Below are 56,849 nucleotides of genomic sequence, written 5' to 3'. Positions count from 1 at the left end.
GCTCGGACCGTCGACCAAGCGCGCCATCGACGCCATCAACAGCGGCGTGCCCGCGGAGGATGCCGGCCGTGGCGGCGACACCAATGGCGCCGCAATGCGCATCGCGCCGGTCGGCATCATGATGCCGCCGGAGCCGCTCGATGCCCTCGTCGCCAAGGTGGCGCAAACCTGCCGGGCCACTCACAACACCTCGATAGCCATTGCATCGGCTGCAGCCGTGGCTGCCGCGGTCAGTCTCGGTATCTCGGGTGGCGACTGGCGCGCGGCTTGCGGCCATGCGGTCGCAGCGGCAAGACTTGGCGCCGCGCTCGGCCATTGGGTCACCGGCGGCGACGTCGCCGCGCGCATTCTCTGGGCGCAGGCGCTTGTTCGCGGCAAGGCCGAAAAAGAAGCGATCAAGCTGATCGTCGACCTTGTCGGCACCGGTGTCGCCAGTCAGGAATCGGTGCCGGCGGCATTCGCGGTGCTGGAGGTCGCGCAAGGCGATGCGTGGCGGGCTGCCGTCATCGCAGCCAATCTCGGCGGCGACACCGACACGATCGGCGCCATCGCCGCCTGTATGGCCGGCGCCTGTGCCGGCCTGTCGAACCTGCCGCAGGATCGTATCGCCCGGCTGCACGGCATCGACATCGCGGACGTCCGCGCGCAGGCCGGCGATCTGGTCGCCGCGCGCGACTCCAAGACCGGTCCAGGCAAGGAGGACGCGGCATGAGGGGACGGCTTGTCCATGTCGGCAGCGCCGTGGTCGACTATGTCTACCGCATCGACGCCTTGCCGGCGGCGGGCACGGAAAAGACCGCGACGAGCTACGCACGGGTTGCCGGCGGCGGCTTCAACATGATGGTCGCGGCAAGCCGCACCGGCATGAAGGTGGTGTTCGGCGGCCAACTCGGCACCGGGCCGGACGGTGACTTCCTGCGCGCCGCTTTCGCGGCCGAAGGCATCGAGACGCTGACGCCGCCGTCGCCCTCGATGGACAGCGGCAATTGCGTCGCCATGATCAGCGGCGACGCAGAACGCACCTTCGTCTCGTGGCCAGGGGCCGAGAGCCAACTCACGCCGGCCATGATGAAGCCTGTCACGATCATGGCGGGGGACTGGGTTTTCACCTCGGGCTACACGCTGAGCTATCCCGGCAGCCGTGACGTACTTACCGACTGGATCGAGGCGCTGCCGGCCGACATCGCTTTTGTCTTCGACCCGACACCGGTGATCGCCTACATTCCGCGGTCAATCCTGGACCGGGTGCTGGCGCGTACGACCTGGCTGAGCTGCAACACCAATGAGGCCGCCGAGATTGCCGGCGCCGGCGATGCCCAGACCGTCGCGATCCGATTGCTTGCCGAGCACTGCCCCAGGGCCGAAGGCGTCGTCATCCGAGCCGGCGCGCATGGCTGCCTCGTACGGATAGCCGATGGCGGCACTCGCGCGGTGCCCGGTTTCAAAGTGGAAGCCGTCGACACGAATGGGGCCGGCGACACGCATATCGGCGCCTTCATCAGCGCATTGTCGCGGAGCACGCCGCCCTGCGAGGCGGCCCGCTACGCCAATGCCGCGGCGGCCCTTTCCGTCACCCGCCATGGCGGCTCTTCGGCGCCCACCCATGAAGAGATCCAGGAATTCCTGAACCAGCACGGCCTAGCAACGACCGCGCATGGCCGAGAGGAAGCGACTGCAACTTAACAAGCCCATCAACCGGGCAAACAATGAGAGGAAGAAAACATGCGCATGCCCAGACTGACCGCTTTTTTGACGGCGACCGCCGTCTTCGTCTCAGCATTCACGGTTTGTGCATTCCCTTTGGCAGCACAAGCAGCCGAGGAAGTGCATGTGCTCAACTGGAAAGGCTATGGCGCCGACGAGCCCTGGGCGGTCGCCAATTTCGAGAAGGCGACCGGCTTCAAGGTGGTCAACGACTTCTTCAACTCCGAACAGGAGATGCTGACCAAGATCCGGACCAATCCGGGCCTCTACGACGTCGTCATGATCAACGCCGCCTTCAACGACCAGGCGATGGCCGGCAAGCTGATCCAGCCGATCGATGTCTCGAAGCTTTCCAACTATGCCGACATCGCCAAGGACAAGGCCGGCTCGCCGATGCTCAACCACGACGGCAAGGTTTTTGGCGTGCCGTGGGTGTGGGGCCTGACAGCGCTGGCCATCAATGACAAGTCGTTCGACAAGCCGCCGACGAGCATCGCCGAGATGTGGGACCCGGCGCATAAGGGCCGCGTCATCATCCGCGACGACGCCGTCGAGGCGGTGCAGTTCGGCGCGCTGGCTTCCGGACAGAACATCAACGACATCAAGGATATGGAAGCGGTCAAGGCGAAGCTCACCTCGCTGATGCCGCAGATCAAGACCTTCTGGAGCTCGGAGAACGACTGGAACCAGATGGTCGCTTCCAACCAGATCGATATCGGCACCTATTGGAGCGGCTCGGCCGACCGCGCCAAGACACATTTCAAGCTGCCGGTCTCGCTGGTCATCCCGCAGGAAGGTTCCGTTGCCTGGCTCGACGCCTTCTCGATCCCCGTCGGTTCCAAGAACGTCGCCGGCGCCGAGGCCTTCATCAACTACATGATCGATCCGAAGTTCTATGTCGAATGGGTCACCAAGGTCGGCGCTCCTGTCTCCGCCAACACCAAGGCGGTCGAGGCACTGCCCGAGGATGCCTTCAACCGCAAGGTAATGGGTGATCCGGAGGTTGCCAAGCGCATCCAGTTCCAGGCGCCAATCACCGACGAGCAGCGCGAGAAGTATTTGGCGCTGTGGCAGGAGTTGAAGGTCAACGTGAAGTAACGGGCGTCTTGGGGAGGAGAGGCAAAATGGCTGACCAGCTTGCGGCCGGCTCGCGCCGTGGATTGAGGCCCGCCCTGCCGCTTCTCCTGCCCGCCTATCTGTGGCTGACGGTTGCGATCTTCCTGCCGCTGTCGGCCATGGTCTTCTTCTCCTTCATGACCGACCTGCCGCTGGCAGGCAAAGAGTGGTCGTTCACGCTCGGCAACTACGCGGCCTTCTTTTCGCAAAGCCTCTATTCGAAACTGCTGCTCGCATCGCTGCGTCTCGGGCTCGAGGTGACGCTGTGGTGCGTCGTCATCGGCTACCCGGCAGCCTATGTGCTGGCCAAGGTGCTCAAAGGGCGTAGCCGCGAGGCGATCTTCCTGCTCGTCATCCTGCCCTTCTGGTCGAACGGGCTGGTGCGCATCTTCTCATGGGCCATGGTGCTGCGCGAAGGCGGCATCCTCGATACGGCGCTCAACGCCGTGCTGCCGTTCAAGATCAACATCGATCTGATGTATTCCTACCCGGCCGTCATCATCGGCCTGGTGCACTCCTACGTGCCTTACATGGTTCTCACCTGTTACCTGACGCTGCAGGCCATCGACGACTCGCTGATCGAAGCCGGGCGCTCGCTCGGCGCCTCGCGGCGGCAGGTGCTGTGGCGGGTGATCATCCCGCTGTCGATGCCGGGCCTGATCGCGGGCGCGGCGCTGATCTTCGTGCCAGTGGTAGGCTCCTTCATGGAGCCACGCATCCTCGGCGGCCGCACGGGCACCTTCTACGGCACCGTGATCGAGGACCAGTTCGTCGCCGTCTTTAACTGGCCGCTTGGTGCGGCGCTGTCCTTCATCCTGCTCGCCGTCGTCCTGATCATCCTGGCGCTGGCCGCTCCAGTTTTGCGGAGGGCAGGCTGATGGCGACGACGCGCATCCTCGAATGGCTCGGGCGCTTCTACATCGTGCTGCTGCTCGCCTTCCTCTATCTGCCGATCATCATCATGGCGCTGATGTCGTTCAATACATCGCCCTTCTACCAATTGCCGTTCGAGTGGACGACGGACTGGTATGCTTCGCTCTGGCAGAACGACCAGCTGATCGCGGCGACCTGGAACAGCATCGAGATCGCCGTCATCACCACGATCATCTCGACGGTGCTGGGCGCGATGGCCTCGCTCGCGCTCTATCGCTACGAGTTCCGCGGCAAGAAATTCCTGCAGGCGCTGCTCTTCCCGCCGATCGCCATTCCGTGGCTGATCACCGGCACGGCGATGCTGATCTTCTTCTTCGGTGTCGGCATCGGCCGCGGGCTGGTCGCCATCCTGCTCGGCCATGTGGCGCTGGCGCTGCCTTATGTGATCGTCGTCGTCTCGGCCCGGCTGCAGACCTTCGCGCCGGAGCTGGAGGAGGCGGCACGTTCGCTCGGCGCCAATCAGTGGCAGGTGACCATGCGCGTCACGCTGCCATGGATCATGCCTGGCTTGATCGCCGGCGGGCTGTTTGCGTTTGCCGTGTCGTTCGACCAGTTCGTGGTCTCGTATTTCCTGTCGACGCCCGGCCAGACGACGCTGCCGGTCGAAATCTATGCCGCGATCCGCAAAGGCTTCACGCCCGAGATCAATGCGGTCTCGACGATCATCATTGTCGTATCCATGGCGCTCATGCTGCTCACGGCACGCTTCTTCAAATTCGGCGGAGAGAAATAATGGCCGGCGTCCAGGTAGCGAACGTCTCCCGCAGTTTCGGCGCCCATAAGGCGTTGGACGATGTCTCGATCGATTTCGCCGACGGCGGCTTCTACGCGCTGCTCGGTCCGTCGGGCAGCGGTAAGACCACGCTGCTCAGGCAGATCGCCGGCTTCGACTTTCCGGACACCGGCCGCATCGCCATCGGCGGCGAAAGCGTGGAGCGCGTGCCGGTCGAGAAGCGGCGCATCGGCATGGTGTTCCAGAACTATGCGCTGTTTCCCAATATGAGCGTCGCCGACAATGTCGCCTTCGGCCTTTCGGTGCGCGGCGAGGCGAAGGCGACGATCGCAACGGAAGTGCAGCGCGCGCTCGACCTCGTGCAACTCGGCAAGCTCGGCGGCCGCCGGCCGCATCAGCTCTCCGGCGGCCAGCGCCAGCGCGTGGCTCTTGCCCGCGCCATCGTCACCAAGCCGCGCGTACTCCTTCTCGATGAGCCGCTCGGCGCGCTCGACAAGGCGTTGCGCGTCGACATGCAGATCGAATTGAAGCGTATCCAGCGTGAGATCGGCATCACCACCATCTTCGTCACGCACGATCAGGAAGAAGCGCTGACGATGAGCGACCGCATCGGCATCCTGCGCGACGGAAGACTGGTGCAGGAAGGCCCGCCGGAGGACATCTACGACAGGCCGCAAAGCGAGTTCGCCGCGACCTTCCTCGGCGACGCCAACATCTTTCGCGGCGATGCGACCGGCAATGGGATAAAGCTGCCGGACGGCACGACAATCGAGGCTTCGACAGGCGCATCGGTGCCGGCCGGCGCCAAGGCGAGCTGCGCGGTTCGGCCCGAGCGCATCCGGATTTCGACCGGTGCGGCAAAGCCCGATCCATCCAATGCCAACACGCTCAAAGGGCAGGTCTCAAAGCGCATCTTCGCCGGCAACAACAGCACCTATTTTGTCGACCGTGACGGCCAGACGCTGAAGGTAATCGTCCAGAACACCGGCGCCGAAAGGCTTAATGAAGGCGAACCAGTGATGCTCAGCTGGTCGCCGGACAGCACGGTGCTTATCGCGGCCTGAGATAGCTCTCCAGCATGGAAGTCTCGACCGGTGAACGTGGCATGCCTTGGAGATTGGCACGGAACGCCCCACCATCGTCATCCACGGGCGGAGCGGGAGCGAAGCGGACGCGTAGACCCGAGGATCCATTCCGTGACTTCCGAGCGCTGCCGTGCTGCAGAATTCTGCTCCGTTGCGTTCCACAGCTTAGGTCACGGAATGGATTCCAGGGTCTCCGCGACGCCGCTTTGCGGCTGCTCCGCCCTGGAATGACGAGGTTGGGAGGCTTCAACCAATCCCCGGCGTTTGCGCTGATTTCACGGAAAATGAGCAGTAAAAATTGTGCCCGCCGGCAAACGCAACCTTTCAAAATCCTGTGTCGAGGAACTAGCAGATCGGGGGAGTTTGAGAGAGGCCTAAATCTCCGGGATACTCTCGCGGAAGATCACCTGCAGCCTCGGCTGGTGCAACTCGTAGGGTAATCCCCTGACGGAGTGGGACAGGATGTTGAGCGCCTCCCTGGCCTCCACACGCGGGTTCTGGTCGATCACGGCATCGAGCGTGCCGTCGAGCAGGAGCTCCTTGGTGCCGTCCGTCACCTCATGGCCGAGGAACAGAATGTCTTTCGCGCGTCCGCGTTCCTTGAGCGCGCGGGCGATGCCGGTGTTGCCGGCGCCGACATTGTAGATCGCGGCGAGGTCCGGGTGGCGCTCAAGCAGAGCGGAGGCCTCCGAATAGGCCTTTTCGCGGTCGTCGAGCATTTCGCGCATCTCGACGATCTCAAGGTTGGGGGATTCTTCCGCGAGGATATGTCGGAACCCCATCTCGCGCTCCTCATGGCCGCGATAGGCGAGCGACCCGGCGAATAGCGCGACCTTGCCCGGATGGCCGGCGCCCATGAAGCGGTTGAGAAGGTAGCCGGCCAGACGGCCCGCGGCGCGATTGTCGATGCCGATATAGGCGACCCGCGGCACATGCAGGATGTCGGAGGCGATGGTGACGACCTTGATGTCGCTGGCCGACAGCGAGCGGATCGCCTCGCGCACCGTCGGGTGGTCGAGCGCGATAACGCCGACCCCTTGCGTCTGGCCATGCAGGTCCTGCAGCAGGCGGGCGAGCCGGTCGGGGTTGAAGCCCTCGATCGTTGTTACGCGCACGTCGAGATCGGGCCGCGTCAATGCCTGCGCCTCGATGTGCCGGTGCAGCAGCTTGATGAAGGAGTTGGTGCCGGCCGGCAGCGCGAAGTCGAGCCTGATCGTCTGTCCAGGCACGACTCGCTGCGGCGCGCCGTTCGGGGTTTCGGCGATATAGCCCAGGCGCTGCGCCATCTCGATGACGATCTCGCGCGTGCGGGCCCGTACCCCCGGCCGGTTGTTGAGCACACGGTCGACCGTGGCCGGAGAAACGCCGGCTTCCCGGGCTATGTCTGTCAGGGTTGACCGCACGTCGAGCACCTCATCGCAAGCATCAAAATCACGGAAGCTTCCAATCCGTTCGGGAAAACCGCTCAGCCGCAGCAGCGATTCTGATGTGAAATGATGTAACCGCCCTTAGCCCGTAAGCAAGCCGGCGCGTTACATAAGGCAGCGAAGATCCAGAAAAGTCGGCCGGATCGATGCAAAAGCCCCTCAAATCCAAGCAATGGGTGTGGCGTGGCAAGCTCGGTGAACTGCATTCTCTCCCTCATTTGCGTTCTTATGACGTGTTTTGAGTATTTATGATGTTGACAGGCTTCACGCACTGTCGTCAATATCCCTCACGTGGGCCATGGAGGAACAGGCCCCGAGGGAGGAATTCGATGTCTCAATTGATCCGCATGTCGCGGCGCCGTCTGCTGGCGTCCGGAGGAAAGGCCGCGGTGTTCGTCGCCGCGACCGGTATTGCACCGCAGTTCATTCGTCCCGGCCGCGCCTTCGCGGCGGATGCGCTGGCGCCCGGCATGATCGGCGGGCCGACCGGCTTCGATGGCGCGGAGCGGTATCAATACGGCCCCGACACGCCGGAAGGCCGCGCCATCGAAGCGGCCAAGGCCCTGAAGGCGGCCGGCAAGGCGCCGGCAAAGATCGTTCTCGGCCTGTCCGACGGTTCGATCGGCCAGTTGACCAAGCCTTTCCCGGCCGGCGCGCCGTCGATCAAGGATCTGTGGGAGAAGGAAACCGGCATCGCGATCGAGATCGTCGGCCTGCCGAACGGCCAGGAATTCACCAAGACGATGCAGGACATCTCCACCAAGGGTGGGGCCTACGACATCTACTCGACCGAATGGAACCGCCTCGGCGATCTCGCCGAAACCGGCGGCATCGCCAAGCTCGACGACTTCGTCGCCAAGCACAGACCGGAATGGGACGATCCGAAGCAGGGTTACGTCAACGGCGCCAAGGGCGTGTCGCTGCTCAACCAATATCGCGGCTCGACCTATGGCGTGTCGCTGGATGGCGACTTCCAGACCTGGGTCTACCGCACGGACCTGTTCGGCGATGCCGCCGAGCAGAAGGCCTTCAAGGCCAAGTACGGCTACGACCTGGCGCCGCCCAAGACCTGGAAACAGCACGGCGAGATCGCGGCTTTCTTCCAACGGCCGGACAAGGGCCTGTTCGGGTCCACCGACCTGCGCAACCAGGGCTGGGGCTACACCAACTGGTACCAGCGTTATGTCTCGATGGCCTCGCCCAACCAGTTCCTGTTCGGCGACGACGGCAAGCCGCTGGTCAATTCCGAGCACGGCATTGCAGCGACCAAGGAATACGTCGATTCCCTGGCGCATCATTCGCCCGACGCGATCTCGTGGGGCTGGCCGGAGCAGTATGGCAATTTCGCCAAGGGCGGGGCGGCGATGACCTGCGCCTTCTCCAACCTGCCGAAATTCCTCGACAATGCCGGCAACAAGGACTCCGCCGTCACCGGCAAGATCGGTTCGATGCTGCCGCCGGGACGCGAGATCGACGGCAAGCTGATCAGCCGCTCCGTACTCTGGTTCTCGCTGACCGGAATGGTCTCGTCGCAGTCGAAGAATCCGGAGGTCGCTTACCTTCTGCTGCAGTGGCTCGGCTCGGCTCGCATCTATGCCTGGATGAGCGCCAATCCCGGCGGTTATCTCGATCCGTTCAGGCTTTCGGACTTCTCCGATCCGCTGGTCCGCCAGACCTACCACGCCTACCACATGGATGTGGTGCGCGAGACGGTGGCGCGCACGGTGCCGACCATCAACTATCCCGGCGCCACGGCCTTCCATAACGCGCTCGACGAGAACCTCATGGCCTCGCTGACCAAGGCCAAGACGCCGGAGCAGGCGATGGCCGACACCGAGCGTGAGTGGAAGAAGATTGCGCGGCGCATCGGCGAGGACAAGCTCAACGAAGCCATCAAGACCAACAAGGAGGCATGGCCCACCGTTCTCGATCCGATCAGCTGATCCACCTCCCTGGATCAGAAAAGGAGGGGAGGGGCTGACTGCTCCTCCCCTTCGCCAGCAACGCCACCAGCAAAGCAGCCAGATGAAGCGTTCCGTCCCCTTCGAGATATTCCGCTACGCCGCGATCTTCGCGGCAATGGCGGTGACGCTGGTGCCGGTCCTGTGGATGGTGTCGATGGCCTTCAAGCCGATCGGCGAGTGGTCGGCGACCGGTGCCGACCTGACCTGGTGGCCGAAACATCCCACGCTTGCCAATTTCCAGTTTATCTTCGGTCAATCCAACAACGACCTGATCGTCGCGCTCGATCACACGGCGCTGAAGCCGATCCTGTCGTCGCTGCTCTCCGCAGTGTTCGGGACCGCGATCGCCATGTCGGCTGGGACTGCCGCGGCCTACGGCCTGTCGCGCTTCGGCTCCGGCCAGAACCTGCCGCTGGCGCTGATCCAGCTGAGGCTGTTTCCGCCGATGGCCGTCATGATCCCGGTGATGATCATGTGGGCATTCCTCAACCTCAACGACACATGGTGGGGGTTGGCGCTGATCTACGGCATCGTCACGCTGCCCTTCGCCTTCTGGCTGATGAAGACCTTCTTCGACGACATGCCGCGCGAGATCGAGGAGGCCGCACTCGTCGAGGGCTGCTCGCGGCTGCGGGTCTTCATTCGCATCACGCTGCCGATGATGCGCGCTCCACTGGCGAGCGCGGCACTCTTCGTCTTCATCCTCAACTGGTCGGATTATCTGATCGCGCTGCTGCTCACCACGCGCGAATGGGTGACGATCCCGGTCTACATGGCGTCGCTGTCGTCCTCGATGACCGGGCAGCTCTATGGCGCCAAGGCCGCGCTCGGCCTGATCGCCGCGGTGCCGCCGGTGATCATGGGCATCGCCATCCAGCGTCACCTGGTGCGCGGACTGACCTTCGGAGCGCTCAAGCAATGAGCGCGGCGACCGCGACGATTTCGGAGGACGAGATGGGCACCGCGCGCGCCAAGCCGGCCATGCGGGATGAGGGCGCGCGGCTGGGCTTCCGCCTGACCTCGCCGGCGCAGATCCTGGTGCTGTTCATCTCGGCCTTCCCGCTCTTGATGCAGCTCTACATCAGCGTCACCGACTGGTCGCCGCTTTCGGGCGTCGGCTGGTGGAACGCCTGGGAGATGTGGAACAGTTTTGCCAATTACACCGACCTTGCGGCCGACACCCGCTTCTGGAGCGCCCTGCAGCGCACGGCGATCGTCATGGTCGTCTGCGTGCCGGCGGAGTTCCTGCTGGGCCTGGCGCTGGCGACGCTGTTCGCGGACGACTTTCCCGGCAAGCGCATCTTCTATTCGATCCTCTTGATGCCGATGATGGTCGTGCCAGCAGTCGCGGGCTACATGTTCTTCATGCTGTTCCAGTCGGGTGGCCCGGTGAACGACATCCTGTCGCGGATCATCGGCACGCCTGTGACCATCGCCTGGCTTTCCGATCCGAACCTGGCGCTGATCGCGGTCATGATCGCCGACATCTGGCAGTGGACGCCGCTGATGTTCCTCATCCTGCTTGCCGGCCTGGTCGGCGTGCCGGAAGACCAGATGAAGGCGGCGACGCTGCTCGGCGCCAATGCCTGGCAGCGCTTCACCACCATCGTGCTGCCGAAGATGAGGACGATCATCATCATCGCGCTGGCGATCCGTGTGATCGAGAATTTCAAGATCTTCGACACGCTCTACATCATGACCGGCGGCGGCCCCGGCGTCGCCACCGAGACGATCTCCGTCTACATCTACAAGGTTACCACCCAGGACCTGATCTGGGGCTATGTGGCGGCCATCGCTCTCGCCATCCTGATCGTGCTTTCCATCGTCGCGGTCTACGCCATGAAGCGCATGGCGAAGACGCGGGAGGTGACGACATGAGCGCGATCCATCTGCAGAACCTGGTCAAGACATTCGGCGACTTCATCGCGCTGAAGACGATGGATCTCGAAATCGCCGATGGCGAGTTCATGGCGCTGCTCGGACCTTCCGGCTGCGGCAAGTCGACGACGATGAACATGATCGCCGGCATGGAGGAGCCGACCAGCGGCAAGATCCTGTTCGGCGAGCGCGACATGGCCGGCGTGCCGATGGGACGGCGCGGCGTCGGTTTCGTCTTCCAGAACTATGCCATCTTCACTCATATGACGGTGCGGCAGAACCTTGCCTACGGGCCGAGGATGCGCGGCGCCGCCAAGGCCGAGATCGAGCGACGCGTCGGCGCCATTGCCGAGATGCTGCAGCTTTCGCCATTGCTCGACCGCAAGGCCGACAGGCTCTCGGTCAACATCCTGCAGCGCGTGGCGATCGGCCGCTCGGCGATCATGGAGCCGGCGATCTTCCTGCTCGACGAGCCACTGTCCAACGTCGACGCGGCCTTCCGTGCTGTGATGCGCACCGAGCTCAAGCAGCTGCAGCGCCAGTTCAGGCAGACGATGGTCTATGTCACGCATGACCAGCTCGAGGCGATGACCATGGCCGACCGCATCGCGGTTATGGACCATGGCGTGCTGCAGCAGGTCGGCACGCCGCTTGAGGTCTACAACAATCCGGCCAATGTTTTCGTCGCCCGCTTCATCGGCGCGCCGGGCATGAACCTGCTCAAGGGCTGGCCAATCGAAGGAGACCGTGGCCTGGTCATCGATCTCGGGTCATCGGGCGTCACACCGCCCTTGCCAGACGATCTCGCTGCATCGGTGCGACGCGCGCGGGGCGAGGTGTTCTACGGCTTCCGGCCGGAGCAGGTGGCGCTTGCCGAGCGCGGGCTGTCGATGCCGGTGAGCTTCGTCGAACGGATCGGCGCGCGCACTATTGTCCATCTCGGTGAGGGCGAGAGCGCGGTGAAGGCGGTGTTCGAAAACGATGTCGGGCTGTCGGTCGGGCACACTGCGGTCGTAGCCCCACCGGCCTCGTCGGTGCGGATCTTCGATGCTGACACGGGCCTTGCGATGAGGGCGGGCTGAGACATGGCCGATATCGTTTTCCGCAACGTCACGAAGCGCTACGGCACCACGCTTGCCGTCGACGACGCCTCGTTCACCGTCAACGACAACGAGTTCTTCTGCTTCTTCGGCCCGCCGCTGTCGGGCAAGTCGACGATCCTGCGGCTGGTGCTCGGATTGGAAGTGCCGGATCAAGGCGAGATCCTGATCGGCGGCAAGCCGGTCAACAGCGTCTCGCCGGCCGAGCGCAACGTTGCCATGGTGTTCCAGAACCTGGCGCTGTTCCCGCATATGAGCGCACGTGACAATGTCCGCTTCCCGCTGGTCGAGCGGAAGGTCGCCGAAGCCGATATCAAGAGACGCGTCGCCGATGTCGCCGCCAAGCTGCATATCGGCCACATCCTGCACAAGCCGCCGGCGCAGCTTTCCGGCGGCGAGCGGCAGCGCGTGGCGATCGCGCGCGCCCTGGTGCGCGAGCCGGCCGCCTATCTGATGGACGATCCGATCTCGGCGCTCGATGCCAGGCTGCGAGAGGAGACGCGCGTCGAGCTGAAGCGCATCCAGCGCGAGCTCGGCAAGACGCTGATCTACGTCACGCATGATCAGGAAGAGGCGATGTCGGTCGCCGACCGGATGGCCATCCTGGAGAACGGCCGGATCAGGCAGATCGGCGCGCCGGCCGAGATCTATGACCGGCCGGCCAGCGCCTATGTGGCGCGCATGCTCGGCTCGCCGATGATGAACATCCTGCCGTCGGTGCGCGGCGCGGGCGGGATCGAGGCTGCGGAAGGGACAATCCGCATTGTCGATGCCAAGGCGCCGGCCGAGGCGATCGAGATCGGGCTGCGGCCGGAAGACATCAAGGTACGGCCCTGGGCAGAAAATGAGATGGCGGAAGCGGGCAAGGGCCGCCCGGCGCGGGTGCTCGAGGTCGAGCCGCTCGGCGGTTACACCGTGGTGACTATAGAAGCCGGGCAGGTGCGGCTCAGAGCAATGCTGCGCGGCCAGCCCGACATCAGGCCCGACGCGATGGTGGCGATATCCTGCGACCCGGCCCGCGTGCATTATTTCAGACAGAGCGGAGGCGCGTTGGCGAGATGACGGCGGCCGCGAGGATAGAGTTTCGGGAGGAAGAGATGGCAAGCAAAGGCTTCGAGCCGGACGTCAAGGTTCGCACCAGGGACTATAAAATCGGCTGCGTCGGCGCCGGCATGATCATGGCCGAGTGCCATCTGGCGGCCTACAAGGAAGCCGGCTTTCCGGTGGTGGCGATCGCCTCGCGTACCAAGGCGAATGCTCAGAAGGTTGCCAACCGCTGGGGCATTCCGACCGTTCACGACACGCCGGAACAGCTGATCGAGGATGAAAATGTCGACATCATCGACCTCGCCTTTCCGCCGGACCAGCAGCCGGCGCTTATCCGCCATGCGCTGAAGCAGAAGCATATCAAGGCGGTCCTGGCGCAGAAGCCGTTGGCGCTGACGGTCGAAGAAGCCGTCAAGCTGCGCGATGAGGCAGCCAAGTCCGGCAAGATCCTCTCGGTCAACCAGAACATGCGCTACGACCAGTCGATGCGCGTGTTGAAGCAGATCATCGACAGCGGCGCGCTCGGCGACATCGTCTTTGCGCAGATCGACATGCATGCCATCCCGCACTGGCAGACGTTCCTTCAGGGGTACGACCGGCTGACGCTCGCCAATATGAGCGTGCACCATCTCGATGTGCTGCGCTTCCTGTTCGGCGATCCCGACGAGATCACGACCCTGACGCGCAAGGACCCGCGTACGCAATTCCAGCACTCCGATGGCATAACTGTCTCGACGCTTCGTTTCCCTTCAGGGGTGCTTGCGGTCTCGCTCGAGGACGTTTGGTCCGGCCCGCGCCAGGACGGCTACAAGGACGACCAGCACATCAACTGGCGCGTCGACGGCACCAAGGGCGTCGCCAAGGGCACGATCGGCTGGCCGACCGGTGCCGCCTCGACGCTGACCTACGCTTCGGCCGAGACGACCGGCGGCGAGTGGGTGAGCCCGAGCTGGGAGACGATGTGGTTCCCGCATGCCTTCATCGGCGTGATGGAACAGCTGCAGCACGCCGTGAAGACGGGCACGCCGCCGGCGCTCTCCGTCGCCGACAACGTCAAGACCATGGCGTTGGTCGAGGCAGGCTACCGCTCCATCGCATCGGGCCGCACGGTCAAGCTCTCCGAAATCCCGATCACTGAATCAACTCAATCAACTGAAATTACTGGGCAACTGAATCGCTACAGGGAGGAATTCACATCATGATGCAGGCAGGAATTTTCACGGGTTATTTCCCGTACGGCCTCGAAGAAACGGCGAAGAAGATCCGCGGCCTCGGTTTCAACACTGTGCAGCTCGACCTGCACTTCAAGGACGTCGACCTCTCGGCCGGTCAGATCACCAGGGACAAGGCGAAGAAGGTGCGCGACACCTTCCGCGACCACAATCTGCCGGTCTGCTGCGTGTCGGGTTATACGAACATCATCCATCCGGACAAGGCGGAACGCGAGAAGCGCGTCGGCTATCTCATGGAGATCATCCGCAACGCCCGCCATTTCGGCTCGCCTTACGTGATCTCGGAGACCGGCACCTACAACACCGAGTCCGACTGGGTGCATCACCCCAAGAACAAGACCGAGGAAGGTTTTGAGGAGTGCCGCAAGGTGATCGCGGACCTGGCTCAGACCGCCTACGATCACGGCGCGGTCTTCCTGCTCGAAACCTATGTCAACAACGTCGTCGGCTCGATCGAGGAGACGGTGAAGATGTTCGCGCAAGTCGACCATCCGGGGCTCGGCCTGCTGATGGATCCGACCAACTATTTCGAGACCCACAACATCGACCGCATGGACCAGATCCTGAACCAGGTGTTCGACACGCTGACCGACAAGATCAGAATAGCGCATGCCAAGGACGTCAAGCGCTCGGGCAGCGACAAGTCGGAGAAACACGCCGACATCGGCGACGACGATGCCATGGAAAGCCACACCTTCCGCGGCGTCGGCGAGATCGAACTGCCGGCGCCCGGCCTCGGCTCGCTGAACTACGACCTCTATCTCCAGCGGCTGGCTGAAAAGCACCCGAATATTCCGGTCATCATCGAGCATTTGTCTGAAGACGACGTGCCGCGCGCCAAGAAGTTCCTCGACGGCAAGTTGCGCGCCGGCGGCCTCTGAGACGAGCGTGGCGCCGCCGCGAACCGGCGGCGCTTCCAAAGAGACAAGAATGGAGGAAACGAGATGTTGAAGTTTGGTTTGAAGCTGGCCGCCGCCGCGACGGTACTTGCCGGTGTCGCATTCGGGTCGGCCGCGCAGGCGCAGGACGGCGAGAAGACTTTCTACCTGCTCTCGCATGGCGGCCCTTCAGACGCATTCTGGATCGACTGGAACGCCGGCGCCACCAAGGCCTGCGACCAGCTCAAGGTGACCTGCAAGATCTCCTTCAGCGGCGGCGACATGGCGGCGCAGAAGGAAGCCTTCAATTCAGCACTCGCCGCCAAGCCCGACGGCATCGCCACCACATCGGCGCAGCCCGGCCTGTGGACCGAGGAAGTGAAGGCCGCCAAAGCCGCCGGCATCCCGATCGTGTTCTTCAACACGGACGATCCGGCGACCGGGCGCCAGGCCTATGTCGGCGCCGATCTCAAGGAAGCCGGCGCCATCTGGGCGAAGTATCTCGTCGACCACAAGATGGTGAAGCAGGGCGACAAGGTGTTCCTGCCGGTCGAGGTTCCCGGCGCCAGCTACCAGCAACTCGAGACGGAAGGCATCGCCGGCGTCTTCGATCCGCTCGGCATCAAATATGACGTGGTCGACTGCGGCACCGATCCGGCCGGTATCATCGCCAAGATGACCGACTACATGGTCGCGAACAATCCGCCGGCGATCATCGCGCTCGGCGATTCCGTGGCGGCGAGCGTCAAGCGCGTCTTCGATGGCGCCGGCGTGCCGGCCGGCAAGATCCCGGTCGTCGGCTGGGGCAATTCCAAGGAGACGGCCCAGGCGGTCAAGGACGGGTTCGTCAACGCTGCGGCCTGGCAATATCCCTCGGCCCAAGGCTTCATGCCTGTGGCGCTGCTCAGCCTCGCCGCCTCGGGCGAGCCGATCGGCTACGACATCCACACCTTCGGTCTCTACGACGCCTCCAGCGTCGAGCCGATCCTGAAGCTCTACGACAAGAAGTGAAAATGGCGCCCGCCGCGTCAGCGGCGGGCGTCCCGCAATCAGCATGGTTCAGACAGTCATGGCAGTTACCGCGGAAGACGGCGTGCGAAGTGCGAAGAGCAGGTCGAGGCTGATGCGCTCGCCGCAATTTTCCTCGTTCATCATCCTCGTCGTTCTGCTCGTGGTGTTCGGTGTCGCCGACCGTAATTTCCTGTCGCCGCTCAACATCTCCAACATGATGGCGTTCCTGCCCGAGCTCGGCATCATCGCGCTCGGCATGACGCTGCTTTTGACCGCCGGTGAATTCGACCTGTCGGTCGGCGCGGTGGTCGGCCTGGCGCCGGTGGTGGTTATGCTGCTGGTGCAGAATGGCGGCATCGATATCGGCGTGGCGCTGCTCGCCGGGCTTTTGCTTTGCATCGCGATCGGCGCGATCAACGGAGTGATCGTCACCAAGATCGGCATCTCGTCCTTTCTCGTGACGCTGTCGATGCTGTTGATCGTGCGCGGTGCCGCGCTCTACATCACGCAGGGCTTTCCGCTGAAATCCTGGGACCAGCCGGGCTTCTTCGTTACGCTGCTCGCCGGCAGCTTCAACGTCGGCTCGTTCCGCTTCTACACCTCGCTCTGGTGGTTCGTCAGCCTGTCGCTGCTCGCGGTCTACATCCTGCGTTACGCCAAGCTCGGCAACTGGATCAGCGCCATCGGCTCCAACCGCAGCGCTGCGGTGGCGCGCGGCGTGCCGGCCGATGCGGTCAAGATATGGCTGTTCATCGCGACCTCGGTGCTGGCCGGGCTCGCCGGCATGATCAGCGCCTTCCGCATCTCGGCCGCCTCGCCGGTGGCCGGAACCGGCTATGAGCTCGAGGTGATTGCCATGGTGGTTGTCGGCGGCACGGCGCTGACCGGCGGGCGCGGCACCATCCTCGGCACCATCGTCGGCGCGCTGATGCTGCGCGCCATCCGCAACGGCATCGTGCTCGTCGGCGTGCCGGGACTGGCCTACAACATCTTCGTCGGCGTCATCATCCTCGCCATGCTCATCCTGCACGCTTTACTGCGGAAGAACGCCGCAAGGAGCTGATGATGATGCAGGAAGTGCTCCGGCTGCAGAATCTGCAAAAATCCTTCGGCAGCGTGCGCGCACTGAAGAATGCCTCGCTGACGCTCAAGGAGGGCGAGGTGGTGGCGCTGCTCGGTGACAATGGCGCCGGCAAGTCGACGCTGATCAAGGCGATCTCAGGCGTCTTTCCGATCGATCGCGGTGACATCTATGTGCGCGGCGAGAAGGTCTCGATCCGCTCGACGCGCGAGGCGATGGACCTCGGCATCGAGACCATCCATCAGGACACCTCGCTGGCGCCCGACCTCAGCATCGCGCGCAACCTGTTCCTCGGCCGCGAGCCGGTCAATTTCAAATGGCTCGGCGTGTTCGCGCCGCTCGATCTCGCCAAGCTGCGCGATGCGGCCTCGGCGCTGCTGAAACGCGTCGGCATCTCGAAGAAACTCGACGCCGATGCGCTGGTCAGCACGCTTTCCGGCGGCGAGCGCCAGTCGATCGCCATCTCGCGCGCCATGCAGTTCGCCGCCAAGGTGATCATCCTCGATGAGCCGACCAACAATCTCGGCGTCGAGGAAACCCACGGCGTGCTGCGCTTCGTCAAGGAGATGCGCGAGGCCGGCCATTCGGTGCTCTTGATCACCCACAATATCCACCATGTGTTCGAGGTGGCCGACCGCATCATCGTCATGCGCCGCGGCGAGATCGTCGCCGAGCAGACGGTCGCTGATACCGATCTTCTCACGGTGGAAAGCATCATCACCGGCGCCGATATGTCGGCGCTCTTGAAAAGGGCGCGGTGAAGGCATGGCGAAGCTTTACGGCAAGACGCTTTCGCGCCGCCAAATTTCCGAGCGCTCCGGCATGCTGTCGCAATTCGCCGGCGTGCGGCTGATGACGCTTGGCGACGGCGTCGAGCGCGGCATCCGCATGGTCGAATTCCGCACCGGCTCGGGCCTGCGCTTCACCGCGCTGGTCGACCGGGCGCTCGACATCGCCGACTGCGACTACAAGGGCCAGGCGATCGGCTGGCACTCGCCGAGCGGTTTTCGCCATCCCGCGCTGCACGAGTACGAAGGCGAGGGCGGGTTTGCCTGGGGGCGGTCTTTCTCGGGCCTGCTCGTCACCTGCGGCCTCGACCATATCCTCGGCCGCAACGAGGTGCCGGCGGAAAACTACAATTACCCGGGCCGCAAGACCGTGACGCATTCGCTGCATGGCCGCGTCGGCACCATCCCCGCGCGGCTGACCGGCTATGGCGAAAGCTGGGACGGCGACCACTGCGTGCTGTGGGCGGAAGGGGTCGTCCAGCAGGCAAGCGTGTTCGGCGAGGATCTGCATCTCATCCGCCGCATCGAGGCCGATGTCGGCGGCAGCGACATCCGGCTTTCGGACCGCGTCGTCAATCACGGCTTCCGCCGCACGCCGCATATGTATTTCTACCACGTCAATGTCGGGCATCCGCTGCTCGACGAAGGCTCGCGCTACCTGGCGCCGATCCGCGACGTGGTCTGGGCCGCGCATGCCGGCGAACGCTACAAAGCGCAGAGGGTCGGCTATCGCACCGTGCCTGCGCCACAGCTCGGTTTCAGCGAGCAGGTCTGGCAGCACGAGCTCGGCGCCGACGCAAAGGGCGAGGTGCCGGTGGCGGTGGTCAACGACCGCCTCGGCCTCGGCTTCGAGGTTGTCACCCGCAAGGAGCAGTTGCCCTGCTGTTACCAATGGCAGAATTTCCAGACCGGCCAGTATGCGCTCGGCATCGAGCCCTCGACCCACCATGTGCTCGGCAATCTTGCCGCGCGCGAGCGTGGCGAGATGATCTGGCTGGAGCACGGCGAAACCCGTGCCTATGACACGGTGTTCCGCGTCCTCGACGGCAAGGATGCGATCGCCGGCGCCGAAAGCAGGATCGCGGCCATCGCCCGTCAGCCCGAGCAGGATTATCCTCAGCCCTCCGGCAAGTTTCCAAGATTGGCGGGCAAGGCATGAGCATGACAAGCATCCATAGCGAGCCCTCCGGCCGGCGGACCGGGGTACTAGCGCTGTGGGAAGATTGGAGGCCGATGTGACGGTGGCAAAGAAGCGCGACTACAGCCTTGTCGGTGAAAGCACGCGCAAGGCGATCGAGACCGGGCTTGCCTCGGCCGAGTGGTATCACACGGAGGTTGCGCGCAAGACCATGAAAGAGTTGATGCAGCGCTCCGACGGGCCGGCGATCCGCGACACAATCATCTGGATCGTCGCGATCCTGGGCTCGGCGGCCGGCATTGTCTGGTTCTGGGGCAGTTGGTGGGTCGTGCCGTTCCTGTTCGTCTACGGCGTGCTCTACGGCTCGTCGAGCGACTCGCGCTGGCACGAATGCGGCCATGGCACCGCTTTCCGCACGCGCTGGATGAACGATGTCGTCTATCACATCGCCTCGTTCATGCTGATGCGCAATCCGGTGCAGTGGCGCTGGAGCCATGCGCGCCACCACACCGACACCATCATCGTCGGCCGCGACGCCGAGATCGCGGTGATGCGACCGCCGGACCTCATCAAGGCGGCGCTTGCCTTCACCGGCATCCTCGACTTCCGTTATTCGCTGCCGACTCTGGTGCGCCAGGCCTTCGGCAAATTGTCGGACGACGAGAAGAGCTACATCCCGGAGATGGAGCAGCACAATGCGGTGATCGCGGCGCGCTGGCACATCGCGGTCTATGTTGCGACGATCGCTGTCGCGATCGCGCTTAGATCATGGATACCGCTGGTGTTGATCGGCCTGCCGCGCCTCTACGGCACCTGGCACATGGTAATGACCGGCCTGCTCCAGCATATCGGACTGGCCGACAATGTCATTGACCATCGGCTCAACACGCGCACCGTCTATATGAACCCGATCAGCCGGTTCATCTACTGGAACATGAACTACCATGTGGAGCACCACATGTTCCCGATGGTGCCCTATCACGCGCTGCCGAGGCTGCACGAGCTGATCAAGCACGATTTGCCGGCGCCGAACCCGTCGATATGGCACGCCTATCGCGAGGTGTGGCCGGTGCTGTTGAGGCAGCTCAAATACGAGGACTACTATCTCAAGCGCGAATTGCCGCCAACGGCCAAGCCCTATCGCGGCGAGTTCCACGATCTCGACATAACGGCCGCAGCCGCCGAATAGGCGTCGCGCAGCAATCCAGAGAAAGATGATGGCCGGAGACGGACGATGACGGAGTGGGTTGAAGCGTGCGCGGTCGACGACGTGGATGAGGAGGATGTGATCCGCTTCGACCATGGCGGCCGCACCTTCGCGATTTATCGCTCGCCGGACGGCGAATTCTTCGCGACCGACGGTTTCTGCACGCATGAGAAGGCGCATCTCGCCGACGGGCTGGTGATGGACGACATAATCGAATGCCCCAAGCATAATGGCCGCTTCAACTACAAGACCGGCCAGGCCAAGGGCGCGCCGGTCTGCGTCAACCTCAAGACCTATCCAGTGCGGATCGAAGCTGGCAACGTAATGATTGAGATCGGCTGAGCAGCCGCTATCCACAACGAGGGAAAAGAGTTCGATGAGCCGAAAGAGACCGACCATCGCCGATTTGCGCGCCATGAAGGGCAAGCGGCAATTGACCATGCTGCGCGTGCTGACCCTGGACGAGGCGGAGGCCGCCGAGCGGGCAGGGGTCGACATCGTCTCGGTGCCGCCCGAACTGGTGCTCAATCCGCAATATCGCGATGCTGCGCCCAGCCTCTTCACCATGCCGGGCGACAATTTCTTCGAGATCGGCACGGCTGACGATTTTGTCCGTTGGTCGTTCCGGCTCTACAAGGCCGGGGCCGACGCCGTCTATTGCAGCGCCGGCTATGCCACCATCAAACGCATGGCCGACGATGCCATCCCGGTCATCGGCCATGTCGGCCTGATCCCCTCGCGTGCGACCTGGACAGGCGGCTTCAAGGCGGTCGGCAAGACCGCCGATACCGCCATGCAGGTGTTCGAGGCGGTGAAACAGCTGGAGGCCGCCGGTGCGATCGGCGCCGAGATCGAGGTGGTTCCGGTGGAAGTGGCGAAAGCAATCTCCGAGCGCACACCGCTGATCATGCTGTCGATGGGCGCTGGCACGGGCTGCGACGCGCAATATCTGTTCGCCGAGGACATTCTCGGCACCAATCGCGGTCGCATGCCGCGCCATTCAAAAGTCTACCGCAATTTCGCCGCCGAATATGACCGGCTGCAACAAGAGCGCATCGCGGCATTTTCCGAATATGTCGCCGACGTCAACAGCGGCGCCTATCCGGAAGACAGGCATATCGTGCGCATGGATCCGGACGAGCTCACCCTCTTCATGAAGAAGGTCGACGCAAAGGTTTGAGCGGGAAGCTTTCGGCCGCCGCTCCAACGATAGCCGTTACACGCCCTTTCCTGGAAGTTACGTTAATGCATGTCGCCCAAAAGTGCGCAGCGGTTTTGGGATAACGACATGCATCAAAACAAAGACTTAAAGCGCGTCGCCTGAATCCGTTTCATCGCGACGCGCTTTAGGCCTGCCAGGTCCCATCGGCGAGTGCGGCGTGAAGCGCGGCAGCATTGGAGCCGAGCGGCCTGTCTTCTTTGAGCGTCGCTACATGTGTGCGGACGGCAGCGTGGATCACGCCGGTGGCAGGCGCAAGCCTCAGGCCTTCGCGCAGGTCGACCGCCTGCGCTGCCGCCATCAGCTCCAAGGCAATCAGGCGCCGCCACAGCGCGATCATCTCGGCGCATTTGGCGACCGCAAGGGGTGTCTGCGTAGCATGGTCCTCGACGCCCTCGGAAACAGGCAGGAAGTCGAGCATCACCGGATTGGCCTTGTGGCGGATACTAGCCAGGATCGCCGTCACCGTCTTCTGCAGCGGCACGAAGCCGGCAGAGGCTCCGCCGATTGGCGAGAGGTATTTGGGCAGGCCGTTGCGGCCCGAGCCGGTGAGCTGGATGAAACGTGCGGCACATGCCGCCGCGCATTGCGCGATCGCCAGCCCAAGCGTTTCGAAGGCCAGCGCCAGCGAGGCGGTGTGGAAATTGCCGGTCGACAGCACGAGTGCGTCGTCGACGAGCACCAGCGGGTTGTCGGCGGCGGCGTTGAGTTCGATCTCGACCGCGAGCCGCGCATGGTCGATCGCCTGGATCAGCGCGCCGTGGATCGACGGCATGCAGCGGATCGAGAGCGGATCCTGAATGGTGGCCGGTTCGGGCTCATTCTCGCGGGCGAGCAAGTCGCGTAGCGCCTTCGCTGCCACCTGCTGGCAGGCCGCCGGCCGCGCCAGATGCAGGCGCGGATCGAGGATAGTGCGATTAGCGCCAAATGCTTCCATGGTCAGCGCGCCGGCTTGCTGTTGCTGATCCAGCGCCGACAGTGCGTCGACAAGGGCGAGCGCGCCGGCACCGGTGGATACCGCTGAGGCATTGATCAGCGAGAGTCCATCTTTTGGCGCCAGGCTGACCGGTGGAAGCCGCGCCATCATCAGCGCCTTGGCAGAAGGCATGCGCCGGCTCTGATAGTCGGCATCGCCTTCGCCGATAAGCGTGTGGGCGATCGCCGTCATCAGCACCAGGTCACCAGCGCCGATGGAGCCGAGCGAAGGCATGACCGGATGGACGCCGGCATTGAGCGCATCGACGAGCGCGGTGAACACGTGCGGCGACAGGCCGGAGCCGCCCGCCGAAAGCATGGCGATGCGGGCAAACATGGCGGCGCGTACCTTTTCGATGGGCAAGGCCTCGCCGACCGCAGCGGCACGCCCGTCGAGAAGCTGACGCTGGAAGGCGCTGGCGTCGCTCTCAACCGCGGTGACGAGATTGGCGCCGAGACCGGTGTTCAGCCCGTAGATCTGCTGGCCGCTAGCGGCGGCCTCATCGAGCACTTCGCGCGCCTTGGCCAGCCGTTCGATGACAGTCGGCGTGACTTCGACCTTGCAGGCGTTGCGAGCCGCGGCAACAACATCCTCGATGCTGACGCCGGCGCCGGTGAGAACGAGCGGGCTCATGCGAAGCGCAGCCTCTGGCCGACGCCGTTTTCGCCGGCCTTGGTGAGCATGGCCTTGCCAAGCGCGATATCGGAAAGCGAGAGACCGCGATGCCAGAACAGGATCGTCTCGTCATCGCTTTCGCGTCCGGCTTTCAGTCCGGCAGCGATCTGGCCAAGCTCTGCATGGAGCGTCGTCTCGCTCAGCCGCCCGGTTTCGACATGGGCGCGCAACGAGCCGAACTTGCCCGTCTTGCACTGCCCCCAGTCGTCGACGACGATCTTGGACATGATGTCGGTGAGCGACAGCTCCACCGCGCTCATCGTGCCGTAAGGCACCACCAGCGCCCCGGGCTTGATCCATTCGGTCTTGAGCAGAGGTTGCGGCTCGTTGAGCCGCGAGGCCTCGACGACGATGTCGGCGCCGTCGACGCAGCTTCTCCAGTCGGCGACGGCGGTCACTGTTTTGCCGAGATCGGCCGACAGTTTCGCGGCAAAGCCGTCGCGGCTTTCCGGTCGGCGCGAATGGACGCGGATCTCGTCGAAGTCGAAGAGGTGGTCGAGCAGCCGCACATTCCAATAGGCGGTGCCGCGCGCGCCAATATGGCCGAGCACTTTCGATGTCTTCTTCGCCAGGTGCCTGGCGCCGATCGCGGTGACCGCACCGGTGCGCATGTCGGTGATGACGGTGGCATCGAGGACGGCGCGCGGCGTGCCGGTGCGCGGATCGAAAAGATTGAGGATGCCGAATTCGGACGGCAGGCCGTGCTTGTAGTTGTCGACATAGTCGCCGACGATCTTCACGCCGGCCGCGTCGAGCGGCGCCACATAGCCGCGCAGCACGTTGAAATGGCCGTGGAAGGACGGGTCGGGTTCAAGATGGACGCGCGGCTCGATCACCGTCCGTCCGTTGCCCTGCGCGGGGAGCCCGGCTTCGACGGCGCCGATGATCTCGGCATCGGTCATGGCAAGCGCTTCGATGTCGAGCGCATTGAGGTAGTCGATATAGACGGGCTTCATGCATTTTCCTCATCCACTCCCAAGCTCATCCATAACAGGCGATCGGCCGGCACGGAAGTTTGTTGGATAAGCTCTGGACTGGCCAGCATGGCGGCGGTGCGCTTCCTGGTCTGCCGGCCAGTGCCGGGAGCCGAGGTTTCGGGCCGTTCAACGAACAATTGACGTCGCGCCGGATGCATTTGCGGACTTAAATTGCGCCGGCGTCGCCGCCTTCGAGCAAGCTCTTCCGCAGGCCAGGCGATCGGTGCAACGGATTGCCAAAAGCCTAGGAGTTTCCGCTTATTGCGCCAGTTTCGGCAATCGATGCGTCCACTTGTCCTTTAGCAGTACAAGCCCGGCTTCTGAACCCGGATTCATTTGACGAGCCTGTGTTGAGCCGATTAGCTTTCGTGCGGGATGCAGGCCCGGCCAAGGCCTGCCCGCAGGGGCGAAAGACAACAGCGATGAATGCGATCGGCTGGCCGAACTGGAGGCGCCTTAATCAGGAAGGCATCGTCTTTGCCATCGCCATCCTGCTGTTCGCCGCAGCCGCCATCGGCCTGCCGGGATTCCTGACCGCCGACAATCTGGTGGCCATCGTCCGTTCGGTGTCCGTGCTGGGCATTCTGGCGCTCGGCATGGCGGTCGTCATCATCGGCCGCGGCATCGACCTGTCGGCCGTGGCGATCATGGCGATGTCGGTCGCCTGGTACCTGCAATTGCTCAACACCGGCACTTCCGACGGATTGGCCTTCGCCTATGTCCTGGCAGGCGTGCTCGCCATAGGCCTGCTCAACGGTTTCCTCATCGCTTACGCCGACGTGCCGGCGATCTTCGTGACGCTGGCCACCGGTTCCTTCGTCTTCGGCTATGTGCGCTCGCAACTGATCACGCAGGATGCCGTGCCGGTGCCGGGGGGACACTGGGTCGAGCTGCTCGGCGGCGTCCGCTTCCTCGATATTCCGGTCGAGGTGTTCGTCTTCGCCGGGCTGGCGTTCCTGTTCTTCCTGTTCCTGCGCTACACCAAATGGGGCCGCTTCATTTATTTTGCCGGCGACAATCCGGTCGCCGCCCGCAACATCGGCGTTCCGGTGCGGCCCATGCTGGTGCTGCGCTATGTGCTCTCGGCTTTCGTGGCCCTGATCGCCGGCCTGCTGACGGCCGCCAGCCTGCATTCGATCAACACCCGCATCGTCAACTCGACGCTGCTCTACGATATCGTGCTGGTCGCGGTGATCGGCGGCATCGGGCTTTCGGGCGGCAGGGGCGGGGTGCGCAACGTACTGGTCGGGGCGGCGCTGATCGGCATCCTGCTCAACGCCATGACCATCATCGACATCCCATTGCTCTACCAGAACCTGATCAAGGCGGCGATCCTGCTCGGTGCCATCATCGTCGACGGCATCATCAATCCGCGTGACGAACAGACCGCGCAGCAAGGCGACATTTAGAGCAGATGGGCTAGCCCATCTTGCTCTCGGGTACCCGGGGCGATCGCGACGATCGGCCGGCAATGAAAACCGAACCAGAGGATGTGACATGAAACTGATCAGAACATTGATGGCGGCCGGCACGGCGCTCGCCGTTGGCGCCTTCGCGGCGCCGAGCTTCGCCGCCGACGATCCGGGGCCCGCCGCCTATGCCAAATCGCTCAACGGCAAGCGCGTCATGCTGGTGCCGCTGGCGATGGGCTTCGACCTGGCGCAGGGCTGGGCGCACTACCTGAAGAAGGAAGTCGAGGCCTGGGGCGGCACTTTCGAGACCCGCGATCCGAACTGGGTGGTCGACGCCGGCGCGCAGGCCATCACCGACGCCATCGCGTCCGACACCAGGCCCGACGTGCTCATCATCCATGCGCCCGACCTCAACTCCTATTCGAAGCTGATGAAGAAGGCGCAGGCCGCCGGCACCTATGTGCTGCTCGTCGACAATCCGGCCAATTTCCCGGCCGACGCGTTCGTCGGCAGCGACTGGGACAAGCTCGGCCAACTTGAAGCCGAAGCCGCGATCAAGGGCTGCGGCGAGACTTCGTCCAAGAAGATCGGGCTGGTGCAGGGCGACCAGGCGAACTCGTCCAGCCTCTACCAGTATGCCGGCATCATGAAGGTGCTGGAGAAGCATCCCGACTTCCAGGTCGTCGCCAAGCCGGATTCAAACTGGGACGCGACCACGTCGCGCAACGTGACGACGACGATGCTGCAGCAGCATCCCGACGTCTGCTCGATCATCGACTTCTGGGACGGCGACGCCACCGGCGCCTCGGCCGCGATCCGCGACGCCAAGCTCGACGGCAAGGTGTTCCTGGTCACCACCGGCGGCGGCGAAAAAGCGGCCGACTGCGACAAGCTCGTGGACGGCACCTATGGCGCCGTGGTGATGACCGATCTTGCCCGCCAATCGGGCGACATGAATGCCATCATCAAGTTCCTGCTGCAGAGCGGCCAGCCGGCAGGCACCTCGCACACCTACGTCTACACGCTGGAGAAGGCGACGACGAAGGCCGACCTCAAGCCCGACAGCTGCTGGGACTTGAAGGCGCTGCAGGCCGAAGCGGCGGCAAAATAAGCCGCGCCGCCAGAAAGCATCCCACGGAGGTGGCCGGATTGCTCCGGCCGCCTCTTTCCCGTTGAATGACAGCAGCAGCCGATGAATTTCCGTGAACGCCTCCAGGCCTGGCGCTACAATCTCGTGCCCGACCATCTGGTCGGCGAGATCCTGACCAAACGATGGACCGACAACGCCATACCTTTCCTGGCGCTGGTGGCGACGCTTGGCGTGTTCGGTTCGATCATTCCGGGCTTCTTCAAGCTGACCTCGCTGCAGGAATCGACACGCCAGCTCGGTGAGTTCTCGCTGGTGGTCATCGGCATGACCGTGGTGATGCTGGGCGGCGGCATCGACCTTTCAGTCGGCTCGATCTTCGCGCTGTCCTGTTTCTCCGCCGTCTACGTCTTCTTCATCCTCGAACAGTCGATATGGCTGGCGTTGGCCGCCGCACTTTGCACGGGGGTCATCTTCGGCGCCATCAACGGCTACCTCGTCGGGTATCTGAGGCTGCGCGCCTTCCTCACCACGCTGGTCACCTTCATTTTCGGGCGGGCGCTGTTCGATATCCTCGTCACCACCTATGCGGCCGACGTGCAGCTTTCCCAGGCAAGCTCGGATGTGCTCGACTTCATCGGCGACGGCACTTTCTGGGGCCTGTCGGTCTCGGTTTGGCTGGCCATTATCCTCGCCATCGTCACGCATGTCGCGCTGACGCGATCGCGCCCCGGCTGGCATGTGCTGGCGGTCGGCGGCTCGCGCCGCTCGGCGCACAATGCCGGCATCCGCGTGCGCCGCACCGTGTTCATGACCTATGTCTTTTCCGGCTTCTGCGCTTCGATCGGTGGCTTCCTCATCGCCTGCCGCTTAAGCGGCGCAGGGCCGGGCACCGGGCTCAATCTCGAGATCATGGCGCTGACGGCGGCGGTGGTCGGAGGCGTCAGCCTGGGCGGCGGACGCGGCTCGGTGGTCAAGGGCCTGATGGGCGCCATCATCGTCCTGACCATGACCAACGGCCTGATCCGGCTGGGCTACGGCACCGGCACCAACCAGATGGTGCTTGGCATCATGCTGGCGGTCGCCGTCACCATCGACATCCGGTGGCTGAAGAACCGCCACAAGGTGCTGAACGAGGTCTATGTCGCGCCGGTCTACCTCAAGATGGGCGAAACGCAGTCGGCGGCGCCCGGCTCCGGTACATCCTACGAGCTCGACAATCGGCTCTCGGCCGCGGACCATATCGGGCTCGGCGAGCTGGAAGGGCCTGAGGACGTCATCCTCGACCGCGACGATCATCTCTATTGCGGCACCCGTCACGGCGAGATCGTCCGCTTCTTGGCGCCGGACTACGAACGCTCCGAAGTCTTCGCCCATATCGGCGGCTTTCCGCTGGGCTTGGCCTTCGACAAGGCAGGCAATTTAATCAGCTGCGTCGGCGCCATGGGGCTCTATTCCGTCTCGCCGGAGCGGGAAGTAAAGCGCCTCTCGGCCGAGACGTCGCGCTCCTGGACCTCGATCGTCGACGACGCAAGACTGCGCGACCCGAACGATTGCGACATCGCACCCGACGGCCGCATCTATTTCACGGATTCAACGAAGCGCTATGACGCCCACGATTGGGCGCTGGACTCGATCGAAAACCGCGCCACGGGCCGCCTGCTGGTCTATGACCCGAAGGACGGGTCGACGAAGACGCTGCTCGATGGCTACCGTTACACCAACGGCGTGTGCATGGCTCATGACGGCAGGTCGCTGTTCTTCGCCGAAAGCTGGGCCTGCCGCGTGCACCGCTACTGGCTGGAGGGGCCGAAGGCCGGGACCGCCGAATGCGTCATCCGCGACATGCCGGGCTACCCCGACAACATCAACCGGGCATCGGACGGCAACTACTGGATGGCGTGGCTCGGCATGCGCACGCCGAGCTTCGACCTGTCGCTGCGCCACCCCGACATGCGCAAGCGCATGACACGGCGACTGCCGCAGGACGAATGGCTGTTTCCCAACATCAACACCGGCGGCGTGGTGAAGTTCGACGAGAAGGGCGGCATCGTTGAGACGCTTGGCGATCTTTCCGGCACTGCCCATCCGATGGTCACCTCGATGCGCGAGCACAAAGGATATCTGTTCGTCGGCGGCATCCTCAACAACCGCATCGGACGTTACAAGATCACCGGCGCGGACCCGAACTGGACGAGCCCCGCTTCCTATTGGGGACGCAAACCATGATCCTCGATCCGATCCTGGATGTCTTTCGCGGCAAGGCGGTCACCATACCGCCGCTCGACGGTGCCTTCCGTCCCAACACGCGGCTGGACGACTTGCCGGCCTTCGCCGAACTGACCGAACCGGACAATCTGCTGACCGTCGCCGGCCGGCTGCTGGCCTCCAGCGGCAACGCCGTCTACGCGATTGTTACTGGTGTGGAACCTGTCGTGGTCGAGACCTTTCCGTCTCCCGTCACGGCGCTGGCGCTATCACCGTCCGGCGAACTGACGGTCGGGCTGGAGAGCGGCAGACTGCTGATCGCCAGCAAGGATGTTTCTCTGCCCGCAGAAATCCGCTGCATCACCGCGCTTGCCTACGCAGGAGACGGTACGCTGTGGCTGGCCAATGGTTCGGCCGAATTCGCGCCGTCGCAATGGGCCGCCGATTTAATGAAGAAGGGCGCGTCCGGTTCGCTTTGGAAACGGGACACGGCGGGTGGCGAGTTCCGCAAGGTGGCTGGCGACGTCGCCTTTCCCTACGGACTTCACATCCTTGGCAGCGATGTGGTGGTCAGCGAAAGCTGGCGCCATCAGCTGGTCCGCTTCGGCGCGACCGGCAACCGCGCCAGGGTTCTGACGCATCTTCCCGGCTATCCCGCGCGGCTGTCGCCTGCCGGAGACGGTGGCGCGTGGCTGACCCTGTTTGCGCCGCGCAACCGGCTGATCGAATTCGTGTTGCAGGAAACGCACTATCGCCAGGACATGATCGAGCAGCTGCCGCCGGCCTACTGGATCGCGCCGGCGCTGGCCTCCAACCGCAGTTTCCTCGAGCCGCTGCAATGCGGCGGCATTCGCACCATGGGCATCCACAAGCCGTGGTCGCCCAGCCGCTCCTACGGGCTCGTCGTGAAGCTCGACCGGACCATGCAGCCGCAATTCAGCCTGCACAGCCGCGCCAACGGCACGCGCCACGGCATCTGCAGCGTGGCTGAAAAGGACGGCCGCCTGTTCATCGCCTCGAAGGGCGGTAATTGCATGCTGGCGCTCGACCCTGCGCCGGGAGGTTTCTGATGGAACCGATCGTGCGTCTGGAAAACGTCACCAAGACCTATCGCGGCGTGCCGGCGGTGAAGAATGTCACGTTCGATCTGAGGAAGGGCGAGATCCACGCGCTGCTCGGCGAGAACGGCGCCGGCAAGTCGACGCTGACCAAGATCATTGCCGGCGTCGTCGATGCCACTTCCGGCAAGATGTTCCACAAGGGCGTCGAGACGGCCTACGCCTCGCCGCATGCCGCGCTCAAAGCCGGCATCGCCATGGTGTTCCAGGAGACCAGCCTGGTGCCGTCGATGACGGTGGCGCAGAATCTCTATCTCGGCACCGAGAAATTCCTCAACCGGCTGCGCGGCACCTACATTTCGGCGCAGCAGTTCCTGCAGTCGCTGAACTTTCCCGTCGATCCGAACGCCATGGTGGCGACGCTCGGCGCGGCCAAGCGGCAGATGGTCGAGATCGCGCGCGCCGTCCACCACAGTGCCGAGATCATCATCTTCGACGAGCCGACGGCGACGCTGACGCCGGAGGAGAAGCGCCACTTCTTCGCGCTGATCCGCCGGCTCAAGGCGCGCGGCGTTTCCATCGTCTTCATCAGCCATGCGCTGGAGGAAGCGCTGATGATCGCCGACCGCATCACCGTCCTGCGCGACGGCGAACTGGTGATCACCGACGACACGTCGGCCTTCGACCGCGACAGGATCGTCGCCGCCATGGTCGGGCGCTCGCTGTCGGGGCAGATCTATCGCCAGCGCGACGAGGCGAAGCTGCGCAACGCCGGCAAGAAAGTGCTCTCGGTGCAGGACATCTCGATGAGCAATATCGTGCGCAACAATTCCTTCTCGATCTTCGAGGGCCAGATCACCGGCGTGTTCGGCCTGATCGGGTCCGGCCGCACCGAGACGTTCAAGATCGTGTCCGGCATCTACAAGCGCGATTTCCGGCGCGGCGGCGCGATCGAGCTCGACGACCGGCCGGTGCGCTTTCTCGTGCCGGCGCAAGCGGTCGCCGACGGCATCGTCTATGTCACCGAGGACCGCAAGAGCGAAGGCATTTTCGAGACGATGGACATCGCCGAGAACCTGTTCGGCGGGCTGCTCGCCGCTGGCCGCGAAAAGGCCTGGGTGATCAACCAGCAGGAGATGCGGCAGCTTTCGGCGGAATGGACGAAGACACTGAACATCAAGGCGATCAACGACAATGCGCGCGTTGTCGAGCTCTCCGGCGGCAACCAGCAGAAGGTGGTGATCGGCAAGGGGCTGGTGCAGGAGCCGCGCATCGTCATCTTCGACGAGCCGACGCGCGGCGTCGATGTCGGCGCCATCGCCGAAATCCACCAGATCATCAACCGGCTGGCCGACGAGGGCCTCGCCGTGGTGGTGATCTCGTCCTACCTGCCGGAGATCATGAACCTGTCGGACCGCATTCTCGTCTGCCGGCAAGGCCGAATCGTCGAGGAGTTCTCGCCGGCGGAGGCGACGGAGGAGAAGATTATGTATGCGGCAGTGCATTAGGTGGCGGGGTGGTGGATACGTCGACAGTTAGCCGGATCGTCCGTCGCTTCGTCATCCACGGGCGGAGCAAGGAGCGAAGCGACGCGCGCAGACCCGAGGATCCATTCCGTTACTTTTGGGCGCCGCTGCGGTGCAGAATTCTGCTTCGCTGCGCCCTTCGCGCCAGGTCACGGAATGGATTCTAGGGTCTGCGCGCGTCGCTTCGCTCCTTGCTTCGCCCTAGAATGACGGCGCTGAAGTGTTTCGGCCAATCTCCGCGGTTCCGCGCCACTCCGCAGGTAAAACTGAATCAGACAAACCGGTTGGCCAGTTTTGCTCGAGGTCTGATTCAACGACCTCTTCCATCAATACACTGAAAGGACCACGCCATGGCCACGACGAAACTTCTCACGGATGCCGAGGTCGAAAAAATCCCGGCGGTGAAGGCCGTGTTCGACGATATCCGCGCGACACGCAAATCCGACTTCGTCAACAATTTCTGGCGCGGATTGGCCAATGATCCGGTGTCGCTGAAGCGGGTGTGGGAACAGCTCAAGACGGTGATGGTCGCCGACAGCGCCATCGATCCGCTCGCCAAGGAAATGATCTATATCGCCGTCTCGGTAGCCAATGGCTGCTCCTACTGCGTCCACTCGCATACCGCGGCGGCGCGAGCCAAGGGCATGACCGACGCGCAGCACGGCGAACTGGTGTCGATCATTGGGCTCGCCGGCCAGACCAACCATCTGGTGACAGCGATGCAAATTCCGGTCGATCCGCAGTTCGAGGTGAAGTAAGGCGCCGGCTCACGCCGGCCGGTAAACCTTCTCGGCCGTGTTCCATAAGATATCCGCCTCTGCCTTCGGCCCGTGCCTGGCAACCGCCGCGCGGTGCGCCTTGATCAGGTCGGCGTGGCTGGTCCAGAGCTTCTCGATCGGGAAGTTCGAGCCGAACATCACCCGGTCGCTGCCGAGGATTTCGATCGCGTTGTCGACGATGTAGGCGATCAGCTCCGGGTCGTTGCGGTGCACGAAAGTGCCAAGCCCCGACAGCTTGGCGTAGAAATTCGGCGCTGCCGAAAGCGTGCGCAGACCGGCCTTCCACGATTCAGTCGTTTCCGGGTCCATGCCGGTCAGCATGCCGGCATGGGTTAGGATGAAATTCGTTTCCGAGTTTTCACCAACGAGCGTCAGTCCATCCTTCATCTGTGCGGGAAAAAGCTGCAGGTCGAAGGAGAGGCCGTAATCCTTCAGCCGCGCCACGTTTTTCCGCACCTTCGGATCGATCACCTGGTCGGCCGAGGCGGCGAAGCGGAAGGCGGGCGTCTCATGCCAGTGGAGTTGCATGCGCACGCCGCGCAGCAGAGGATAGTTTTTCAATCGGTCGATCTGCGGGCGGACGTCGTCGACCGTCATGTCGGTATAACCGACAATGGCGTGCGGCCAGCCGGTTTCGTCGGCGGTCTTCTGCAGGAAGGCGACCTCTTTTTCGAAATCCTCCTTGGCCCAGTTGGTCTGGACATAGACGGCTTTCTCGACGCCCGAGCCTTTCTGGTCTTCGAGGAATTCCGAGATCGGGTAGTCGCGGCGGATCGGCTCGTAAGGGCCGAAAATGCGCGGCACCATCGGCCCGACCAGCCAGGGTTGATCCGTTTGGCGCCAGATATGGAAATGCGCGTCTATGGCTTTTTGCATCACGATACCCTTTTCCAGATGGCCTCGGCCGCCGGGCCAGGACGGGCGAGCGACAGGATGAAATCGGTGAGGCTCTTCAGCGACGAGCCGTCGACCAGATCGTCAAGCACCGGCAGGATGGCGCGCAGCGCTGCCGTCGCCGGGCGAAAGCGCGGATCGCCGGCGAGCGGCGTCGCCAGCGATAGCCGGAAGGCCCGGGCACCGAGGCGCCGCATCGCGAGCTCCAGTTCGGCATGGCTGCCACGTTCCAGAGCATCGGACAGGATGACGACGCAGGCGCCGCGCGCGAAGGCGGAAAAGCGCGGCACAGACAGGAAGGCGAGCAGCGTCGGCCCCATGTGGGTGCCGCCGTCCCAGTCATCGACAAGCGCCGCGGCGCGGGCGAGCGCCTGCCCGCGATCGCGGATGCGCAGCGCCGAGTTGATGCGGGTGAGGCGCGTGCCGAAGGTGAAGACCTCCGCGCGGTCAGCGCCTTGCACGGCCGCGTGGGCCAGCTTGAGATAATCGGCCGTGTGCGGCTTCATCGAGCCGGAGACATCGATGAGGATGAGCAGCTTGCGCGGTACGGTCTGGCGGCGGCGCAGCAGCGGCGAGGGGATATCGCCATCGGCGCTGACGATTTCGCTCAGCGAGCGCCTGAGGTCGAGCGCACCACGCGAACGGGTGCGCGCGGTGCGGAAGGAACGGCGGGTGGGAAGGGCCGAAGCGAGCCGGCGACGGAATAGGCCAAGGCCGTCGGTGTCGCGCTGGAAATCGCGGCTGCTCAACTGTTCGAGCGCCGAGGACAGTTCGCCGCCTTTCTCCTGGCGGGCGATCTGTTTTTCCTCCTTGCGTGTGCCGCGATCGTCCTTGATGCGGGTTTCGTCGTCCTCTTCGCCTTCGATCGAAGGTTCGGCGTCGCCGTAGAAATAGCTGCGGAAATGCGCGTCGAATTCGCCACGGCGATCGGGTGAAGGGGCGAGCGTCGCGAGGGCCGCCTCGCGGATGTCGGCCATGGAGCGAGGACCGAGCAGGGTCACGGCCTGCATGAAGCTTGTGACCTGTTCCGGCGCGATGGCGAAGGCGTGACGGCGCAACAACCTGGCGAAGCCCAGGAAGGGTGCGGCGGCGGGCTGCAAGCTTTCTACCTGCATCATTCCTTCGCGCCCCCCTCTGTCCCGCCAGCGTTGCGCATTAGCCCTCGGGCATCGCGCTAGCGCGTTGCGATTACTCATCACCCCAGCGCCTCCTGGACGATCTGGCCAAGCTCCGGCGCGATAGCGGACAAATCCTCCTCGTCCTTTATCAGCACGCCGATGGCGCGGCGGAAGGCTTCCGGCCAGGGGCTGCCGCCTTTTTCGAGGATGGTCGCGGCATTCGCCCATTCGACCGCTTCGGCGATGCCGGGCGGCTTGGCCAGAGGCCGCGCGCGGATCTGCTGCACGGCATTCGCCACCGCGCGCGCTGTCGCTTCGGCGACACTGCCCGCACGCAGCATGATGATCTCGGCCTCGCGCGCGGCGTCGGGATAGCCGATCCAGTGATAGACGCAGCGCCGGCGCAGCGCTTCGGCCAGCTCGCGGGTGCGGTTCGAGGTCAGGATGACGATCGGCTGCGTTGCGGCGCGGATGGTGCCGCGTTCCGGGATGCTGATCTGGAAGTCGGACAGGAATTCCAAGAGCAGCGCCTCGAACTCGTGGTCGGAGCGGTCGATCTCGTCGACCAGAAGCACGCGGTGCTCCGGCGCGCGCAAGACTTGCAGCAGCGGCCGGGCGATCAGGAAGCGGTCGTCATAGATGTCGATCTCGTGCTCGCCGGCATGGCGGATGGCAAGCAATTGGCGCTGGTAGTTCCACTCGTAAAGCGCATGCCCGGCGTCGATGCCTTCATAGCATTGCAGGCGCACCAGCTCGCGGCCGAGCAGTTCGGCGATCGCCTTCGCGGCCTCGGTCTTGCCGACGCCCGGCGCGCCTTCGAGCAGCAGCGGCTTGCCCAGCCGGATCGCGAGGAAGATCGCGGTGGCAAGGCTGTCGTCGGCCAGATAGCGCGAAGCGGCAAGGCGAGCGCCTATCGCCTCCGGCGAAGCTGCGACCTCTGCTAATTCGGCGCGGATCATTTTCCCTCAGCCCGCGGCCTGGGCCTTCAGCGCGCGCAGGATGCGCTCCGGCGTGATCGGCAGCGTGTCGATGCGCACCCCGACGGCATCGAAGACGGCATTGGCGACGGCCGGGATCTGCGGGTTGGCGCACATCTCGCCCGGACCCTTGGCACCGAACGGTCCGTCGGCGGAGGGGCGCTCCAGCACGATGATCTCGGTCTCGGCCAGATCGCCGGGACCCGGCATCAAATACTGGTTGAAGTCGGTGCCGCCATGGTCGCGGCTCGGGTAATAGGGCTCGGTGGTCTCGTAGAGCGCGTGACTGATGCCCATCCAGGAGCCGCCGACCAGCTGCTGCTCGACCATCTTCGGGTTCAGAGCGCGGCCGATCTCGAAGACGTTCTTCACGGTGAGCACCGTCACGTCGCCGGTCTCGTCGTCGACCTCGACCTCGGCCACCGTGCAGGCATGGGCATAGCAGGTCGAGGGCTTCATCGCGCCGGTCTCTTTCTGGGGATAGGAGCGCGGGATCAAAAACATGCCGCGGCCCGAGATCGAGCGGCCTCGCTTGAAGTGGGCCGACAGCGCGACATCGAAGATCGAGATCGATTTTTGCGGCGCGCCCTTTACCTGTATGTTGCCCTGGCCGTCGGTTTCGAGGTCGGAAGCGTTTACCTCCAGGTCCTCGGCAGCCACTTCCAGCATGACCTGGCGGGCTTCCTTGGCGGCCTGGATGACGGCGTTGCCGGCGCGGTGCGTACCGCGCGAGGCGAAGGTGCCCATGCAGTGCGGGCCGGTATCGGTGTCGGCGGTGTCGATAATGACGCGGTCGGTCGGCACGCCGATCGTCTCGGCGCAGATCTGCGCCATGATCTGCTTCATGCCCTGTCCGAGATCGACGCTGGAGAGCGTGACCATGAAATTGCCGGTCGGCGTCGAATGCACCAGCGCCTGGGTCGGGTCGCCGCCGAGATTCATGCCGGTCGGATAGTTGATCGCGGCGACGCCGCGTCCACGCCGGATCGCCATCTCAGGCTCCCTTCTTGTAGGAGGACATCGCCATGTATTTTTCCGCCACCGGCCAGTTGGCGGCGCGCGAGGCTTCCTGCATGCATTCGATCAACGCCGCGCCCTCGGTCGGCTGGCGATGCGCCTTCATATCGCCGTCGCGATAGGCGTTGATGAAGCGGAACTCGAGCGGGTCCATGCCGATCAGCCGTGCCAGCTTGTCCATCTGCACTTCCAGCGCGAAGTCCCCGATGGTCACACCGAAGCCACGCATGGCGGAGGAGGGGGTGCGGTTGGTGTAGACGCAGTAGGTGTCGATCCAGACATTGGGGATCGTGTAGGGTCCGGGATAGTGCGCCGCGCCCTTCTGCGCGCCATAGGGCGAGTGGCGCGAATAGGCGCCGGCGTCGGTGTAGCCGGTCACCTTGCGCGCGACGATGCGGCCGTCCTTCATGACGCCGTCCTTGATGACCACCTTCTCGGCCGCGCGCGGTGAGGAAATCTGCATCTCCTCCTCGCGGCTGTAGATAAAACAGACCGGTCGTCCGGTTAGCTTGGCCCCGAGAATAGTGATCGGCTCGACGATGACGTCGACCTTGCCGCCGAAACCGCCGCCGACGGTGCCGCCGACGAAGTGCAGCTTCGAGCCCGGCATCTGCAGGATGATCGAGGTGTTGTCGAGGGTGAAGAACATCGCCTGCGTGTTGGTGTAGCAGGTGAAGCGGTCATTGCCCTCGGGCGCCACGACACAGCCTGTGGTCTCGGTCGGCGCGTGCTCGATCGGCGAGGAGTGGTAGGACTGTTCGAGCATGTGGTCGGCCCCGGCAAAGCCTGCCTCGACATCGCCGAAGCGCACCTTGCGGCACTCCCCGCTGTCATAAAGGTAGTAATTCTGGCCGTGATATTCGTTGACCAAAGGCGCGCCGGGCTTCAGCGCGTCCTCCATGTCGAAGACGGCCGGCAGCACCTCATAGTCGACCTTGACCTTGGCGGCGGCTTCCTGCGCCGCGCGCTCGGTTTCGGCAAGCACGGCTACCACCGCTTCGCCCTTCCAGCGCACCTTGCCGTCGGCGAGCACCGTTTCGTCCTCGGGACCGATCTGGATCAGGATCAGGATGGTGTAGACATTGTGCGGCACGTCCCTGGCGGTCAGCACGCGCACGACGCCCGGATGCTTTTCGGCTTCCGACGTGTCGATCGAGCGGATGCGGGCGTGATGGTGCGGGCTGCGGACCATTTTCAGATGCAGCATGCCCGGAAAATTACGGTCGGCGAAATAGGCGGTCTTGCCGGTGACATGTCCGGGGGAATCGAGCCGCGGCCGCGGTTGGCCGATCTCGTGCAAGCCGTCCTTGCGGACATCGGCGAAATAGTCCTTGCGCAGTTTCATGGTTATCCCTCAGGCGGCGTTCTGCGAATTGGCACGCGCCGCAAGCAGCACCGCCTGGATGATCGGCTCGTAGCCGGTGCAGCGGCAGATGTTGCCGGACAACGCCTCGACCACGTCCTCGCGGCTCGGGTCCGGCGTGCGGTCGAGCAGCACTTTGGCCGCCATGATCATGCCCGGCGTGCAGAAGCCGCATTGGGTGGCGAAGGCGTCGAGGAAGGCGCGCTGCAGCGGATGCAGCACGCCGCCTTCGGCGAGGCCTGCGGTCGTTCTGATATCGGCGCCGTTGCAGGTTTCGGCGAGCGTCAGACAGGAGAGCCTCAACTCGCCATCGATGATGACGGAGCAGGCGCCGCAGGTGCCCTGGTGGCAGCCGCCTTTCGGCGAGGTATCGCCGATCTTGTCGCGCAGCGCGTTGAGCAGCGTCGTGCCGCTTTCGACGAACTCGGCCTTTTCCGAGCCGTTGAGCGTGAACTGAACCGGGACCTTTGCCATTCTTCCTCCCCTGCGCGCCTGCCCGGATCAGCCGGACAGACGCGCGTCCCCCACGGATTTCAATCCGACAACAACCGTCCGAGATGAACCGGCAGCACCTCGGCGCGATACCAGGCGCTGGCGATCGGGTCGGTGATCGGCGCAATGCCTTCGCCCGCGGCGGCCAGCGCCGGCGCGATCTCCTTGGGCGTAAGCTTGCAGCCGAGCAGCGCCTTCTCGGCTGCCTTGGCGCGTATCGGCCGATCGGCCATGCAGCCCAGCGCGATCCGCGCCAAAGTCACCGCGCCGCCGGCCGAGCGCTGCAGGAGCGCGGCGATGCTCAGCACCGAGACGCCCTTCGGCTTGACGCGCGACACTTTCAGGAAGCGGAAGCTCTCCGCCTTGGGCAATGAAAAGCTGACAGCGGTGACGATAACGCGGCTGGTATCGCGGCCAGCAAGAAAAGTCTCGATCGGCATCTCGCCGTCCTCGGTGACGACGGTCGCGTCGAGCGCCAGCAACGCCACGGCGAAATCGCCGTAGGGGGCCGGGGCGAACAGGTTGCCGCCGACGGTCGCCATGTTGCGGATCGCCGGCCCGCCGACGGCGCGCGCGGCCGGCGTGAGCGCGGCAAGCTCGGGATGGCGCGCAATCGCCGCCATGGTGACGGAGGCGCCGAGCCGCACCTTGCCGCCGGAAACAGCGATCTGCGCAAGGCCGGGATCGGTGACGCGGATAAGGCTGGACGTGGACACCTCGCCTTCATTGGCGGCGCGGACGACAAGCGTGCCACCACCGAGATAGCGCGTGCCGGCGGCTTGCAGCGCAGCATTGGCGTCTTTCACAGTCGAAAAATTCTGCAGCGCAAGCGACATGGCGCGCTCCGTCAGCTCTGGCCAGCGAAGTGGTCCTTCAGGGCATTGAAGCCGCCCTGGAAGACATTGGCACCCATGCCCTCGGCCAGCTTGTCGGCGTCCTCGGGCGCGGCGTCGAAGCTCGCCGTCCATTCGGCATAGGTGCGATTGCCGTCGGTGACGCGCCGCAGTTGCAGCGTCGCCTTGTGATTGGTGAGCGGCTGCGGCGTTTCGAGGATCGAATAGCTGACCAGGAAATTCTCGTCGGAGAAGTCCAGCAGCTTCTCGCGCAGCCGCGCGCCGCTGACCAATTGGAAGTTGCGCACGCAGCCGATCGAGGCGGCGTCCTTGCCATCCTCGATATGGCTTTCCACCATGCGCGGATGCCAGCCCGGCAGGCCGTTGAAGTCGCGGATGCGCGCCCAGACCTGCTCGACCGGCGCGTCGATGACGCTGGAGATGGTGACTTTCGCCATAGACTGTTTCCCTCGCAAAGATCGCAGAAGGCTAGGGCGGCTGATGGCCCGGCGCTTATCAATGCGTCTTGCACACCTATCAACCAGTCGGAAAAACAGGCGCGTCGATATTCAGGTGATGCCGGCCTGCAAATGACGGCTTCCTGCGCTTCCGGTGCTCGCGTACTTCAAGTACGCTCCGCTCCGGTTCTCGAAAACCATCATTTTCGGCTCGGCCTGACCTGAATCTCAACGCGCCTTACGCCATGGCCCGCGCCGCCTCGCGGTAGAGCGTCGGCGGCACGCCGACATGGTCGCGGAAGAAGCGCGAGAAATTGCCTTGGGTGGTGAAGCCGAGATTGCAGGCAACCGAGATCAGCGGCTCCTGCGACCACTGCAACTGGCGCACGGCTTCTTCCATGCGCAGCGTGTTCCAGTAGACATTCGGCGTCAGGTTGGTCTGTTCCTTGAAGAGCGCAAAGAAATGCGGCCTGGACAGTCCGACCGAACGAGCGACGTCATCGAAGGAGAAGCGCTCGCAGACATTGGCCTTCATCAACTGGATCGCCTTGCGGACCCGGAAATCGAGCATCGTGTTGATGCGCGCGCGGGCTATCTGTGGCGCCGAGGCGTCCGCCGCGTCGAGCACGCTATCGATGAAACGCTCGATCTCGTAATTGGCGACGTCGTCGATGCTCTCATTGTCGGTGAGGTGATCGAGCAGGTTCGCCGCTGCCTGATGCAGCCACGGCTCCAGTACGATTGCCGCCTGCGTAAACAGCGGCGCCGAGGGGGGCAAGTCGCGGCGCCGCCGCGCCCAATCGGGATCGATGTAGAAAGCCAGGAACAGGCCGGGCCTGCCGTCGTGCGAGAGAGCGTGGCTGTGCGGCTGGAATGAATTGATGCCGGCCGCTATGCCCGGTCCAAGCCGCACCGTCTCGCGGCCGATGGTCATCTCGCCGGCCGTGCCTTCCAGCCAGATGATGAGATGCGCCTCGCCATGGGCATGGGTGACGAAGTCGTTGGCGACATTCAGCACGGAGACATGTCCGAACCGGCCCCAATAGAGCCTGATCGCGTCCGTCATGGGTACAGTTCCTCCCGCAGGCGACTGGCCTCCCTTCGCCTGCCGGGGAATAGTGCGGCCGGGGTGCGGCTGCGTCAAGGCAGGAGGATGGCGGCCGAACTTGCGTTCAAAGCGCCTGGGCGGATTTTCAGACTGAGCGATAGGAGCGTTCCCTGCTGCGCTTGTGGGGAGAAGGGAACGTTGCGCTTGAAAGCTAGTCGCTGCGGCGGAAATTGCGGATGCGGTCGAACAGCACCGCCAGGATGATCGCGCCGCCGATGAAGGTGCCTTGCCAGAAGGCGTTGATGCCAAGCAGGCCAAGGCTGTTGCGGATCACCTCGATGAGGGCGGCGCCGACGATGGCGCCGAGCGCTGTGCCGACGCCGCCGGCGAGATTGGCGCCGCCGATGACGGTCGCGGCGATGACCTGCAGTTCCATGCCGGTGCCGAGATTGGTGGTGACGGCGCCGAGCCAGCCGGTCTGGATAATGCCGGCGAGCCCCGCCGACAGCGCCGAGATCATATAGACGGCGACCTTGATCTGGCGCACCGGAACACCGGTCAGGGTCGCGGCGTGCTCATTGCCGCCAATGGCGAAGATGTGCCGGCCGAACTTGGTCCAGCGCAGGATGAAGCCGGTGATCAGCGCCAGGATGATCATGTAGAGCACCGGATTGGCAATGCCGAACAGCCAGGCGCCGCCGCCCAGCGCCAGAAGCTTCTGGTGGTCCGGTCCGAACTGGAAGACCACGGTGTTGTTCGAGGCGACCATGGCGAGGCTGCGGGCGACCGAGAGCATGCCAAGCGTCACCACAAAAGGCGGGAAGCCGAGATAGGCGATGAGCAAGCCGTTGAAGGCGCCGACGGCGAGCGCGGTCGCGATCGATGCCAGGATGCCGATTTCGATCGAATAGCCGGCATGCATGGTGACGGCGAGGACCATCGAAGAAAGGCAAAGCACCGAGCCGACCGAAAGGTCGATGCCGCCGGTGATGATGACGAAGGTCATGCCGAGCGCGATGATGGCAACGAAGGTGACGTTGCGGGTGATGTTGAAGATGTTCTTCGACGTGGCGAAGGAATCGGTGGCGAAGGAAAGGAACAGGCAGGCGAGGATGACCGCGATCACCACCCAGAAAGTCTGGTTGGCAAAGAGCCGCGACAGGAAGGTGTGCTGCTTCTGCGCGATCGTCTGGTCAAGGGTGACTGCCATTATCGATCTTTCCTGCAAGGCTGAAGACGCCAAGTTTCCACGCGATCAAGCAACCTGTTCGATGGCGCCGGTGATCAGCCCGGTGACTTCCTCGGGCGAGCTCGAGGCGATTTTCTTGTCGGCCACTTTACGGCCGCGCCGCATGACGATGACGCGGTCGGCGACGTCGAACACGTCGGGCATGCGGTGGCTGATCAGCACCACGGCAATGCCCTGGTCGCGCAGATGACGGATCAGGTTCAGGACTTCGGCGACCTGCCTGACCGAGATTGCCGCGGTCGGCTCGTCCATCAGCACGATCTTGGCCTGTGACAGCATGGTGCGGGCAATCGCCACCGCTTGGCGCTGGCCGCCCGACATCTGCTTGACGAGGTCGCGAGGCCGCGTCTCGGACTTGAGCTCGGCGAACAACTGGCCGGCGCGCTTGTACATCGCGCCGTAGTCGAGGATGCGCAACGGGCCGAAGCCGCGGCGCAGCTCGCGGCCGAGATAGACGTTTGCCGCTGCCGTCAGGTTGTTGCAGAGTGCAAGGTCCTGGTGGACGATCTCGATGCCGTGCTGGCGCGCATCCGCCGGCTTGTGCAGGACAAGGTCCTTGCCGTCCAGCCGCATGGTGCCGTGGCTCGGGTGGAAATTGCCGGCAATCATCTTGACCAGCGTCGACTTGCCGGCGCCGTTGTCGCCCATCAGGCCGACGACCTCGCCGGCCTCCAGCGAAAACGAGACGTCGTTGACTGCCTGGATGGCGCCGAAATGCTTCGAGATGTTGGCGAGTTCGAGAACCGACACCAGCCTTAAGCCTCCCCATTGTTGACGCAACCGCTCGCCGAACTCGCCGGCCCGCTTGCGTCCCGCCCGTCCGTCTCCTCCCGAACGGCGCGATTCATGCATTTAGGCAAAAGCCGGCAAAGGCGTCAATCAATTGTCAGACGATTAATTTCGAGACTCGACGAAAAATCGGTTTTGTAGGACAAATAGGAATTGACGTTGGCGAAGAGCCGATATTAGCTAAGCCTCGGAGGAAGAATTTGCTCCTCGACCGTCTATCCGGCGGATGCGGGCAAATGGTTTGATGGTCAAGGATCCGGCTGCGCCAGTATTCGGGCAAACGGATCGGCAAATGCTTATCAGCCCGGCCCAGGACACAAGCATCATGAGATGCTCGTCATGGTCCTTGCGCATCCGGGCTGATCGGTGTGGCGGGCACGCGGTGTCCGTCTGTTTCAAGGGAGGACTGATATGAGGAAAACACTTTTGCTTACCGCCGTCGCCGCCATGGCGTTGGGCGCCGGGCCGGCTTTGGCCAAGAAACAGCTCGTCATCGTCGTGAAAGGTCTCGACAATCCGTTCTTCGAAGCCATCCATCAGGGCTGCGAGAAATGGAACAAGGAAAACGCCAGCTCGGAATATGAGTGCTTCTACACCGGCCCGGCGTCGACCTCGGACGAGGCCGGCGAGGCTCAGATCGTGCAGGACATGCTGAGCAAGCCCGACACTGTAGCGATGGCGATCTCGCCGTCGAACGCACCGCTGATCGCGCAGACGATCAAGAGCGCCAACCCGTCGATCCCGATCATGACGGTCGACGCAGACCTGACCAAGGAAGACGCCGGCCTTCGCAAGACCTATCTCGGCACCGACAACTACCTGATGGGCAAGAAGATCGGCGAATACATCAAGAAGGCCAAGCCGAATGGCGGAACGATCTGCACCATCGAAGGCAATCCGGCGGCCGACAACATCCTGCGCCGCGCGCAAGGTATGCGCGATGCGCTGACGGGCAAGGAAGGCCTCACGGCACTTGCCGGCGAAGGCGGCTGGACCGAAGTCGCAGGTTGCCCGGTGTTCACCAATGACGACGGTGCCAAGGGCGTGCAGGCGATGACCGACATCCTTGCCGCCAATCCGAAGCTCGACGCCTTCGGCATCATGGGCGGCTGGCCGCTGTTCGGCGCCCCGCAGCCCTATCGCGACCTGTTCAAGCCGATGGCCGACAAGATCGCCAAGAACGAGTTCGTGATCGGCGCCGCCGACACGATCGGCGACGAGGTGGCGATCGCCAAGGAAGGCCTCGTCACCGCGCTGGTCGGCCAGCGGCCGTTCGAGATGGGCTACAAGGCGCCTGCGGTGATGATCGACCTCATCGGCAACAAGAAGGTCGACGATCCGGTCTTCACCGGCCTCGACGAGTGCACCAAGGAAACGGCCGACACCTGCATCCAGAAGTAGGCGACAGCCGCATCCAGACCCAAATGCCAAAAAAGGGGCGCCCACCAGGCGCCCCTTTCTTTTCCGGCGCCGGCTCCCGCGATCGAACAGGGCAGGGCGCCTCCCGCTTAAATCTTCTGCTTAACGCCGTCCTTCGAAGGCATCAGGTCGACGCCGTTGAGCTTGCCGATATGGGTGGCAAGCATCGGCACGTACTGCTCGGCGGGACCGGTGGCGAAGGCGGTCGCGAAGGAATTCTTGGTGGCGTTGCCGAGCGGGTTGGCGATGCCGGCCGCGCCCGCCATCGATTCCAGATAGGTCAGGTCCTTGAAGGCATTGGCGATCGTGAACTTGTGCGCGTCGCGGTCGCCGTCCAGCGTCCAGCGCATGAACGTCTGGTAGAAGCCGCAATCCATGCGGCCGTTGCGGATGACACTGTCGAATCGCGGCGGCGAGATGCCGACCTTCTGCGCCAGCGCCAGCGCCTCGGAATAGATGGCGGCGTAGCCCAGAGAGATGAAGTTGTTGAGCAGCTTCATGCGATGGCCGTCGCCGGTGTCGCCGATATGGACGATGCGGCCGGCCCAGGTCTCGATCACCGGCTTCAGCCTGGCGAACACCGCGTCCGGCGCGCCGACCATGGCGTCGAGCGTGCCTTCCCAGGCCTCCTTCGGCGTGCGGCTGAGCGGCGCATCAACATAGTCGACGCCGAGCGCCTTGAGTTCGGCGGCCAAGGCCACGGTCGAGACCGGATCTGAGGTCGAGCAGTCGACGACGACCGAACCTTTCCCGAGACCTTCCTTCAGCCCGCCAGGGCCGCGAATGATCGCTTCCACCTCGCGCGAGCCGGTGACGCAGATGAAGACGACGTCGGAGGCTGCCGCCACGTCCCTGGACGTGGCTGCTTCCCTGGCGCCGCGGCCGATCAGGTCTTCCGCCGGCTTGCGGTTCTTGCGGCCGAGGAAGGTCAGCGGATAGCCCTTGTCGACGATGTTCTTGGCGATGCCGTGCCCCATCAGGCCGAGGCCGATGAAACCGATGTTTTCGCGGGCAACGGTGGTGCTCATGTCGTCTCTTCCCTGTCTTTCGTGGTGATGGATGCCCGCGCGGCGGGCGCTTGCCGAGAAGGTTTCCGCGGATCGCGGTGGCGGGCGATGGCGGAATACCATATTGTCTGACAATACACCTAATTTCCGAGCATTGTGGAGAGCAAAATGACGAAGCGGATCATGTTCACCGGCGGCAGCGGCAAGGCAGGCCGGCATGTCGTCGAGTATCTGGTCGAGCATGGCTGCCAGGTGCTCAACATCGACACCAGGCCGCTCGACAACCCGAAGGTGCGCACCCTGATCACCGACATCACCGACAGCGGCCAGGTTTTCAACGCGCTGTCGAGCTATATGGGCCTGCACGAGTTCGACCCGTCGCTCCGGGCGCAGCCGGTCGATGCCGTGGTGCATTTCGCGGCGATCCCGCGCATCATGATCACGCCCGACAACGAGGTGTTCCGCATCAACGCGATGGGTACCTACAATGTCATCGAGGCGGCAGTGAAACTCGGCATCCGCAAGGTCATCATCGCCTCCTCGGAGACGACCTACGGGCTGGTCTTCGCCAACGAGCCGCGCAATCCCACGCATTTCCCGCTCGACGAGGATTATGACGTCGACCCGATGGACAGCTATGCGCTGTCGAAGATCGTCAACGAGAAGACTGCGCGGGCATTTGCACAACGCTATGGTAGCGATATCTATGCGCTGCGCATCGGCAACGTCATCGAGCCGCATGAATATTCGCTGTTCCCGAAATGGTTCGCCGATCCGGGTTTCCGCAAGCGCATCGCCTGGAGCTACATCGATGCGCGCGATCTCGGCCAGATCACCTTGCGCGCCATCGAGAAGGATGGCCTGGGCTACCAGGTGTTCAACGCGGCCAATGACGATACCTCATCGGACCTGCCGACGGCGGAGCTCTTGAAGCGCTTTTACCCAGGCGTGCCGGTCAAGGCCGAACTTGGCGAATATGAGACACTGCTTTCGAACCGTAAGGCACGCGACGTGCTCGGCTTCCGGCCGCAGCACAGCTGGCGCAAATACGTCAAAACGGCGTGAGGCGGCGCCAAATGCCGGTTGATCTGTGCACATCCTCGGGCGTTGTGGCAAACCGAGCTTGCCGTGCTTGACAGCTTCTGAAAACGGGATTTTCTGGACCATATGCGGGACGCGAAGCCGAACACCGAAAAGAAGCCGACGAAAATGGCGGCCGCGGAGCGTCCGGCCGGCGTTCGCCGGGCCAACGCGCCGCGTATCCCCGGCGCCAGCGTGCACACGTCGCTAGCCAGTGAAATCGGCCTTCGGATCGTGCGCGGCGACTATCCGCCGGGCACGATCCTGCCCAACGAAGCAAAATGGTCGGAGACCTTCGACGTCAGCCGCTCCGCGGTGCGCGAGGCGATCAAGATGCTGATGGCAAAAAGCCTTCTGGCGTCGCGGCCGAAGATCGGCAGCTGGGTCGAGCCGAAGGAGCGCTGGAACCTCCTCGACCGCGACGTGCTCGCCTGGTACGCGACGTCGCCGGATCGCGAGGTTTTCCTGAGGACGGTGCAGGAATTCCGCCATATCATCGAGCCGGAGGCGACGGCCTTCGCGGCGATGCGGCGCACCGACGAGCAGATGGCCGAGATCAGCGAGGCGTGCCGCGAGATGGGCGAGGCCACCAACCTGCAGGAGCGGACCCGCGCCGACACGCGCTTCCACCTTGCCATCCTCAGGGCTTCCGGCAACGATCTGCTGGTGCCGCTCGGCGTGCTGATCGAATCCGCCTTCGATCATCTCTTCACCTACACGACGCGTGAGCGGGACGATCTGCACCATGCCCAGAAGCTGCATGAGGCGATCGAGAGGAGTATCCGCCTGCAAAGGCCGGATGCGGCCCGCAATGCTGTCCGCAAGCTGCTGGCCAACACCGACGAAGTGATCCAGTCGCGCTAAGCCCTATCGATATTCAGGGGAGGCCGGCCTGCGAATGGCTGCTTCCTGCGCTTTTTGCAGCACTTAATCCTGCTTCTCGCGCCCGAACGCGACACGCAGCTCGTCTTTCGCTTTTTCCAGCACTTTCTTGCGCTCGTCAGGCAGGTTCTTGCCGGCGCGGTTGATGTAGAAATTCAACATCGACATGGCGGATTGGAACGGCTCCGCCTTGCGGCGGTGGCTGTGCTCGGCAGAACGCTTCAGCGATGCGGCGATCTTCTTGGCGTCGTCGGATTCGAAGACGTGGTCCTCGAGATCCATGGCATCGCTGTGCTCGGTCACGTCGGCCGACCATTTCTTCTTGGCGGTCATGGCGAACTCCTTCCTAGAGCGGTTCAGCGTTTCACCGCCGAACCGCTCTATCTCTTTGTTTTCACGCAATTCCGGACGGAAAACCGTTAAACACTTTTCCTGGAATTGCTCTAAGGCAAAACTCCACGGGGTGAGGTGGAGTTCCCGGTTCTGGAGCCACGGATTTGCCGGTCGTGGCGCTGCTCGGCTCAGGAAATGGGCCGATAGTGCGCTCAAATACCCGATCTCAAAGAAATCGCGGACAGTAAACGCCGTGACGACAGTTCCAGGAAACGCGGCAAACAGCGCCGGCATCGACAGGTTCTATGCTTGGACGCGGCTTGGTATTTCCTTGCTGTTGGCGACGATCGGCGGCGTCGGCACCTGGGCGGTGGTCGTGGTCCTGCCCGCAGTGCAGGCCGAATTCGGCGTTGATCGCGCCGCCGCCTCGATGCCCTATACCGCGACCATGGTGGGCTTCGCCGCCGGCAACGCGCTGATCGGCCGCGCCATCGATCGCTTTGGATACTGGATACCGGCACTCGCCGCTTCCCTGGCCCTTGGCGCCGGGTTTCTGTTGGCGTCGCTCGCCAATTCGATCCTGGGCGTCACGCTTGCTCAAGGCTTGCTGATCGGTGTCGGCTGTTCGGCGATCTTCGGGCCGCTGATCGCCGACGTCTCGCACTGGTTCAACCGGCGCCGTGGCGTTGCGGTGACGGTGGCGGCGTCAGGCAATTACCTTGCCGGGGCGGTTTGGCCGACGGTCATGCCTTATATGATGCAAGGCCATGGCTGGCGGTTCACCTATGCGGTGATCGGGATCATCTGCCTCGTCACCATGGTGCCGCTGGTCCTGCTGTTGCGACGGCGCGCGCCGCATGAGGGGATTTCCGGCGCGCCGCGCGGCCGGCCGGTGCAGCCGATTTCGCTGTCGCCCTCGCAGTTGCAGATCCTGCTGGTGATTGCCGGCTTCGGCTGCTGCATGGCGATGTCGATGCCGCAGGTGCATATCGTCGCCTACTGCATGGACCTTGGCTACGGTGTCGCGCATGGCGCCGACATGCTGTCGATCATGCTGGCCGCCGGTGTCATCAGCCGCATCGGCTCCGGCTTCCTCGCCGACCGCATCGGCGCGGTGAAGACGCTGCTGATCGGCTCGGCGCTGCAGTGCCTGTCGCTGTTCTTCTACATTCCCTTCGACGGGCTTGCCTCGCTCTATGTCGTCTCGCTGGTGTTCGGCCTGTCGCAAGGCGGCATCGTGCCCTGCTACGCCATCATCGTGCGCGACTATATGCCGGCAAAGGAAGCCGGCCAGCGCGTCGGCATCGTCCTGATGGCGACGATCTTCGGCATGGCTGTGGGCGGCTGGATGTCGGGCTGGATCTATGACCTCACCGGTTCCTACGCCGCCGCCTTCCTGAACGGAATTGGCTGGAACCTCGTCAACCTCGCGGCCATCGCGCTGTTGATGTGGAGGGCCAACCGCAGCGCCGCGGCGATTGCCTGACGCGCATCGGGCTGACCTTGGCGAAGTCAGGTTGCTTGACAATGGTGAACTCATGCGCGACCCCAGTCGGCAAAGCTGACCTGGTGGCGCGATGAGACGGATGCCGATCCTGACATTGCGGCCGCACGTCGAAGATGGGGGGACTGGGCTTTGAGCAAGCCGCGCTCCCGCCGTGGCGGCGGACGCCCGACCCTTGCCGATGTGGCGCGCAAGGCCGGCGTCGGCGCGATCACCGTGTCGCGCGCGCTGCGTGAGCCCGGGCGGGTGTCGGAGGATCTGCGGCGACAGATACAGGCCGCGGTCGACGAACTCGGCTACGTTCCTGACCCGAACGCGCGCGCGCTTGCCTCGGCGCGCGCCGAGGTCTTCGGCGTGCTGGTGCCGTCGCTCACCAACAACGTCTTCGCCGAAGTGGTGCGCGGCATCTATGACAGCCTTTCCGACAGCCCGTTCCGCATCCAGATCGGCAACACGCATTATTCCGGCCTGGAGGAAGAGCGGCTGCTGCAGGTCTTCGGATCGCAACGCCCGGCGGCGCTGATCGTTGCCGGCATCGACCAGACGCCCGGCGCGCGACGATTGCTAGAGAACGCCGGCTGCCCGGTGGTGCAGGTGATGGAGACCGGGCCAGACCCGGTCGACATGATGGTCGGCTTTTCGCATTTCGATGGTGGCAGGACGGCCGCCGGGCATCTTCTGCAGGCTGGATACCGCAAGATCGGCTTCATCGGCGCCAGGATGGATCCGCGTTCGCAGCGGCGCCTTGCCGGTTATCGCGCCGCCATGGAGGCCGCCGGCCTGTTCGATCCGCGGCTGATCACCACAACGCCGGTGCCGTCAAGCGTGACGCTGGGGCGCGAACTGTTCCGCGACGCGCTGGCCAAGATGCCGACGCTCGACGGCGTGTTCTGCAACAATGACGATATCGCGCTTGGCGTCCTGTTCGAATGCCATCGGGCATCGATCGACGTGCCGAAGCAGATCGGCATTGTCGGCTTCAACGACCTCGACATGATGCAGGTGTCTTTTCCATCAATCACCAGCGTGCGTACGCACCGCTATGAAATCGGCACCCGCGCCGTCGCCCTCGCCTTGGCAGCGATTGCCGGAAACCCGCCGGAACAGCGGATCGTCGATCTCGGTTTCGAGCTTATGCGGCGCGAGAGCACCGCGCGCTAACCGGTCCAGCGTTAGATAGAACCGCCAGCCTGCTCTAACTCTTTGTTTTACGGAATTCGGGATGGAAGGCTGCGGTGAAGTCGCCGGGCCCAACCGCCCACTTTCCTGGAACGCTCTAAAATGACGAAAGGCGGCGCTTTACAGCCTTGTATGGTAGCGCTACCATTTGTCTGTAAAATCAACGCTCTACCGAAATAGAGCTGTTTATTATACATAAACAACAGTCCCGCACTTGTTTATTATGTATAATATGATAGTTTTCTAAATTGCCAGAAAGGTGAGGGGAAGAGGAGGATCGGGGCGACGCGAGCCGTCCTGTGAGCATGTTCGGTTGGGCAGAGGCTGTCGACCGATAGCGCCAGATTCATAACAAGCAGAACTGCAATAGGGAGGAATACCGATGATCAAGTCACTCGTTGGCGGCGTCGTAGCCGCCACTGCATTCGCCATGCTCAGCTCGGCCGCCATGGCCGCCGGACCGGAAATCGTTCCCGGGCCCGCTGCGCAGCCGGACTGCTTTTCGCCATGGTCGGCGGACACCAAGTTCTTCAAGTTCCCGAAGAAGGAAGGCCCGTTCCGCATCGCGCTTGCCAACGGCTATATCGCCAACACCTGGCGCATCCAGATGATCCAGACGGCCAAGGCCTATGCGGCGCAGCCGGATGTCGCCAAGAAGCTCAAGGAATTCAAGGTCGTGTCGACCGGCGAGGACGTGCCGGCGCAGATCTCGGCGATCAACAACTTCATCGATTCCGGCTTTGACGCGATCGTCGTCAACGCCCAGAACCCGACCGCCTTCGGGCCGGTGATCAAGCGCGCCAAGGAAGCCGGCGTCGTGCTCGTCGCCTTCGACAACATCCTCGACACCAAGGACGCCATCAACGTCAATGTCGACCAGAAAGGCCTGGGCGAGCTCTGGGGCAAGTGGCTGGTTTCGCATGTGCCGAATGGCGGCAAGGTGCTCGAGGTGCGCGGCGTTGCCGGCACATCGGTCGATACCGACCGCCACAACGGCATCCACGAGGTGCTCGACGGGTCCGGCAAGAAATGGCAGGTCACCGAGGTCGTCGGCAAGTGGGATGACGGCGTGGCGCAGAAGGCCACGGCCGACGCGATCGCCACCAGTGGGCCTTTCGACGGCATCACCGGACAGGGCGGCGATACCGGCATCGTGCAGGCGATGATGGACGCCAAGCATCCGTTCGTGCCGTTCGGTGGCGAGACGGAGAACGGCTTCCGCAAATTCTGCGCGGCACATGCGGGCGATGGGCTGAAATGTTCTTCGGCCGGCACCGGCCCCGCTCAGGTTGCGGTCGCCATCAAGACGGCCATCGCTGCGCTCGAAGGCAATGTCGTGCCGCAGTCTGTCAAGCTGCCGCTGGCAATCGTGGAAGATCCGAACTTCAAGGCCGGCCAGGATTTCTTCCCCGACCAATCCGACAACTTCTTCGTCGGCAATTCCTTCCCGACCTGCGGCATCAATTTCACCGCGCAGGAAATCATGGGCCAGACCAAGGAAAACAAGTAGTCTGACCGGCCGGTGCCGCGGGAGTTCCCCACGGCACCGGCCACCTGATGCCAATCGCGAACTGGCCTGGGAGGGTTGATGGACGGCGCGGCTCCGCTCTTCCGCATGGAAGGCATATCCAAGCGTTATGGCGGCGTAAGGGCCCTGGAAAAGGCTGACCTGACAGTCACCGCCGGTAGCATCCACGCCATTCTCGGCGAGAACGGTGCCGGCAAGTCGACGCTGATCAAGATCATGGCGGGGGTCGTCGCGCCGGATGAAGGACGCATGACGCTGGGCGGCCGCGAGGTGAGTTTCGCCTCGCCAGCCGCGGCCAATCAGGCCGGCATCGTTTGCATCTTCCAGGAACTGTCGCTCATTCCCGAACTGAGCGTCGCCGACAACATCGTCATTTCAGATCCGCCGAAACGCTTCGGCATGATCGACCGCAAGGCGCAGCGGCGCATTGCGGAAGAAGCACTGGCGCGCGCGGGCGCTTCCGATATCCATCCGAGTGCCCTGGTCAAGGACCTGCCGCTGTCGCGCCGGCAAATGGTGGAAATCGCAAAGGCGCTGGCCAGGAAGCCGCGCATCCTGATCCTCGACGAAGCGACCTCGGCGCTGACGGCGGCCGCTGTCGCCAAGGTCTTCGAGGTGTTGAAGCGGCTGCGCTCGGAAGGGCTGGCGCTGCTCTACATCTCGCACCGCATGAACGAGATCGCGGAACTCGCCGACCATTGCACCGTGTTTCGCAACGGCCGCAATGTCGCCAGCTATCCCGCGGGCTCGAAGAGTGACAACGAGGTGGTCGAGTTGATGATCGGCCGCGAATACAGCCATATCTTCCCCCCGAAACCCGGTTCCGCCCCGACCGCCACGCCGGTGCTCGAGGCGCGCGACCTCTCCTGGGCCGACCGGCTGGACAATATCTCGCTGAGCGTCAGGGCAGGGGAAGTCGTGGGCTTGGGCGGCCTCGACGGGCAGGGCCAGCGCGAGTTGCTGCTTGCCTTTTTCGGCGTGCTGCGCGGCCTGCGCGGCGAAGTGCTGATCGACGGCAAGCCGGTTTCCATCTCCAGTCCGCGCGCCGCCAGCGACGACCGCGTCGGCATGGCGTTGATCCCCGAGGATCGCAAGACCGAGGGCCTGATGCTGCCTATGACGGTGCGCGAAAACCTGTCCTTCGCGGCTCTCGACCGGCTGGCGAAAAGCGGCATCATCGATCGCGCCGCGGAGCAGCGCCTGATCGACGATATGGTCGGATTGCTGGCGATCAAGACGGCGGGGCTGGACATTCCTGTCGGCGCGCTCTCTGGCGGCAACCAGCAGAAGGTCGTCATCGCCAAATGGCTGATGCGGCAACCGCGCATCATCCTGCTCAACGATCCGACGCGCGGCATCGATGTCGGCACCAAGCAGGAGCTCTACCAACTGATGCGCAAACTCGCGGATGCAGGCGCCGCGATCCTGTTCTATTCGACCGACTATGACGAACTGATCGGCTGTTGCGACCGGGTGCTCGTGCTCTATGACGGCAGCGTCAAGCGCGAACTGGTCGGCGCGGACATCACCGAGCACGCGCTGATCGCCAGCGCGCTGAACATCCACGGCGAGAACTCCCGCATCGAGCTAGGAGGCAAGGCGTGAAGGACTGGCGCTACTGGCTGGCCGAGCAGCGCGGAACGCTCTTGGCCTTCGGCATTTTCATCGTCATGTTCGCCATCTACAGCGCGAACCATCCGGCAGGCTTCACGGCCAATGTCGTGCAGACGGCCGCCAACAAGGGCGTGCTGCTTGCCTTCGTCGCCATGGCGCAGACATTGGTGGTGATCACCGCCGGCATCGATCTCTCGGTCGGCATGATCTTCACGCTGACCAACTGCATGGCTTCGTGGCTGGTGATCGGCACCGGACTGGAGACGGCGTTAGGTGTGTTGGCTGTGCTCGGCACCGGGCTGCTCTGCGGCGCGGTCAACGGCGTCATCGTCATCTACGGCAGGCTGCAGCCGATCGTTGCCACCATCGCCACGGGTGCTGTTTTTTTCGGTCTGGCGCTGCTTTTGCGCCCCGCTCCGGGCGGCTCGGTCAACGAGGACCTTGCCGATTTCCTGACGGGGCGTTTCTTCGGGGTTCTGCCGGCGAGCCTCGTGGCGCTGCTCGTCGTCGTGCTCGTCGTCTGGGTGCCGTTCAGCCGCTCCGAACTCGGGCGCGCCGCTTATGCGGCGGGCTCATCGGAGACGGCGGCTTACATGTCAGGCGTTCCGATCCGCAGGGGCAAGTTTCTGGCATACGCGCTTGCCGGCCTGCTTGCGGCCATCGGCGGCCTGTTCCTGACCTTCTTCACCTATACCGGCGAGGCGGCTTATGCGAGCGGGAACGCTTACACGCTGTTTTCCATCGCTGCCGTCGTGCTTGGCGGTGTGTCGCTGTTCGGCGGCAAGGGCAGCGCGATCGGCGCGATCTTCGGCGCGCTCGCCTTCCGCACCATCGGCGACCTCTTGTTCGTGTTCGACTTCGATCCGCTCTGGCAGCCGCTGTTCCAGGGCGTTATCCTGTTGATCGCGGTCAGCCTCGGCGCCTTCGCGCTGTTTCGGGTACGCAACCGGCTGGAGTGGTTCCCGTGAGCGAGACGACACTTGGCGGCATCGTGGGCGGCATCGCCGGCCGCATGCCCAAGTTTCTGCGACGTGCCGATCCGGCTGTGGTCACCGCCTTTGCCTGCGTCGTGCTGCTGCTTTTCCTCGGCAGCCTCTATTCGCGCAGCTTCCTTTCGCCGGAATATCTCCTGCAGCAGTTGAAGGTCGCGTCCTTCCTCGGCGTTATCGCCACCGGCATGATGCTGGTCATCCTGCTCGGTCAGATCGACCTCTCCGTGCCGTGGGCCGTGGCGGCAGGCGCCATGATGGCCTGCGCGGCCGCCGCCTATGGGCCGGCCGGGGTCGCTTTAGCCATCCCCTTCGGCGTCCTGTGCGGCGTAGGAATCGGCATCGTCAACGGCATCGGCGTCGCTTATCTGCGCATCCCCTCGATGATCATTACGCTTGCCACCAACGCCGTCGCGCAAGGGCTGATGGTGGTCTACACGGGCGGCTTCTCGCCACAGGATTCGGCGACGGTGGCGATGCGCTATCTGGCAACCGGGTTCACCATTCCGGGCGTTCCCAACGCCGTCATCATCTGGGCGCTGATCGGCGCGGCGATGGTATTCGCGCTGACCCGCACCAGCTTCGGCCGCGCCGTCTACGGCATCGGCAACCGCGAGCGCGCCGCCTACCTTTCCGGCATCGACACGCGCCGCATCGTGATGATCGCCTTCGCCGTCTCCGGCGGTCTGTCGGCCTTTGGTGGCGTGCTTTTGGCCGGCTATGCTTCGAAGGCGGCGCAGTCGATGGGCGATGCCTATCTCCTGCCGTCGATCGCTGCCGTCGTGCTGGGCGGCACGTCGATCCTTGGCGGGCGCGGCTCCTATCTCGGCACGGTGGCGGGCGTGATCCTGATCACGCTTCTGCAATCCATCCTCTCGGTCATGCAGATGCCGGAGGCGGGGCGACAAATCATCTATGGTGTCGTCATCGTTGCCATGCTTCTCCTCTACGGGCGCGCGCCGGCCAGCCGCTGACCGTGGGTGAGGTGAGCGCAAAACCGCAGATCCCGGAGCTTGGCATGAACGACCTTCGGACGGCGCCGGCCATCGTCGTGATGGGTGTTGCGGGGTGCGGCAAGACGGCCGTCGGCGAGGCGCTCGCCAAGGCCTTGGGCGCCGACTTCATCGAAGGAGACCGGCTGCATCCGCCGCAGAACGTGGCGCGTATGGCGCGTGGCGAGCCGCTGACGGACGCGCTGCGCGAGGGCTGGCTCGACGCCATAGGCGAGCATATCGCGACCTCCGTTGCCGGCGGGCGGAAAGCGGTGGCGGCATGCTCGGCGCTGAAGCGTGGCTACCGCGACCGGCTGAGCCGCTTCCGCCCCGGCATCGTCTTCCTCTATCTGAAGATCGATCGCGAAACGGCCTGGCGACGGGTTGCCGATCGCAAAGGCCATTTCATGCCCGCAAGCCTGGTCGACAGCCAGTTCGCCACGCTGGAAGAACCTGCCGCGGACGAACGCGCGGTGACGGTCGATGGAACGCGGAGTGTTGCCGGGATCCTGAAAGAGATCACCGGCTAGGTGCATCTCAACAGACTCTTGGAGCCGTTCGGAGGCCTCAGGCGCCATCGTTGCCGATCGAGGCTTCGGCCGGGCGCTCGGTGAGCCGACTGGCGCTCGACCAGGCCATCATCTGCTCCGGACAGAGCTTGAGCGTTTCCAGCATATGGTCGCGCTTCGACAGGATGTATCCCGCCTGGACAGTGAGGTTCTTCGCCGTTGTGTCCTTTGCCGGCGACGCGGGCGCTTGCAGGCCCGCGTTCAGTTCGCTGACGATCGCCCGATACTGGCGAAAGGGGAGCGTCTCGATGGTCGCCATATGAAACAGCGCCGCGCCGGCGCGCGCGGCAAAGTTGGCCGGCGCCGAGGCGAGGTGGGTCCAGCCATGTTCGCCCATGGCGGCTTCGGCGAAGGCGGAGCCGGCATAGACGGTGTTGGTCATCAGCACGACACCGTTCGCCTTCAGCACCTTCTGGATGCGCGTGGTGACCTGGTAGGCGTCGGTGCGCTCAAAGACGATCCGGCTTTTCAGGAAGCGGTTCTCGACCTTGACCAGCGGTGGGTTGATGACGCGAAAGCCGAACTTGCTCGGCGAGAAGCCATGGAACTGCGCGCTCACCTGATGGGCAGCGACGCCGGCTTCATAAAGCGCGCGCTTGCCCATGATCGTCTGCGCCGTAAACTGGTCGCACCATATGATGGCGCCGCGCCCGTTGCGCATGGCCTCTTGCAGAGCCTCGAGGCCTTCCAGCCGGATCGCCGGCGACCATCGCCAGCCGGCAACGAGATGCGCCGCAGGCATCAGCCGTCGGCGGTGAACGGCGGCTAGTTGTGCCTCGAACATGCTTCGCGTGTCGACGGCATCGCTGAGCACCGCCTTCACCGCGACGTCGTAGCGGGCGAACTCCTTACGAAAATGGCGCTTGCGCCTGAGCCCGGACACCCGGCCGCAGATAGGTCCCCACCAAGAGACCGGCAGCATCGCCGCGACGCCGAGATAGAAGCAGGACAGCAGGCTCTCGCGCAGGTCCCGATTGGAGAAACCACGCAATTTGCCGGGCCGGACGACCTTGCGGCTGAAGAAGCGAACGGACTCAGCGCGCTCCGGCACCGCTACGTCGGCGATGATCTCAGTGTGAAAGATGTCGCTGGACGATGGTTGCCGGCTGGCCTTGCGGGAATTGCCAAGCCAAGGCAGCCTCATGCGTCAGAGCCCTGTTTCATCCTCCAGCCGCTTTACTGCGTCCGCAGTAGACTGGCAACCGAGAGCGACAAGTCAGGGCAAGGCGGCTTCTCGTTTGGCGCAATTGCGGACGGAAGGCGACGGCGAAGTCGC

53 protein-coding genes (1 of these 53 only partly in view) are annotated in these 56,849 nt (G+C 63.9%); 36 read left to right on the top strand and 17 right to left on the bottom strand.

Annotated features, from left to right (window positions below; all coding sequences use genetic code 11):
• The 6 genes in view from RFM68_RS03435 to RFM68_RS03410 are tightly spaced (at most 39 nt apart) and all read left to right on the top strand, a layout consistent with a single transcriptional unit that may run on beyond the window.
• On the top strand, positions 1-712 hold the 3' portion of the coding sequence (locus tag RFM68_RS03435; protein ID WP_320231250.1) for an ADP-ribosylglycohydrolase family protein. Its footprint begins 323 nt before the window's first position; 712 of the gene's 1,035 nt are visible here — the last part of the coding sequence; its start codon lies beyond the left edge, outside the window; the stop codon is at positions 710-712.
• Positions 709-1,683 carry a PfkB family carbohydrate kinase gene (locus RFM68_RS03430; protein WP_320231249.1) on the top strand — a complete coding sequence of 325 codons (975 nt, stop codon included), beginning with the start codon at positions 709-711 and terminating at the stop codon, positions 1,681-1,683. Before RFM68_RS03435 ends, RFM68_RS03430 begins: the two co-directional genes overlap by 4 nt.
• A gap of 39 nt (positions 1,684-1,722) precedes the next feature.
• Entirely contained in the window at positions 1,723-2,802 is a 1,080-nt protein-coding gene (locus RFM68_RS03425; RefSeq protein WP_320231248.1) for an ABC transporter substrate-binding protein, read from the top strand.
• A gap of 26 nt (positions 2,803-2,828) precedes the next feature.
• A complete protein-coding gene (locus RFM68_RS03420; protein ID WP_320231247.1) occupies positions 2,829-3,698 on the top strand; it encodes an ABC transporter permease in 870 nt (289 codons plus the stop codon).
• Positions 3,698-4,486: an ABC transporter permease gene (locus RFM68_RS03415; RefSeq protein WP_320231246.1), complete on the top strand. Its 789-nt coding sequence runs from the start codon at positions 3,698-3,700 to the stop codon at positions 4,484-4,486. The genes RFM68_RS03420 and RFM68_RS03415 overlap by 1 nt, the downstream gene beginning before the upstream one ends.
• Positions 4,486-5,550 (top strand): ABC transporter ATP-binding protein, encoded by a 1,065-nt coding sequence (locus RFM68_RS03410; protein WP_320231245.1) that lies wholly within the window; start codon positions 4,486-4,488, stop codon positions 5,548-5,550. Before RFM68_RS03415 ends, RFM68_RS03410 begins: the two co-directional genes overlap by 1 nt.
• A 395-nt stretch (positions 5,551-5,945) precedes the next feature.
• Here RFM68_RS03410 and RFM68_RS03405 read toward each other — a convergent pair whose 3' ends face one another.
• Positions 5,946-6,974, bottom strand: a complete 1,029-nt coding sequence (locus RFM68_RS03405; RefSeq protein WP_320231244.1) for a LacI family DNA-binding transcriptional regulator — start codon at positions 6,972-6,974, stop codon at positions 5,946-5,948.
• Between the two features lie 353 nt (positions 6,975-7,327).
• On the opposite strand from RFM68_RS03405, the gene RFM68_RS03400 reads away from it, so the two are divergent.
• From RFM68_RS03400 to RFM68_RS03335, 14 genes are all read left to right on the top strand, one after another.
• Complete coding sequence (locus RFM68_RS03400; protein ID WP_320231243.1) at positions 7,328-8,941, top strand: extracellular solute-binding protein; 1,614 nt, start codon at positions 7,328-7,330, stop codon at positions 8,939-8,941.
• Positions 8,942-9,023: 82 nt separating this feature from the next.
• A complete protein-coding gene (locus tag RFM68_RS03395; protein WP_320231242.1) occupies positions 9,024-9,884 on the top strand; it encodes a carbohydrate ABC transporter permease in 861 nt (286 codons plus the stop codon).
• Positions 9,881-10,840 (top strand): carbohydrate ABC transporter permease, encoded by a 960-nt coding sequence (locus RFM68_RS03390; RefSeq protein ID WP_320231241.1) that lies wholly within the window; start codon positions 9,881-9,883, stop codon positions 10,838-10,840. The genes RFM68_RS03395 and RFM68_RS03390 overlap by 4 nt, the downstream gene beginning before the upstream one ends.
• Positions 10,837-11,922, top strand: coding sequence for an ABC transporter ATP-binding protein (locus RFM68_RS03385; RefSeq protein ID WP_320231240.1), 1,086 nt, complete (start codon positions 10,837-10,839; stop codon positions 11,920-11,922). Before RFM68_RS03390 ends, RFM68_RS03385 begins: the two co-directional genes overlap by 4 nt.
• Positions 11,923-11,925: 3 nt before the next feature.
• Positions 11,926-13,002, top strand: coding sequence for an ABC transporter ATP-binding protein (locus tag RFM68_RS03380; protein WP_320231239.1), 1,077 nt, complete (start codon positions 11,926-11,928; stop codon positions 13,000-13,002).
• 35 nt (positions 13,003-13,037) lie between these two features.
• Positions 13,038-14,189 (top strand): Gfo/Idh/MocA family protein, encoded by a 1,152-nt coding sequence (locus RFM68_RS03375; RefSeq protein ID WP_320231238.1) that lies wholly within the window; start codon positions 13,038-13,040, stop codon positions 14,187-14,189.
• A complete protein-coding gene (locus RFM68_RS03370) occupies positions 14,186-15,100 on the top strand; it encodes a sugar phosphate isomerase/epimerase family protein (RefSeq protein WP_320231237.1) in 915 nt (304 codons plus the stop codon). The genes RFM68_RS03375 and RFM68_RS03370 overlap by 4 nt, the downstream gene beginning before the upstream one ends.
• Before the next feature lie 63 nt (positions 15,101-15,163).
• Positions 15,164-16,108 carry a sugar ABC transporter substrate-binding protein gene (locus RFM68_RS03365; protein ID WP_320231236.1) on the top strand — a complete coding sequence of 315 codons (945 nt, stop codon included), beginning with the start codon at positions 15,164-15,166 and terminating at the stop codon, positions 16,106-16,108.
• A 58-nt stretch (positions 16,109-16,166) separates the two neighbouring features.
• On the top strand, positions 16,167-17,171 hold the full coding sequence (locus RFM68_RS03360) for an ABC transporter permease (protein WP_320231235.1): 1,005 nt from the start codon (positions 16,167-16,169) through the stop codon (positions 17,169-17,171).
• Positions 17,172-17,173: 2 nt separating this feature from the next.
• Entirely contained in the window at positions 17,174-17,950 is a 777-nt protein-coding gene (locus RFM68_RS03355) for an ATP-binding cassette domain-containing protein (RefSeq protein ID WP_320231465.1), read from the top strand.
• Between the two features lie 4 nt (positions 17,951-17,954).
• Complete coding sequence (locus RFM68_RS03350; RefSeq protein WP_320231234.1) at positions 17,955-19,136, top strand: aldose 1-epimerase family protein; 1,182 nt, start codon at positions 17,955-17,957, stop codon at positions 19,134-19,136.
• 82 nt (positions 19,137-19,218) lie between these two features.
• Complete coding sequence (locus RFM68_RS03345) at positions 19,219-20,304, top strand: fatty acid desaturase family protein (RefSeq protein ID WP_320231464.1); 1,086 nt, start codon at positions 19,219-19,221, stop codon at positions 20,302-20,304.
• Positions 20,305-20,349: 45 nt separating this feature from the next.
• Entirely contained in the window at positions 20,350-20,664 is a 315-nt protein-coding gene (locus RFM68_RS03340) for a MocE family 2Fe-2S type ferredoxin (RefSeq protein ID WP_320231233.1), read from the top strand.
• 34 nt (positions 20,665-20,698) lie between these two features.
• Entirely contained in the window at positions 20,699-21,502 is an 804-nt protein-coding gene (locus tag RFM68_RS03335) for a 3-methyl-2-oxobutanoate hydroxymethyltransferase (RefSeq protein ID WP_320231232.1), read from the top strand.
• A gap of 166 nt (positions 21,503-21,668) precedes the next feature.
• Here the strand turns inward: RFM68_RS03335 and RFM68_RS03330 are convergent, their stop codons facing one another.
• Entirely contained in the window at positions 21,669-23,150 is a 1,482-nt protein-coding gene (locus RFM68_RS03330) for an HAL/PAL/TAL family ammonia-lyase (protein ID WP_320231231.1), read from the bottom strand.
• Complete coding sequence (locus tag RFM68_RS03325) at positions 23,147-24,148, bottom strand: ornithine cyclodeaminase family protein (RefSeq protein WP_320231230.1); 1,002 nt, start codon at positions 24,146-24,148, stop codon at positions 23,147-23,149. Before RFM68_RS03325 ends, RFM68_RS03330 begins: the two co-directional genes overlap by 4 nt.
• 443 nt (positions 24,149-24,591) lie before the next feature.
• On the opposite strand from RFM68_RS03325, the gene RFM68_RS03320 reads away from it, so the two are divergent.
• The 6 genes from RFM68_RS03320 (at position 24,592) to RFM68_RS03295 (ending at position 32,218) form a co-directional block, all read left to right on the top strand.
• On the top strand, positions 24,592-25,578 hold the full coding sequence (locus RFM68_RS03320) for an ABC transporter permease (RefSeq protein WP_320231229.1): 987 nt from the start codon (positions 24,592-24,594) through the stop codon (positions 25,576-25,578).
• An 88-nt stretch (positions 25,579-25,666) separates the two neighbouring features.
• Positions 25,667-26,692 carry a sugar ABC transporter substrate-binding protein gene (locus tag RFM68_RS03315; protein ID WP_320231228.1) on the top strand — a complete coding sequence of 342 codons (1,026 nt, stop codon included), beginning with the start codon at positions 25,667-25,669 and terminating at the stop codon, positions 26,690-26,692.
• 81 nt (positions 26,693-26,773) lie between these two features.
• On the top strand, positions 26,774-28,897 hold the full coding sequence (locus RFM68_RS03310) for an ABC transporter permease (protein ID WP_320231227.1): 2,124 nt from the start codon (positions 26,774-26,776) through the stop codon (positions 28,895-28,897).
• Positions 28,894-29,946 (top strand): NHL repeat-containing protein, encoded by a 1,053-nt coding sequence (locus RFM68_RS03305; protein WP_320231226.1) that lies wholly within the window; start codon positions 28,894-28,896, stop codon positions 29,944-29,946. Before RFM68_RS03310 ends, RFM68_RS03305 begins: the two co-directional genes overlap by 4 nt.
• Positions 29,946-31,442 (top strand): sugar ABC transporter ATP-binding protein, encoded by a 1,497-nt coding sequence (locus RFM68_RS03300; RefSeq protein ID WP_320231225.1) that lies wholly within the window; start codon positions 29,946-29,948, stop codon positions 31,440-31,442. The genes RFM68_RS03305 and RFM68_RS03300 overlap by 1 nt, the downstream gene beginning before the upstream one ends.
• A gap of 368 nt (positions 31,443-31,810) precedes the next feature.
• Positions 31,811-32,218: a carboxymuconolactone decarboxylase family protein gene (locus RFM68_RS03295; RefSeq protein ID WP_320231224.1), complete on the top strand. Its 408-nt coding sequence runs from the start codon at positions 31,811-31,813 to the stop codon at positions 32,216-32,218.
• A gap of 9 nt (positions 32,219-32,227) precedes the next feature.
• On the opposite strand, the gene RFM68_RS03290 is transcribed toward RFM68_RS03295, so the two are convergent.
• From RFM68_RS03290 to RFM68_RS03240, 11 genes are all read right to left on the bottom strand, one after another.
• Complete coding sequence (locus RFM68_RS03290) at positions 32,228-33,115, bottom strand: amidohydrolase family protein (protein ID WP_320231223.1); 888 nt, start codon at positions 33,113-33,115, stop codon at positions 32,228-32,230.
• Positions 33,115-34,251, bottom strand: a complete 1,137-nt coding sequence (locus RFM68_RS03285; protein WP_320231222.1) for a vWA domain-containing protein — start codon at positions 34,249-34,251, stop codon at positions 33,115-33,117. The genes RFM68_RS03290 and RFM68_RS03285 overlap by 1 nt, the downstream gene beginning before the upstream one ends.
• A gap of 77 nt (positions 34,252-34,328) precedes the next feature.
• The gene (locus RFM68_RS03280) at positions 34,329-35,210 is read right to left on the bottom strand and encodes an AAA family ATPase (protein WP_320231221.1); all 882 of its coding nucleotides are present in this window, start codon (positions 35,208-35,210) and stop codon (positions 34,329-34,331) included.
• Between the two features lie 6 nt (positions 35,211-35,216).
• On the bottom strand, positions 35,217-36,221 hold the full coding sequence (locus RFM68_RS03275) for a xanthine dehydrogenase family protein molybdopterin-binding subunit (protein ID WP_320231220.1): 1,005 nt from the start codon (positions 36,219-36,221) through the stop codon (positions 35,217-35,219).
• A 1-nt stretch (position 36,222) separates the two neighbouring features.
• Positions 36,223-37,590: a xanthine dehydrogenase family protein molybdopterin-binding subunit gene (locus RFM68_RS03270; RefSeq protein WP_320231219.1), complete on the bottom strand. Its 1,368-nt coding sequence runs from the start codon at positions 37,588-37,590 to the stop codon at positions 36,223-36,225.
• A gap of 9 nt (positions 37,591-37,599) precedes the next feature.
• On the bottom strand, positions 37,600-38,082 hold the full coding sequence (locus tag RFM68_RS03265; RefSeq protein WP_320231218.1) for a (2Fe-2S)-binding protein: 483 nt from the start codon (positions 38,080-38,082) through the stop codon (positions 37,600-37,602).
• A 59-nt stretch (positions 38,083-38,141) separates the two neighbouring features.
• Positions 38,142-38,936, bottom strand: a complete 795-nt coding sequence (locus RFM68_RS03260) for an FAD binding domain-containing protein (RefSeq protein ID WP_320231217.1) — start codon at positions 38,934-38,936, stop codon at positions 38,142-38,144.
• 11 nt (positions 38,937-38,947) lie between these two features.
• Positions 38,948-39,391 (bottom strand): SRPBCC family protein, encoded by a 444-nt coding sequence (locus RFM68_RS03255; protein WP_320231216.1) that lies wholly within the window; start codon positions 39,389-39,391, stop codon positions 38,948-38,950.
• A 238-nt stretch (positions 39,392-39,629) separates the two neighbouring features.
• Entirely contained in the window at positions 39,630-40,457 is an 828-nt protein-coding gene (locus tag RFM68_RS03250) for an AraC family transcriptional regulator (protein WP_320231215.1), read from the bottom strand.
• A gap of 193 nt (positions 40,458-40,650) precedes the next feature.
• On the bottom strand, positions 40,651-41,649 hold the full coding sequence (locus RFM68_RS03245; RefSeq protein ID WP_320231214.1) for an ABC transporter permease: 999 nt from the start codon (positions 41,647-41,649) through the stop codon (positions 40,651-40,653).
• Between the two features lie 45 nt (positions 41,650-41,694).
• Positions 41,695-42,438 carry an ATP-binding cassette domain-containing protein gene (locus tag RFM68_RS03240; RefSeq protein ID WP_140544422.1) on the bottom strand — a complete coding sequence of 248 codons (744 nt, stop codon included), beginning with the start codon at positions 42,436-42,438 and terminating at the stop codon, positions 41,695-41,697.
• Positions 42,439-42,888: 450 nt separating this feature from the next.
• On the opposite strand from RFM68_RS03240, the gene RFM68_RS03235 reads away from it, so the two are divergent.
• A complete protein-coding gene (locus RFM68_RS03235; protein ID WP_320231213.1) occupies positions 42,889-43,878 on the top strand; it encodes a sugar-binding protein in 990 nt (329 codons plus the stop codon).
• A gap of 107 nt (positions 43,879-43,985) precedes the next feature.
• Here RFM68_RS03235 and RFM68_RS03230 read toward each other — a convergent pair whose 3' ends face one another.
• Positions 43,986-44,924: an NAD(P)-dependent oxidoreductase gene (locus tag RFM68_RS03230; RefSeq protein WP_320231212.1), complete on the bottom strand. Its 939-nt coding sequence runs from the start codon at positions 44,922-44,924 to the stop codon at positions 43,986-43,988.
• 147 nt (positions 44,925-45,071) lie between these two features.
• Between RFM68_RS03230 and RFM68_RS03225 the strand changes: the two genes are divergently transcribed.
• Both RFM68_RS03225 and RFM68_RS03220 read left to right on the top strand, forming a co-directional pair.
• Positions 45,072-45,968: an NAD-dependent epimerase/dehydratase family protein gene (locus tag RFM68_RS03225; protein ID WP_320231211.1), complete on the top strand. Its 897-nt coding sequence runs from the start codon at positions 45,072-45,074 to the stop codon at positions 45,966-45,968.
• A 102-nt stretch (positions 45,969-46,070) separates the two neighbouring features.
• A complete protein-coding gene (locus RFM68_RS03220; RefSeq protein ID WP_320231210.1) occupies positions 46,071-46,847 on the top strand; it encodes a FadR/GntR family transcriptional regulator in 777 nt (258 codons plus the stop codon).
• A gap of 63 nt (positions 46,848-46,910) precedes the next feature.
• Here RFM68_RS03220 and RFM68_RS03215 read toward each other — a convergent pair whose 3' ends face one another.
• Positions 46,911-47,198 carry a DUF3175 domain-containing protein gene (locus tag RFM68_RS03215; protein ID WP_320231463.1) on the bottom strand — a complete coding sequence of 96 codons (288 nt, stop codon included), beginning with the start codon at positions 47,196-47,198 and terminating at the stop codon, positions 46,911-46,913.
• A gap of 331 nt (positions 47,199-47,529) precedes the next feature.
• Between RFM68_RS03215 and RFM68_RS03210 the strand changes: the two genes are divergently transcribed.
• From RFM68_RS03210 to RFM68_RS03180, 7 genes are all read left to right on the top strand, one after another.
• Positions 47,530-48,684: an MFS transporter gene (locus RFM68_RS03210; RefSeq protein WP_430694814.1), complete on the top strand. Its 1,155-nt coding sequence runs from the start codon at positions 47,530-47,532 to the stop codon at positions 48,682-48,684.
• A gap of 150 nt (positions 48,685-48,834) precedes the next feature.
• On the top strand, positions 48,835-49,863 hold the full coding sequence (gene gntR, locus RFM68_RS03205; RefSeq protein WP_320231208.1) for an HTH-type transcriptional regulator GntR: 1,029 nt from the start codon (positions 48,835-48,837) through the stop codon (positions 49,861-49,863).
• Positions 49,864-50,263: 400 nt separating this feature from the next.
• Positions 50,264-51,391 carry a sugar ABC transporter substrate-binding protein gene (locus RFM68_RS03200; RefSeq protein ID WP_320231207.1) on the top strand — a complete coding sequence of 376 codons (1,128 nt, stop codon included), beginning with the start codon at positions 50,264-50,266 and terminating at the stop codon, positions 51,389-51,391.
• Positions 51,392-51,469: 78 nt separating this feature from the next.
• The gene (locus RFM68_RS03195; RefSeq protein ID WP_320231206.1) at positions 51,470-53,014 is read left to right on the top strand and encodes a sugar ABC transporter ATP-binding protein; all 1,545 of its coding nucleotides are present in this window, start codon (positions 51,470-51,472) and stop codon (positions 53,012-53,014) included.
• Positions 53,011-53,991, top strand: a complete 981-nt coding sequence (locus RFM68_RS03190; protein ID WP_320231205.1) for an ABC transporter permease — start codon at positions 53,011-53,013, stop codon at positions 53,989-53,991. Before RFM68_RS03195 ends, RFM68_RS03190 begins: the two co-directional genes overlap by 4 nt.
• Positions 53,992-54,035: 44 nt before the next feature.
• Positions 54,036-54,986 carry an ABC transporter permease gene (locus RFM68_RS03185; RefSeq protein ID WP_430694816.1) on the top strand — a complete coding sequence of 317 codons (951 nt, stop codon included), beginning with the start codon at positions 54,036-54,038 and terminating at the stop codon, positions 54,984-54,986.
• A gap of 44 nt (positions 54,987-55,030) precedes the next feature.
• Positions 55,031-55,534 carry a gluconokinase gene (locus tag RFM68_RS03180; protein ID WP_320231203.1) on the top strand — a complete coding sequence of 168 codons (504 nt, stop codon included), beginning with the start codon at positions 55,031-55,033 and terminating at the stop codon, positions 55,532-55,534.
• 37 nt (positions 55,535-55,571) lie between these two features.
• On the opposite strand, the gene RFM68_RS03175 is transcribed toward RFM68_RS03180, so the two are convergent.
• A complete protein-coding gene (locus RFM68_RS03175) occupies positions 55,572-56,717 on the bottom strand; it encodes a hypothetical protein (protein ID WP_320231202.1) in 1,146 nt (381 codons plus the stop codon).
• Between the last annotated feature and the right edge of the window lie 132 nt (positions 56,718-56,849).

Source organism: Mesorhizobium montanum, from assembly GCF_033977145.1.
GTDB classification, from domain to species: domain Bacteria; phylum Pseudomonadota; class Alphaproteobacteria; order Rhizobiales; family Rhizobiaceae; genus Mesorhizobium; species Mesorhizobium montanum.
The sequence above is the reverse complement of the archived record's forward strand: the minus strand, read 5'-3'. Positions and strand labels throughout refer to the sequence as shown.

Bases quoted from the DNA above. Each gene is read 5' to 3' on its own strand.
- RFM68_RS03430 (WP_320231249.1), top strand. From the start codon at position 709: ATGAGGGGACGGCTTGTCCATGTCGGCAGCGCCGTGGTCGACTATGTC.
- RFM68_RS03425 (WP_320231248.1), top strand. From the start codon at position 1,723: ATGCGCATGCCCAGACTGACCGCTTTTTTGACGGCGACCGCCGTCTTC.
- RFM68_RS03420 (WP_320231247.1), top strand. From the start codon at position 2,829: ATGGCTGACCAGCTTGCGGCCGGCTCGCGCCGTGGATTGAGGCCCGCC.
- RFM68_RS03415 (WP_320231246.1), top strand. From the start codon at position 3,698: ATGGCGACGACGCGCATCCTCGAATGGCTCGGGCGCTTCTACATCGTG.
- RFM68_RS03410 (WP_320231245.1), top strand. From the start codon at position 4,486: ATGGCCGGCGTCCAGGTAGCGAACGTCTCCCGCAGTTTCGGCGCCCAT.
- RFM68_RS03400 (WP_320231243.1), top strand. From the start codon at position 7,328: ATGTCTCAATTGATCCGCATGTCGCGGCGCCGTCTGCTGGCGTCCGGA.
- RFM68_RS03395 (WP_320231242.1), top strand. From the start codon at position 9,024: ATGAAGCGTTCCGTCCCCTTCGAGATATTCCGCTACGCCGCGATCTTC.
- RFM68_RS03390 (WP_320231241.1), top strand. From the start codon at position 9,881: ATGAGCGCGGCGACCGCGACGATTTCGGAGGACGAGATGGGCACCGCG.
- RFM68_RS03385 (WP_320231240.1), top strand. From the start codon at position 10,837: ATGAGCGCGATCCATCTGCAGAACCTGGTCAAGACATTCGGCGACTTC.
- RFM68_RS03380 (WP_320231239.1), top strand. From the start codon at position 11,926: ATGGCCGATATCGTTTTCCGCAACGTCACGAAGCGCTACGGCACCACG.
- RFM68_RS03375 (WP_320231238.1), top strand. From the start codon at position 13,038: ATGGCAAGCAAAGGCTTCGAGCCGGACGTCAAGGTTCGCACCAGGGAC.
- RFM68_RS03370 (WP_320231237.1), top strand. From the start codon at position 14,186: ATGATGCAGGCAGGAATTTTCACGGGTTATTTCCCGTACGGCCTCGAA.
- RFM68_RS03365 (WP_320231236.1), top strand. From the start codon at position 15,164: ATGTTGAAGTTTGGTTTGAAGCTGGCCGCCGCCGCGACGGTACTTGCC.
- RFM68_RS03360 (WP_320231235.1), top strand. From the start codon at position 16,167: ATGGCAGTTACCGCGGAAGACGGCGTGCGAAGTGCGAAGAGCAGGTCG.
- RFM68_RS03355 (WP_320231465.1), top strand. From the start codon at position 17,174: ATGATGCAGGAAGTGCTCCGGCTGCAGAATCTGCAAAAATCCTTCGGC.
- RFM68_RS03350 (WP_320231234.1), top strand. From the start codon at position 17,955: ATGGCGAAGCTTTACGGCAAGACGCTTTCGCGCCGCCAAATTTCCGAG.
- RFM68_RS03340 (WP_320231233.1), top strand. From the start codon at position 20,350: ATGACGGAGTGGGTTGAAGCGTGCGCGGTCGACGACGTGGATGAGGAG.
- RFM68_RS03335 (WP_320231232.1), top strand. From the start codon at position 20,699: ATGAGCCGAAAGAGACCGACCATCGCCGATTTGCGCGCCATGAAGGGC.
- RFM68_RS03330 (WP_320231231.1), bottom strand. From the start codon at position 23,150: ATGAGCCCGCTCGTTCTCACCGGCGCCGGCGTCAGCATCGAGGATGTT.
- RFM68_RS03325 (WP_320231230.1), bottom strand. From the start codon at position 24,148: ATGAAGCCCGTCTATATCGACTACCTCAATGCGCTCGACATCGAAGCG.
- RFM68_RS03320 (WP_320231229.1), top strand. From the start codon at position 24,592: ATGAATGCGATCGGCTGGCCGAACTGGAGGCGCCTTAATCAGGAAGGC.
- RFM68_RS03315 (WP_320231228.1), top strand. From the start codon at position 25,667: ATGAAACTGATCAGAACATTGATGGCGGCCGGCACGGCGCTCGCCGTT.
- RFM68_RS03310 (WP_320231227.1), top strand. From the start codon at position 26,774: ATGAATTTCCGTGAACGCCTCCAGGCCTGGCGCTACAATCTCGTGCCC.
- RFM68_RS03305 (WP_320231226.1), top strand. From the start codon at position 28,894: ATGATCCTCGATCCGATCCTGGATGTCTTTCGCGGCAAGGCGGTCACC.
- RFM68_RS03300 (WP_320231225.1), top strand. From the start codon at position 29,946: ATGGAACCGATCGTGCGTCTGGAAAACGTCACCAAGACCTATCGCGGC.
- RFM68_RS03295 (WP_320231224.1), top strand. From the start codon at position 31,811: ATGGCCACGACGAAACTTCTCACGGATGCCGAGGTCGAAAAAATCCCG.
- RFM68_RS03290 (WP_320231223.1), bottom strand. From the start codon at position 33,115: ATGCAAAAAGCCATAGACGCGCATTTCCATATCTGGCGCCAAACGGAT.
- RFM68_RS03285 (WP_320231222.1), bottom strand. From the start codon at position 34,251: ATGATGCAGGTAGAAAGCTTGCAGCCCGCCGCCGCACCCTTCCTGGGC.
- RFM68_RS03280 (WP_320231221.1), bottom strand. From the start codon at position 35,210: ATGATCCGCGCCGAATTAGCAGAGGTCGCAGCTTCGCCGGAGGCGATA.
- RFM68_RS03275 (WP_320231220.1), bottom strand. From the start codon at position 36,221: ATGGCGATCCGGCGTGGACGCGGCGTCGCCGCGATCAACTATCCGACC.
- RFM68_RS03270 (WP_320231219.1), bottom strand. From the start codon at position 37,590: ATGAAACTGCGCAAGGACTATTTCGCCGATGTCCGCAAGGACGGCTTG.
- RFM68_RS03265 (WP_320231218.1), bottom strand. From the start codon at position 38,082: ATGGCAAAGGTCCCGGTTCAGTTCACGCTCAACGGCTCGGAAAAGGCC.
- RFM68_RS03260 (WP_320231217.1), bottom strand. From the start codon at position 38,936: ATGTCGCTTGCGCTGCAGAATTTTTCGACTGTGAAAGACGCCAATGCT.
- RFM68_RS03255 (WP_320231216.1), bottom strand. From the start codon at position 39,391: ATGGCGAAAGTCACCATCTCCAGCGTCATCGACGCGCCGGTCGAGCAG.
- RFM68_RS03250 (WP_320231215.1), bottom strand. From the start codon at position 40,457: ATGACGGACGCGATCAGGCTCTATTGGGGCCGGTTCGGACATGTCTCC.
- RFM68_RS03245 (WP_320231214.1), bottom strand. From the start codon at position 41,649: ATGGCAGTCACCCTTGACCAGACGATCGCGCAGAAGCAGCACACCTTC.
- RFM68_RS03235 (WP_320231213.1), top strand. From the start codon at position 42,889: ATGAGGAAAACACTTTTGCTTACCGCCGTCGCCGCCATGGCGTTGGGC.
- RFM68_RS03230 (WP_320231212.1), bottom strand. From the start codon at position 44,924: ATGAGCACCACCGTTGCCCGCGAAAACATCGGTTTCATCGGCCTCGGC.
- RFM68_RS03225 (WP_320231211.1), top strand. From the start codon at position 45,072: ATGACGAAGCGGATCATGTTCACCGGCGGCAGCGGCAAGGCAGGCCGG.
- RFM68_RS03220 (WP_320231210.1), top strand. From the start codon at position 46,071: ATGCGGGACGCGAAGCCGAACACCGAAAAGAAGCCGACGAAAATGGCG.
- RFM68_RS03215 (WP_320231463.1), bottom strand. From the start codon at position 47,198: ATGACCGCCAAGAAGAAATGGTCGGCCGACGTGACCGAGCACAGCGAT.
- RFM68_RS03200 (WP_320231207.1), top strand. From the start codon at position 50,264: ATGATCAAGTCACTCGTTGGCGGCGTCGTAGCCGCCACTGCATTCGCC.
- RFM68_RS03195 (WP_320231206.1), top strand. From the start codon at position 51,470: ATGGACGGCGCGGCTCCGCTCTTCCGCATGGAAGGCATATCCAAGCGT.
- RFM68_RS03185 (WP_430694816.1), top strand. From the start codon at position 54,036: ATGCCCAAGTTTCTGCGACGTGCCGATCCGGCTGTGGTCACCGCCTTT.
- RFM68_RS03180 (WP_320231203.1), top strand. From the start codon at position 55,031: ATGAACGACCTTCGGACGGCGCCGGCCATCGTCGTGATGGGTGTTGCG.
- RFM68_RS03175 (WP_320231202.1), bottom strand. From the start codon at position 56,717: ATGAGGCTGCCTTGGCTTGGCAATTCCCGCAAGGCCAGCCGGCAACCA.